Raw genomic sequence first — 55644 nt, 5'->3', positions numbered from 1 at the left:
AACGCTGTCTCGCGAAACCGCGATGCGCTCGAGGCAAGACTTCAGGAAGAAAAGCAGGTCCGCAATGCAGCCCTGATGGCTGAAATCCATGAGGCGATGGGCGATCTCGTGGTGACCCGCGATATGAACCGTTGCATCGTCCATGCCAATGGCGTGTTTCGTGAAGTGACTGGTTGCGCCGCGCCGGAAGGCAAGAGCTGCGAAGACATCGGCATCGCCTTTCGTCCCGGAGGCAAGCTGCATTGCTACGATGTCGAGATCGCGACGCCTTACGGACAGCGCATCTTTAGCTGGCACGATATCGTAACGCAGGACATTACGAGCAGCAGGCTCGTCATCAGCAGCATCGCGCGGGATGTGACCGAAGAGCGCGCCGCCCTCATCAACCGCGAAGAGGCAAGGCTGCGAGCGGAAAATGCCGATGCTGCCAAGGGCAGGCTGCTCGCCACCGTCAGTCACGAAATCCGCCTGCCGCTATCCGGCATTCTCGGCATGAACCACCTTCTCTCCCAGACGCGGCTGACGCAGGAACAGCGTAACTATCTCGATGGCATGCGCGAATCGGGTCAGGCGCTGGTGCAGCTGGTCGAAGACCTGCTGGATTTCTCCACCATGGAGGTCGGGCGCTTCCGGCTCAATCCGCGCGCGGAGAATCTGCGCCAGCTTATCGAGAGCGTTGTTGAAATGCTGGCCCACCGCGCCCATGAAAAAGGCATCGAGATCGCTTCGTTGGTCGCACCCGATGTGCCGGATTATCTCGATTTCGACCCGGCCAGATTGCGTCAGGTGCTGTTCAATCTCATCGGCAATGCCGTGAAATTCACCCGTGAAGGCGGCGTATTCGTGCATGCCTCCATGGCGCATGGTGAACTGGCCATCTCTGTCGAAGACACCGGCCCCGGCATGAGCCGCGCGGAACAGGTGCGCATCTTCGGCGAGTTCGAACAGGCCGGATCGACCAGACAGCGCAGCAATGGCACAGGCCTCGGGCTTGCCATCTCCGCACGCATCGTTCGCGAATTCGGTGGCGCGCTGACAGTGTCGAGCAAAAAGGGCAAGGGCAGCACGTTCCTGCTCAAATTCCGCCCTGCAATTGCCGGGTCGTCGCGGTTACCTTCGCATCGTCTGGATGTTCTCCAGCAATCAAAAGTCCTTCTGCTCTCTCCGGCGGGCGTCGCGTCCACCGCGACTGCGAAGGCGATCCAGTCCCTTGGCGGTCTCTGCATAGAGGCCTCAACCATCAAGCAACTCGATGCTTTTCAGGCAGAAGGGCAGCTGGGGGCCATTACCGATATCATCATCGACCACCGCGTTGCCTCCACCTTCCGAAAACGGCTTCAGAGCCTTTCTCTCAGTCAGGAAAAGCCTCCCCGCCGCATCCTGCTGGTCAACCCGGAAGAACGCGCCTCTCAGCCGCAGGAAGAATTCGACGCCTGGCTCATTAGGCCACTGCGCGAAAAATCGCTGGTCGATGTTTTGTGCGGTCGTTTGAGAGGGTTGGAACGCCGCGATGCCATCAATGACAACCATCCCGGCTTCAGCTTTTCACCAGCAATCGCGCCTGTGCGCGAAAAGGCGGGAAGATTCCACGAACTGACGGTTCTGGTGGCGGAGGATGATCCGGTCATTGCCCGCATCATCCGCGCGGTGCTGGAAAAATCCGGCTGCAAGGTTCATGCCGTGGACGATTTTACAGCGCTTTCCGAAGCGATATCGGGAACGCTGCCGCTGCCCGATCTGGTCATCTCCGATCTCAATATGCCGGGGGGCGAAGGGCTGGATGTGTTGCCGGATATCAATCACGCGCTTCAAAAGCAGGGCATTCCGCTCATCGTGCTGAGCGCCGACACGAGCGATGCCACCCGCTTTTCCCTAAGCAATTCCGGCATGGATATCGTGTTGCCCAAGCCGGTCGAGCCGAAGCGATTGATCGAGGAAATACTGCGACTGTTTCCTCAAACACGCATTGCCGAGATTTAGCTGACGCTACGTCATTTACGCGGCTAACTGTCACTGTTTTGTCGTCAAGAAGTGATTTATGACGGCCAGATCAAACGGTGGCGGGGCGATTCTCCATGGTCTCGGAAGTTCTTGAACGCAACATAGTCAGCAAAGGCCTGGGCAGCACTGTTTTGCCGGCTGCCGAAAAGCGTGATGACGGTGTTTTTGGCCGTATAGGCTCTCTCGAAACGCGGCTTGCCAGAAACGAGCGCGAAATCGACGCCGCCCAACAGGTGCGCTTCCGCGTCTTCGTTGAAGAAATGGGCGCGAGACTGCCAGCCGAAGCCATGTGGCGCGGACGCGATATCGATGCTTTCGACGCGGTCTGCGACCATCTTCTGGTTCTGGACAATTCTATCGAGGGTGATCCTGAAGACCAGATCGTCGGCACCTACCGGTTGCTGCGCCAGGATACGGCCTTTGCCAATAACGGTTTTTATTCCGCCAGCGAATTCGATATCGACGGCCTGATCGCACGCCATCCCGGCAAGCGCTTCATGGAACTGGGACGCTCCTGCGTGCTGCCGGAATATCGCACGAAGCGGACAATCGAGCTTCTCTGGCAGGGCAACTGGGCCTATGCCGTCAAGCACCGCATGGACGCCATGATCGGCTGCGCTTCCTTCCCCGGCGTCCAGCCGGAAGCCCATGCGCTGGCGCTCTCTTTCCTGCATCACAACTGCTCGGCAAAGAGCGAGTGGTCGGCAAAGGCCTTGCCCGCACTTTATCGCGAAATGGATCTGGTGCCGTCCGAAGCCGTCAATCCACGCAAGGCACTCAACGCCATGCCGCCGCTGATCAAGGCCTATATGCGCATCGGTGCCATGTTCGGTTCCGGTGCCGTGGTAGACCACGCTTTCAACACGACAGACGTGCTGGTCATACTCCCCATCTCCTCCATCGCCGGACGCTACATCAATTATTATGGCGGCGATTCGGAGCGTTTCAACGGGTAATGTGGAAGAGCGATTCAGCCCCCGATATTGCCGAATTCTCGGTTCTTTTCCTTTTGTGTTGTTGAGACATGCTCAGTCTCCTCTGGAGGGATGACCAAATCTGCAAGCTGTCGCATGTCCATTGCTTTTAAATCCTGATGGTTCAGCGGGTCGTTCGCGGATACTTCCACGCTGTTCATCCATCGCAATATCCTATAGAAAAACTTCATGACCAGTTGCCTTTGCTTTAAAAAAACGCAAAGGCAAATTAGAATTGTCGGAAGATGTCGCCAATCGAGTTTTTAGGTGGCGGGGTATAGATTTTTTATATGGATAGTCTCAGAAACGTGCATCTCAACGGACTGCGTGCGGTCGAAGCTGTCGCTCGTCTTGGCTCGCTCCCTGCTGCTGCGCATGAGCTTGGCGTATCCGTCGGCGCAGTCAGTCAACAGGTCATAAAGACTGAGCAGCAACTCGGGTTGAAGCTGTTTGAACGAACAGTCAAAGGCATGGTCGCTACGGAGGCGGCAGAGCCTATCCTGTTCCGTTTGGCAGAAGGTTTCCGGCATATTTCCAGCGCGGTTAGTCATGCGTTGAAGGGCGACGATAAGGTGCTTACAATTTCTGTCGCACCTGTATTCGCAGCCCGTTGGCTTGTGCATCGAATTGCTGCCTTCTCCGAATGCTTTCCGGATATCAGGCTGAGACTGGAGGCGAGTGACCGTCTTGTGGATCCTGTTACATCTGATGTTGATCTATGCATCAGGGTAGGACGTGGACGTTGGGCGGGTGTGCGCGCTGAACTGCTGCATGAGCAGAAGGTCTTTCCGGTTTGCGCTCCAGCGTTAGCTGCAGCCTTGAAAACGAAGGCTGATATTCCAGGTATGCCAACCGTTATCGACGCGCGGGCGATGTTTGGATGGGAAGTCTGGCTGTCTGCTGCCGGTCTGCGAGGCGCGTCCATCCGCCCTAGTCACAGCTTCAGTGAGGCGTCCCTATGCCTGGATGCAGCGTTGGCAGGGCAGGGTATTCTCCTTGCTTGGCAAACCATAGCCTCCCATCATTTGCAGCAGGGTCAACTCGTCGCGCCGTTTGGGCCCGCCGTTAAAACCGGTCTGGCGCATTATTTCGTCACAGCGGAAAACGCCCGTCGCAACGAGAAAGTGGAAGCGTTCAAACGCTGGCTGCGCAGCGAACTGGACAGGGATATGGCTGAGCTCACAAAGGTCGTGCCATTCCTTGATGAGCATTGCTGAAGCTTCCTGTGGGCAGGCAGTTCCGCCGTGTTGTCCTTGAGGAGCAGGCTCTATAGTCTCTGCGCTCGTTTCCCGTAACGCAAAGCAGATACGATCAAGCCATTGACCGACGTTCATTCCACCGCTTCGCTCATTTCCGAAGAGAGCCGCGCATCGGCAACGCCGATGATGGAGCAGTATATCGAGATCAAGGCGAACAATCCCGGTTCGCTGCTGTTCTATCGCATGGGCGATTTCTATGAGCTGTTCTTCGATGATGCGGTGGAGGCCTCGCGTTCCCTTGGTATTACGCTGACCAAGCGCGGCCAGCATATGGGGCAGGATATTCCCATGTGTGGCGTGCCGGTGCACGCGGCGGATGATTATCTGCAAAAGCTCATCCTGCGCGGCTATCGCGTCGCTGTCTGCGAGCAGGTGGAAGACCCGGCGGAAGCCAAGAAGCGCGGCTCGAAATCCGTCGTGCGCCGTGATGTAGTGCGGCTCGTCACCCCCGGTACGCTGACCGAGGAAAAGCTGCTCTCGCCGACGGAATCCAACTACCTCATGGCGCTCGCCCGCATTCGCGGAAGCTCGGAAGCGCAGTTCGCGCTGGCCTGGATCGATATTTCCACCGGTGTTTTTCGCCTCGCGGAAACCACGCTGACGCGGCTGCTGGCCGATATCTGGCGCATCGACCCGCGCGAATTGATCGTCGCCGATAGCCTGTTCCACGATGAGGAATTGCGGCCAACCTTCGATGTCCTGGGTCGCGTTGCAGTGCCGCAGCCAGCCGTGCTGTTCGATAGCGCAACGGCAGAAGGCCGCATCGCGCGTTACTTCAACGTATCGACGCTGGATGGCTTTGGCACCTTCTCCCGCGTTGAACTGGCCGCCGCAGCCGCAGCCGTCGCCTATGTGGAAAAGACGCAGATTGCCGAACGACCACCGCTGGGCGCGCCGGAGCGGGAAAGCTCCGCCTCCACGCTCTTCATCGACCCCGCCACCCGCGCCAATCTGGAATTGACGAAGACCCTTGCCGGTGAGCGCGATGGATCGTTGCTGCACGCCATCAACCGCACGGTGACGGGCGGTGGGGCGCGGCTTCTGGCAGAGCGGCTGATGTCGCCGCTGACAGACCCGGAAAAGATCAATGCCCGGCTCGATGCGGTCGCCTATCTGATCGATGACGTCTCCTTGAGCGATGGCCTGCGCGAAGCGCTGAAGCAGGTGGCGGATATGCCGCGCGCGCTGTCCCGTCTGGCGCTGGACCGTGGCGGCCCGCGCGATCTCGGTGCGATCCGGCAAGGTTTGTTCGCCGCCGCGATGGTCGGCCAGTCGCTCGATCAGGGGCTTTTGCCGGATGAGCTGGCGAATGCTCTGGCCGATCTGAAGGCGTTGCCGACCTCGCTTGAGGCCATGCTTGGCGGAATGCTGGCCGATGATTTGCCGCTTTTGAAGCGCGATGGCGGTTTCGTTCGCGAAGGTTCCAACCCGGAATTGGACGAGGTGCGGGCGCTGCGCGACCAGTCGCGCCGCGTCATCGCTGGGCTTCAACTGCAATATTCGGAAGAGACCGGTATCAAATCGCTGAAGATCAAGCACAACAATGTGCTTGGTTATTTCATCGAAGTGACGGCAGGCAATGCCGATGTGATGACGACGGGTGACGAGGCGAAAGCCCGCTTCATTCACCGCCAGACCATGGCGGGCGCCATGCGCTTCACCACCACCGAACTTGCCGATCTGGAAAGCCGCATCGCCAATGCCGCCGCAAAAGCGCTGACGATGGAATTGCAGGCTTTCGACCAGATGGTGCAGGCCGTCGTTGCGCAGGCTGAAGCGATCAAGGCCGGTTCGCTGGCGCTGGCCGCCATCGACGTCGCGACAAGCCTTGCCTATCTCGCCACCGAACAGGCCTATTGCCGCCCGGCGGTGGATGGCTCCATGACATTTTCAATCCGTGGCGGACGTCATCCCGTCGTAGAGCAGGCCCTGCGCCGTCAGTCCAGCGGTCCCTTCATCGCCAATAATTGCGATCTGTCAGCCAAGAATGGCAATCGCAACGGCGCGATCTGGATGCTGACTGGCCCGAACATGGGCGGTAAATCGACCTTCCTGCGCCAGAATGCGCTGATCGCCATTCTCGCGCAGATCGGCTCCTTCGTGCCTGCGGAAGCCGCGCATATCGGTGTGGTCGACCGTCTGTTCTCCCGCGTCGGTGCATCTGACGATCTGGCGCGTGGTCGCTCCACTTTCATGGTGGAAATGGTGGAAACGGCGGCGATCCTCAATCAGGCGACGGACCGCTCGCTCGTCATCCTGGACGAGATCGGGCGTGGCACGGCGACGTTCGACGGTTTGTCCATTGCATGGGCAACGGTGGAGCATCTGCATGAGGCGAACCGCTGCCGCGGACTTTTCGCCACGCATTTCCACGAACTGACGGTGCTTTCCGAAAAGCTGGGCCGCCTTGCCAACGTCACCATGAAGGTGCGCGAATGGGAAGGCGACGTGATCTTCCTGCACGAGGTCGGGCCGGGTGCGGCGGACCGTTCCTACGGCATTCAGGTCGCCAAGCTCGCAGGGCTTCCCGCTGCCGTGGTGGAGCGTGCCCGTGAGGTTCTGAACCAGCTTGAAGATGCTGATCGCAAGAACCCGGCCAGCCAGCTGATCGATGATCTGCCGCTGTTTCAGGTCGCAGTGCGGCGGGAAGAGACGCGGTCTCAGGGCAATTCCAAGGTGGACGAGGCCTTGAAGGCGCTGAACCCGGATGAGATGACGCCGCGCGAGGCGCTGGACGCGCTCTATGCCCTCAAGAAACAACTTGGCAAGGCTTGATGCATAGACTGCCTGTCCATACTGCTTAAAAATCGTTATAGGGGCTATCCACGAATAGCCTTGTACGGAATGGATATCGGCATCGATGGCCTCTAAGGATCTGGATTTCTCCGCAATACTGGATGTTGCGGCACTCAAGCAGGAATGTGATCTCGTCTTTCAGGGAGATGGGAAGCGCGTCTCCGATGCGCGGTCCGATCTGTTGCCGATCTTCAAGAAGGCCAGCGCCGATGGACGGCAAAAGGCGCGCGAACTGCTGGACGCAGATGGCGGCGGCATTGATTGCGCCCGCCGCATCTCCTGGCTTCAGGATCGTCTGATCGAGGTGCTTTACGATCTTGCCTGCCAGTATGTTTATCCGAAGGATGCGCCACAGGTCGGCATCACTGCCGTCGGCGGCTACGGTCGCGGCACGCTGGCGCCGGGTTCGGATATCGATCTTCTATTTTTGCTACCGGTCAAGAACACGCCGGATATGCACAAGGCCATCGAGTTCATTCTCTATATTCTTTGGGACGTCGGCTTCAAGGTCGGCCATGCCACGAGAACCGTGGATGAGTGCATCAAGCTTTCAAAGGCCGATATGACGATCCGCACGGCCATTCTGGAAATGCGCCCGATCTGCGGAAAGAAGACGCTGGCAGACGAGCTGGAGCGCCGCTTCGAGGCCGAGGTCGTCACCAATAGCGGCCCGGAATTCATTGCCGCCAAGCTTGCTGAGCGCGACCAGCGACACCGCAAGGCGGGCGATACGCGCTATCTGGTGGAGCCGAACGTGAAGGAAGGTAAGGGCGGTCTTCGCGACCTGCACACGCTGTTCTGGATTGCAAAATATTATTACCATGTGCGCGATACAGCCGAACTGGTGAAACTCGGCGTTCTCTCCCGCAGCGAACTCAAGCTGTTCGAAAAGGCGGATGATTTTCTCTGGGCGGTGCGCTGCCAGATGCATTTCATCACGGCTAAGGCGGAAGAGCGGCTGTCCTTCGATATCCAGCGGGAAATTGCTGCTGCGCTGAATTACCAGCCGCGCCCCGGCCTTTCCGCCGTCGAGCGCTTCATGAAGCATTACTTCCTCGTCGCCAAGGATGTGGGGGATCTGACCCGCATTCTCTGCGCAGCGCTTGAGGACCGGCAGGCGAAGGACGTTCCGGGGCTTTCCGGTGTTCTCAGCCGCTTTGCCCACCGCCTGCGCAAAATTCCGGGTTCGACCGAATTCGTCGAGGATCGTGGCCGCATCGCGCTCGCAACCGCTGATGTCTTCCGTAACGATCCCGTCAGCCTCATCCGCCTCTTTCATGTGGCGGATATCAACAATCTCGAACTGCGCCCGGATGCGCTGCGCGTCGTTACCCGTTCGCTGAATCTCATCAATCACGAGCTTCGCGAGAATGAGGAAGCAAATCGGCTGTTTCTGGCGATCCTCACCTCCAAGCGCGATCCGGCTTTGACCCTGCGGCGCATGAACGAGGCGGGCGTGCTGGGCAAGTTCATTCCCGAATTCGGCAAGATCGTCGCGATGATGCAGTTCAACATGTATCATCACTATACGGTGGATGAGCATCTGATCCGCTCGGTTGCCGTGCTTTCGGAAATCGAAAAGGGGCAGGCGGTCGACACGCACCCGTTGGTCAACCAGCTGATGCCAGCTATCGAAGACCGCGAGGCGCTCTACGTTGCGGTGTTGCTGCACGATGTCGCCAAGGGCCGTCAGGAGGATCACTCCATTGCCGGTGCGCGCGTTGCCCGCAAGCTCTGCCAGCGCTTCCGCCTCTCCACCAAGCAGACCGAAACCGTGATGTGGCTGATCGAGCAGCATCTCCTGATGTCCATGGTTGCGCAAACCCGCGATCTGCATGACCGCAAGACGATCACGGATTTTGCCGACAAGGTGCAGTCCATGGAGCGGCTGAAGATGCTGCTGATCCTCACCGTCTGCGATATCCGCGCCGTTGGCCCGGATGTCTGGAACGGCTGGAAGGGCCAACTGCTGCGCACGCTTTATTATGAAACCGAGCTTCTGCTATCTGGTGGTTTCTCAGAAAGCTCGCGCAAGGAACGCGCCAAGATCGCCCGCCAGCGCCTATACGATGCGCTGGACGATTGGGGCCAGAAGGCGCGGCGCAAATACAGCAATCTGCATTACGACGCCTACCTCTTGTCGGTGGACCTGCAAGACCAGATCCGCCACACGCGCTTTCTGCGCGAGGCGGACAAGCAGGAAAAGGCGCTGGCCACCATGGTCCGCACCCACTCCTTCCACGCGATTACGGAAATCACCATCGTCGCGCCCGACCATCCGCGCCTGCTGTCCATCATCACCGGTGCATGCTCGGCGGCAGGCGCCAACATTGCGGATGCGCAGATTTTCACCACGTCGGATGGCCGCGCGCTCGATACGATCCTCATCAACCGCGAATTCCCCATCGATGAGGACGAGACGCGCCGCGCCAACAATATCGGCAAGCTGATCGAGGAAGTTCTGGCGGGCAAGAAGCGCTTGCCGGAAATCATCGCCAACCGCACCAAGAGCCGCAAGAAGAGCAAGACCTTCAACATTCCGCCATCGGTCACCATCTCCAACGGGCTCTCCAACAAGTTCACCGTCATCGAGGTGGAATGCCTCGACCGGCCCGGCCTGCTTGCGGATATGACGGCAGTGCTGGCCGATCTTTCGCTCGATATCGCTTCTGCGCGCATCACCACCTTCGGTGAGAAGGTCATCGATACCTTCTATGTCACCGATCTCTTCGGGCAGAAAGTGATGACCGATAACAGGCAGTCCAACATTGCCCATCGGCTGAAAGCGGCAATGACCGAGCAGGAAGACGAACTGCGCGACCGCATGCCATCCGGCATCATCGCGCATCCAGATGTCGCAGCGCTGCCCGCCGCGCGCACCGCAAAGGCTTGAGTTCAGCATGGGTTTGATTGCCAAATTCGCCACCGTCGGCACGGCGACGCTTGGAAGCCGCCTGTTCGGCTTCATCCGCGAAACCCTGATGGCCGCAGCCGTCGGCACGGGGCCGGTGGCGGATGCCTTCAATGCGGCCTTCCGTTTTCCCAACACCTTCCGCCGCCTGTTCGCGGAGGGTGCGTTCAACTCCGCTTTCGTGCCGCTCTTCGCCAAGGAAATCGAAGCGAACGGCATGGAGGGCGCGCGCCGCTTTTCTGAAGAGGTCTTCGGCGTTCTTTTCACTGTGTTGATGGCGCTGACGATCCTGATGGAAGTCTCGATGCCCTTCATCGTGCGAACGGTGATTGCGCCGGGCTTCGTGGAAGACCCGACGAAGTTCAACAACACGGTTCATCTCGCCACCATCATGTTCCCTTATCTCGCCTGCATGTCGCTGGCGGCGATGATGGGTGGAATGCTGAACTCGCTGCATCGCTATTTTGCGGCGGCAATTGCGCCTGTTTTCCTCAACATCATTCTGATCGGCGTGCTGGGCCTTGCCTGGTGGAAAAATTACGATCCGCTTCAGGTCGGCTATGCGCTTTCCTGGGGCGTTATGGCGGCGGGCTTCGTGCAGCTGGCCATCGTCTGGATTGCCGTGCGTCATGCGGGCATCAAGATCGGCTTTCGCCGCCCGAAAATGACGAGCAACGTCAAGCGCCTGCTGGTGCTGGCGCTTCCCGCGGCGATTACCGGTGGCATCACGCAGATCAACCTCCTGATCAACACCAACATCGCCTCCGGTGGTGAAGGCGTGATCTCGTCGCTTGCCTATGCGGATCGCATCTACCAGCTGCCGCTCGGCGTCGTCGGCATCGCAGTCGCCACCGTGCTTCTGCCGGAACTGGCGCGGGCTCTGCGCGGCGGCCATCAGGTGGAGGCGGCCAATTTGCAGAACCGCTCCGTCGAATTCGTGCTTTTCCTCACGCTTCCTGCCGCCGCCGCTCTGCTGGTCATGGCCGAACCGATTGTCCGCTTCCTCTATGAGCGCGGCAACTTCTCGCCTTCTGCCACCATCACAGTCTCGCAGATCCTCGGCATTTACGGCCTCGGCCTGCCCGCCTTCGTGCTTATTAAAGCTTTCATCCCCGGTTTCTTCGCCCGCGAGGATACCCGCACGCCGATGATCTTCGCTGCCATCTCGGTCGTCGTGAACGTGTCGCTGGCATTGACGCTCTTCCCCTCCTACGGTGGACCGGGCATCGCCACGGCAGAAATCACCGCTGGCTGGGTCAACGCCGCGCTTCTCTTCGGCATGTTGCTGTGGCGCGGTCACTGGAAACTCGACATTCCGCTTTTGACCCGTATCCCGCGCCTCGTGCTTGCCGCAGGCATCATGGCGGTGGCGATCCATTATGCGCTTGGATATCTGTCGCATGAACTCTCATCCGCCTCCAATCTGGCGGTGCGCGCAGCGTCCATTCTCGGCCTCGTCTTCGGCGCTATGATCATCTATTTCGGCGCGGCTTTCGCCTCCGGTGGGGCGAGCCTTGGCATGGTCAAGCGTGGCCTGAAGCGTCGCGGGGCCAAGAAGGAAACTGAGGATCAGGTCTCGGAAACCCCTTGATTGCAGCGGTTTCCGGGTGCATAAGCCCCTCCAAATTTGAAACCCAAATTAACACGCGGGGCAAGGCCCTCCACAAGCCTTCGAGGACGATCATGAACGCATTCAAGCCGCTGGTTTTCTCCGGTGTCCAGCCGACCGGAAACCTTCATCTCGGCAACTATCTCGGTGCCATCCGCAAATTCGTGGCGTTGCAGGAAGACAATGACTGCATTTATTGCGTGGTCGATATGCATGCCATCACCGCGCAGCTCGTCCATTCGGACCTGAAGGCGCAGACGCGTTCCATCGCCGCCGCCTTCATCGCGGCGGGCATCGACCCGGTCAAGCACATCGTCTTCAACCAGTCCGCCGTGCCGCAGCATGCGGAACTCGCATGGGTATTCAATTGTGTTGCGCGCATCGGCTGGATGGAGCGCATGACCCAGTTCAAGGACAAGTCCGGCAAGAATGCCGAGCAGGTTTCGCTCGGTCTGCTCGCCTATCCAAGCCTGATGGCGGCGGATATTCTGGTTTACCGCGCAACCCACGTCCCTGTGGGGGATGATCAGAAGCAGCATCTGGAACTGGCGCGCGATATCGCCCAAAAGTTCAACATCGATTTCAGCGATCATATTCGCAAGGCTGGTCTCGGCCTCGATATCACCGTCGGTGACGAGCCGGTTCACGCCTATTTCCCCATGGTCGAGCCGCTGATCGGAGGCCCTGCACCGCGCGTCATGTCCCTGAAGGACGGCACGAAGAAGATGTCGAAGTCCGACCCATCGGATTTGTCGCGCATCAACTTGATGGACGATGTCGATGCGATCTCGAAGAAGATCAAGAAGGCGAAGACCGATCCGGACGCCCTGCCAAGCGAAGTGGACGGTCTGAAGGGTCGTGCGGAAGCGGAAAACCTCGTCGGTATCTATGCCGCACTCTCCGACAAGACCAAGGCGGATGTGCTGGCCGAATTCGGTGGCCAGCAGTTCTCCGCCTTCAAGCCTGCGCTGGTCGATCTCGCGGTTAACGTGCTTGCCCCCATCAATGGTGAGATGCGCCGCCTGCTGGACGATGTCTCTCACATCGACGCGATCTTGAAGGATGGCGGGGAGCGTGCTGGAGCCATCGCGCAAAAGACGATGGACGAAGTTCGCGATATAATAGGTTTCCTTCGCTGATTTTCACCGCTTCTCGTCAATCACGAGGAGCGGTTTTCCATTTCCTTCATTTGCTATAAGCTCCGGCCAAACTGACGGGCGGCGTGTCGTCCCACGTCGGAAACAGGGAGTATCGAATGGTCTCAAAACGGCTGTCGCGTCTGGAAGGGCACAGGCGCAAGTTTCTGGCGGTTATCGATGGAACGCCGGAATGTGAAAGGGCCGTGCACTATGCCGGTCGCCGTGCCAAGAATTCCAATGGCGGCCTCGTTCTGCTTTTCGTGATTCCCGAAGGCGATTTCCAGCAATGGCTGGGCGTGGAACAGATCATGCGCGCCGAAGCGCAGGAAGAGGCGGAAGCCTCGCTTGCCAAGGTGGCACAGAAAGTGCGCGAGACGGTGGGTATCGAGCCCGAAGCTGTGATCCGCGAAGGCAATGCCGCCGAGCAAATTCACGGCCTGATCGAAGAAGACCGCGATATCGCCATTCTGGTGCTGGCCGCCGGTTCCACCAAGGAAGGGCCGGGGCCGCTCGTGTCATCCATCGCTGGACGCGGCGCTGCTTTCCCTATCCCTGTCACTGTCCTGCCGGATACGCTGACGGATGAGGAAATCGACGCGCTCTGCTAATATGCCGTGACAGCCTGCTGAAATTCTATTCGGCATTGGCTTGAAACGGGTGTAAAGCAAAGCGTCAGATTTCTTGAATGTGATTGTCATGTCAGGACTTGAAGTCGCTCTTCGTCCGGCATATTTTGGAAGAATTCTAAATTACGAGGCGCCAGACCCTTGAACTCTGGTTGCTCCCTCGAAGGAGATCGAAATGTTCATTCAAACGGAATCCACGCCGAACCCGTCGACGCTGAAGTTCCTGCCCGGCAAGGTCGTTCTGGAAAGCGGAACGGCGGAATTCCTGAATGCGAAGCAGGCCGAGGCCTCGCCGCTGGCTGCCGTGCTGTTCGAAATTCCGGGCGTCACCGGCGTCTATTACGGTTTCGATTTCATCACCGTCACCAAGGACGGTGCCGAGTGGCAGCACCTGAAGCCCGCGATCCTCGGTTCGATCATGGAACACTTCATGTCCGGCCGCCCGCTGATGGGCACCGCCGTTCATGCCGAGATTTCCGATGAGGAGGAAGAATTCTTTGAAGAGGGCGATGAAACCATCGTCGCCACCATCAAGGAACTGCTGGAAACCCGCGTCCGCCCCGCTGTTGCTCAAGATGGCGGCGACATCACCTTCCGCGGCTTCCGCGATGGCACGGTGTTCCTCAACATGAAGGGCGCCTGCTCCGGCTGCCCGTCCTCCACCGCGACGCTGAAGCACGGCGTGCAGAACCTGCTGCGGCATTTCGTGCCGGAAGTGCAAGAGGTTGAGGCTGTCTGATAGCGGGAAGCCACCTCGGCTGATTGAGCCTTGGGGGCCCTTCGCATTCCGTCATGCTCGGGCTTGTCCCGAGCATCTGCTGCCGTAGCAACCGTCTCGACGTGGGTGGATCCTCGGGTCAAGCCCGAGGATGACGCGGAGGGTGGGTGTGCTGCTCGTCTCACATCCCTGACTGGACCTAAAGGATGTCTCAGTCAGATGGGCGTGGGTGTGGATGCCATCCGTCAGCTACGGCAATTATGTTTATGCGTGAAATACGGCTCTCCAAATGATCGTTCTTTCCATTGATACTTCCGGCGTAGATTGTTCCGCCTGCATCTATGACAGCACGGCAGACACGGTACTCGGCGAAGTCACCGAAAATATCGGCAAGGGCCATGCTGAATTGCTGATGGGTATCATCGAAGGCGCGCTTGCACAGGCGGGCGTCAGTCTCGATGCCGTCGAGCGGATCGCCGTCACCATCGGTCCCGGTTCCTTCACCGGCATTCGCGTTGGTGTTGCCGCTGCGCGCGGATTTGCGCTGTCGCTTGGCGTAGAAGCAGTGGGCGTGACCACGCTGGAGACGCTGGCCACCCATCATTTGCGGGATAATCCGGGTCAGGCCGTGGCGGTTGGTCTCGATGCCAAGCGGGACGAATGTTACCTGCAGATGTTTTCCGCAGAAGGCGCGCCTCTTACAGAAGCGGCACTCCTGTCTCTGGACGACGCGAAGTCGATGCTTTCCGGGTTCGATGGTGTCATAATCGGCTCCGCTGCCCCGCTCTTCGCTGGTGATAAAACAGGCTCCGGCCCGGATCATTTCCCCATCGCAACGGTCGCGCGTGTCGGTGCGAAAAAGGAGAGGGGCCAGCCCAAACCCGCGCCGCTTTATCTGCGCGGACCGGATGCCCGCCCACAGTCAGGATTTGCACTGGAACGTCAACCGCTGGCCTGATAGGCCGATTCGATCTTCAAGGCGGATGATTCCCTTAAAATGTTCGACGACTATCTGAGCTGGAAACCCTATTTCGAAATCGTGCCCATGGCGCACGAGGATTGCGCTGACGTTGCGGAACTGCACGGTTTGCGCTTCCCCCAGCCTTGGAACGATGGTGAATTCAGCGGGCTTCTTTCGCAAAAGAGCGTCTTCGGCGCAGTTGCCCGCCAGACCAATGCTTTCTTCAGCAAACCGCTCGGCGGCTTCGTGCTTTCCCGTGAGGCCGGGGGCGAAGCGGAAATCCTGACCATTGCCGTCAGCGAGAAATTCGGTCGCGCAGGGCTTGGCTGGCGGCTGATGCAGGCGGCCATGCGTGAGGCTGCGATGCGCGGGGCGGAGACGATGTTTCTGGAAGTGGATGGCGGCAATGCATCCGCTATCGGCCTTTACAAGAAACTGGGCTTCAGGACGGTGGCGGAACGCAAGGCCTATTACACGGCGAAAGATGGGACAAAGTCCACGGCGCTTGTCATGCGGCGCGATCTTCGCTAACTCCCCTATAGTGACAATATCCGGCGTTTCCTGGCGCCGAACCAACGCAGCATCTGAAGGCCTGATAAAGTGGTAGACCTTTCGAAAACGCTTGAAGAATTATGTGCGGAGCGCGGCATGCGCATGACCGACCAGCGGCGCGTCATTGCCCGCGTTCTTCAGGAGTCCGAGGATCATCCTGACGTCGAGGAGCTTTATCGCCGCTCCTCCGCCGTCGATCCGAAAATATCGATTTCAACGGTTTACCGCACCGTGAAGCTGTTCGAAGACACCGGTATCATCGAGCGCCATGATTTTCGCGATGGTCGTTCGCGCTATGAAACCGTGCCCGAAGAGCATCACGATCACCTGATCGATCTCAAGAACGGTGTCGTCATCGAGTTTCGCTCCGCCGAGATCGAGGCGCTTCAGGAAAAGATCGCACGCGAACACGGTTTCAAACTGGTCGATCACCGGCTTGAACTCTACGGCGTTCCGCTGAAACCAGAAGAACGCTGAGGCTTCAATCGATGTCACGGAGCACCGATGCGATGACGTGGCTTCGAATAGTCTACATGCTTCTTCTTCTGTCCGTGGTGACGCTGGTGCTGCTGCCAGCGCAACTCGTGGGTCTTTATTTCGACCTGCCGATCCGCCGCAGGATTCCGCGTTTGTGGCATCAGGTCGCCTGCCACGCGCTCGGCATCAAGGTCCATGTTCATGGCAGGCTGGAAGCGGCAAAGCCGCTTTTGCTCGTCGCCAACCATGTGTCCTGGAAGGACATCATGGTGCTGGGCAGCGTGGCGGATGTCGCCTTCATCGCCAAGACCGAAGTGCGCGACTGGCCGATTTTCGGCTGGCTGGCCCGTCTGCAAAAGACCATCTTCGTCGCGCGCGATCAAAAACGCCATGCCGGGACGCAGGTGAACGAGATCGCCGAACGGCTGGCGGGTGATGAAATCGTCGTGCTGTTTCCGGAAGGTACGACATCGGATGGCAACCGCCTTTTGCCGATCAAATCCTCCCTCTTCGGTGCGGCATCCAGCGCGGCAGATCAGGTGCCCGGCCAACTCGTCCACGTCCAGCCGGTGGCGATTGCCTATACCGGCATTCAGGGTGTGGCGATGGGCCGCTATCACAGGCCCGTTGCCGCCTGGCCGGGCAGCATCGCGCTGGTGCCGTCTTTGATGGGGCTTATGAAAGCCGGGGCAATCGATGTCGACGTGACCTTTGGCGAGACGACGCCGTTCCGTAAAGGCGATAATCGCAAGGCACTCAGCATCCAGACGACAATGGATTTGCGGACCATGCTGAATTTCAGCCTGCGCGGTGGCTGGCGAAAGTAACGCTACAAGGCCCGCATTTCTTGCATTTTTCTATTTAACTGGTGACTGAAAATCATTAGATACGCCCTATGACCCAGGAAACGCTTGGCCTCGAAGCCACACCCGCTCCCGCCGCTCATGGCGCGAACAGCCGCAAGGTTTTCATCAAGACCTATGGCTGTCAGATGAACGTTTATGATTCCGTGCGCATGAGCGATGCGCTGGCGAAGGATGGTTACGTTCAGACCGAGGAGATGAGCGAAGCGGATCTGGTGTTGCTCAACACCTGTCATATCCGTGAAAAGGCTGCGGAAAAGGTCTATTCCGCGCTCGGTCGCCTGCGTGACATGAAGAAGTCGCGCGAGGCGGAGGGCCGCGAATTCATGATCGGCGTTGCCGGTTGCGTGGCGCAGGCCGAAGGCGAGGAAATCCTGCGCCGTGCGCCTGCTGTCGATGTCGTCATCGGCCCGCAGACCTATCATCGACTGCCGCAGGCGCTCGCGCGCGTTCGTGGTGGGGAGCGCGTCATCGAGACCGACTATGCGGTCGAAGACAAGTTCGAACATCTGCCGGTCGCGGAGAAGGCGAAGCTTCGTGCGCGCGGTGTCACCGCATTTCTCACGGTGCAGGAAGGCTGCGACAAGTTCTGCACCTTCTGCGTGGTGCCCTACACACGCGGTTCGGAAGTTTCGCGCCCCGTTCATCAGATCGTGGATGAAGCGACAAAACTGGTCGATGCCGGCGTGCGCGAAATCACGCTGCTTGGCCAGAACGTCAATGCCTGGCGCTCCACCGGCCCGAAGGGCGAGCAGTGGGGCTTGGCCGAACTGCTTTACCGGCTGGCAGAAATTCCGGGTCTTGCGCGGCTGCGTTACACGACCAGCCACCCGCGCGACATGGATGACAGGCTGATCGAAGCTCATCGTGATCTGCGTATCCTCATGCCTTATCTGCACCTGCCGGTGCAGGCCGGATCGGATCGCATTCTGAAGGCCATGAACCGTCGCCATACGGGTGAGGAATATATTAGTCTGATCGAAAGAATTCGTGGCGCTCGCCCTGATATTGCCATGTCCGGGGATTTTATTGTTGGTTTCCCGGGTGAGACGGATCAGGATTTCGAAGATACGCTCGCCATCGTGGAACAGGTGAAATACGCACAGGCCTTTTCGTTCAAATATTCGACGCGACCGGGAACGCCCGGCGCCGATTTGACCGATCAGGTTCCGGAAGAGGTCAAGGCCGAACGGCTTGAGCGTTTGCAGGCCCTGCTGCTGAAACAGCAGCATGAATTTGCAGAATCGCTCGTCGGGAAAACCATGGATGTGTTGCTTGAAAAGCCCGGTCGCATGCCGGGACAGTTGATTGGCCGTTCTCCCTGGCTTCAATCTGTAAATCTTGATGCAAAGAACATGAAAATCGGTGACATTATTCATGTACGAATCACCGCAACCGGTCCAAACAGCTTGTTTGCCGAGGTGGCATAGAGTTAGAGTTGGGAACCGGAACTGACCTGGGACAGGGAGCCTGACCGCTTGAACGCACACGAATTGGTATCACCTTCATCGCGCCAGCCACGCTCAGCCGCGACCGACGCCAATCACTTCGTCCTCACGTTCGAGAATAACAGAATAGCGGGAGAGCTATTCGGTCAGTTCGATCAAAACCTGAAATTGCTGGAGCAGCGGCTCAACATCGATGCGCGCCCGCGCGGCAATTCGGTTGCGATTACGGGCGACGTGGTGGCCACCAATCAGGCCCGCCGTGCTCTGGATTTTCTCTATGAACGTCTTCTGAAAGGCGGCACGGTCGAACTTTCCGATGTCGAAGGCGCTATCCGCATGGCGGTTGCAGCCGACGACCAGTTGACCCTGCCGACCATGGAGCGCAAAGCCAAAGTGTCGATGGCGCAGATTTCCACCCGCAAGAAAACCATCAATGCCCGCACGCCGACACAGGATGTCTATATGCGCGCGCTGGAACAGTCGGAACTCGTCTTCGGCGTTGGCCCTGCCGGTACCGGCAAGACCTATCTGGCGGTGGCGCACGCGGCCCAGCTCCTGGAGCGGGGTGCTGTAGATCGTATCGTCCTGTCCCGCCCTGCCGTGGAAGCGGGCGAACGTCTCGGCTTCCTGCCGGGCGACATGAAGGAAAAGGTTGATCCTTACCTTCGTCCGCTTTACGACGCGCTCTACGACATGATGCCGGGCGACAAGGTGGAGCGTGCCATTCAGGCGGGCGTCATCGAAATCGCGCCGCTTGCCTTCATGCGTGGCCGCACATTGGCGAACGCTGCTGTCATTCTCGATGAGGCGCAGAACACCACGACGATGCAGATGAAGATGTTTCTGACGCGTCTGGGTGAAAACGGTCGCATGATCGTGACGGGTGACCCGAGCCAAGTGGACCTTCCGCGCGGCGTGAAATCCGGGCTGGTGGATGCTCTGCAAATTCTTGGCGATGTCGAGGGCGTGTCCGTCGTCCGCTTCAAGGATGTGGACGTCGTGCGTCATCCGATGGTGGCGCGCATCGTCAAGGCCTATGAAGCGCAGACGGCGGTGCCGGATGAGAGCCTTCTTCCGAGACAGGGCAGCTGAAGCCGAGACGATGACCGCTCTGGATATACAAATCAGTGTCGAGGCCGATAGCTGGTCCTCGGAGGAAGAACTTTTTGCCTTCAGTACGAAAGTGCTGGAGGCAGCAGTCTCTTATCTGAAGCAGGAAGAAGAGCAGCCTTTCCCGAAAATGCCCGTGGAACTGTCGCTGGTCTTCACCGATGACGCGGCAATCAAAGAAATTAATGCGGAATGGCGCAACAAGGACAAGGCGACAAATGTCCTGTCTTTTCCGGCATTTCCGCTGGAGCCGGGCGGCATGCCGGGCCCGATGCTGGGCGATATCGTCATTGCCCATGAAACTGTGGCGCGAGAAGCCCTTGATCTCGAGAAGAGTTTCGAGGATCATTTGACCCATCTTCTGGTGCATGGATTTTTGCACCTCTTCGGTTACGACCATATCGACACCGAAGATGCGGAAGAAATGGAAGCGCTTGAGACTCGCATTTTAGCAAGGCTTGGCCTATCTGATCCCTATGCGGGTCAGGACCCGATTTGATCGAACTGTTTGGAACAATGAACGAGAATTCTGCAAGACCGCCCCATGAGGGCAAAGACACCGGGGAACAATCCTCATCGGAGGAGGGCAGTAGTCCGTTACGACAGGACTACAGCGCAAAACACAAGTCGACCATATGGTCGCGGATTTCCCGGATTTTGAAGCCGCTTCAGGGCGAGCGCCTCCGCGAAGATCTGACAGACGCCCTGCTGACCGATACGGATATCGGCGCGGCGTTTACGCCCGAAGAACGGGCGATGCTCAACAACATTCTGCGTTTCCGCGAAGTCCGCGTCGAGGACATCATGATCCCGCGCGTGGATATCGATGGTCTCGAAGTGGATACGACCATCGGCGAGGCGATGATCCGCTTCGAGGAAACCGGTCGCTCCCGTATGCCGATCTATGATGAGACACTGGATAACCCCAAGGGTATGATCCATATTCGCGATCTCCTGTCCTATGTCGGCAAGCAGGCTCGCAACAAGCGCCGCAGCGGCGCGCGTGCTGCCGTCAATGGCGAGGCGAAAGTGCCGCGCGCACCGCGCGCGAATTTCGACCTTGCCCGTGTCGATCTGGAAACGACGCTCGCAGAAGCAGGCGTCATTCGTAAAATCCTCTTCGCGCCGCCGTCCATGCTGGCGTCCGATCTCTTGAAGACGATGCAGGCGCAACGCACGCAGCTGGCGCTGGTCATCGATGAATATGGTGGCACGGACGGCCTCGTCAGCCACGAAGACATCGTTGAAATGGTCGTCGGCGATATCGATGACGAGCATGACAAGGACGAGGCGATGTTCTCGCGCATCTCCTCGGATGTGCTGATTGCGGATGCCCGCGCGGAACTTACCGAACTTGCCGAAGTCATCGGTCACGATTTCGACGTGCGCGAGCATATCGAGGAAATCGACACGCTGGGCGGCCTCATCTTCTTCGCACTCGGTCGCATTCCGGCCAAGGGTGAGGTGGTGCACGCGGTGCCGGGCTTCGAATTCCACATTCTCGATGCGGATTCGCGCCGCATAAAAGGCGTTCGCATCGTGCGAGATCAGTCTTCCATCGGGCAAGACGATCAGGCCCCCGCCTCCATGACGCCGGAAGAAATGATCGCGTTGCCCGCTCCGGCAAAGAACCCGGACAACGCCACCATCTAATCGGTAAAGCTTGAGAGGATCGCATGCGTTGGCGCTTGCGATCCACCAGCCAATCGCACCACCAATCCCGGATCATACGTAGAGACACCACGGTTTTGCCCGGTGGACGTTGCATTTTTTTTGCAGTAAGTCCTCAAGGCATGTCGCGCAAATCATTCGGCGATTTCCGATGCGGGACGGTCGAGATATAGCTCTTGTCGCGAAATATCTTGTGAGCAAAAGGCGTGGTGTCGCTTGCCTGTAATGCGTTTTCGGAACGGTACCATTCAAGGAGATTGATACTGTATGGAGCGGCTCGCGGGCACGATCATGTTGAGCAGTGGTTTCAGCCGCTTTCTCATTGCGCTTGGCGCTGGTGCCATAGGCGCTTTCGCTCTACCGCCATTCGGTTTTTTTGCCACGCTTTTCGTCTCTTTTACCCTTCTCGTCTGGCTTCTGGATGGAACGACCGGAAGCCCTGAAGGTGGCGTGCTTTCCCGCGCATGGCGCGCCTTTCTGCTCGGCTGGATATTCGGTCTCGGTTACTTCGTCGCCGGGCTCTGGTGGCTGGGCAATGCGCTGCTTCTGGAGGCGGATGAATTCGCCTGGGCTCTGCCGCTCGCCATTCTTGGCCTGCCAGCCTGCCTCGCCATCTTCTATGGCTTCGCCGTCATGCTGGCCAATCTTCTCTGGTCGGACGGCTGGGGCCGGATTGCCGCGCTGGCCGCCTCTTTCGGACTTATCGAATGGCTGCGCAGCTTCTTGGCGACGGGCTTTCCCTGGAACGCGATCGGTTATGGCATCATGCCGGTTCCGCTGATGATGCAGACCTCCAATCTCATCGGCATTTTCGGCATGTCGATACTGGCGGTCTTCGTGTTTGCAAGCCCCGCGCTTCTCGGCACCCGTCGCGGTATGGTGCCCGGCCTCTCCGTCGCGCTCCTTCTCATGGCCGTCCATCTGGGTTACGGAGCCTACCGTCTCAATCAGCCTGTTCCAGACGCAGCGGATGGGCTGACCGTCAGGATCGTGCAGCCCAGCATCGACCAGTCTCGCAAGATGCTGAACGCGGATCGCGCCGAGATCTTTCAGGAACACCTTAGGCTTTCGGCCCTGCCGCCAGCCGCTGGTAAGAAGCGTCCGGATATCATCGTCTGGCCGGAGACCTCCGTTCCTTTCATTCTGACGCAGAACCCGGATGCGCTGGAGGAGATTGCCAAGACGCTGGAAGATGGACAAATTCTGCTGACCGGTGCCGTGCGCATGGAGGATGCGGGTGCGGGCCGCCCGCCTCGCTATTACAATTCCGTCTATGCAGTCGATAGCCAGGGTCAGATCATCGGCGCGACCGATAAGGTCCACCTTGTGCCCTTCGGTGAATATGTTCCCTTCGAAAATATCCTGCACCGCTTCGGCATAGAGAACATCATCGATCTGCCCGGCGGGTTTTCTCCCGCTGCCACCCGCACGCCGATCACGCTTCCGTCCGGCAGGAAGCTTTATTCCTTCATCTGCTACGAGATCATCTTCCCGCAAGAGGTGCCCGCCGATATTGCCTCAGCCCAGGCCATCGTCAACGTCACCAATGACGGCTGGTTTGGCAATACGCCCGGGCCGTATCAGCATTTTCAGCAGGCACGCATACGTGCGGTTGAAACGGGACTGCCGGTGATTCGCGCGGCCAATACCGGAGTTTCGGCCATAATTGACCCACTGGGGCAAATTGACGCAGGGCTTGACTATGGCCAAACGGGAATAATCGATTCTACTTTAAGTAGATTGGCATCTGGCGCTCTCACCAGCGATACCCGTAAAATGCACTTTTGGTTGTTCTTTATAACAATGCTGTCGGTTGGCGCGATTTCTCGGTCTGGTTTAGTCAAACGCAAGAATTGACCAAAAACCCCTAAAATTGCATAGTGCGTTGGACAGGTTGTACAACGCAAGTGATATGGGGGCATATTGCACTGATCCAACCTCGATGATTTTGCGTTTTGGGATGAACAACTCCGACAACAGGATGTCAGGAATAAAAAATGATAGAGAACAAAAAGAAACCTAACCCGATCGACATTCATGTCGGCAGCCGCATCCGCCTGCGCCGCACCATGCTTGGCATGAGCCAGGAAAAGCTGGGCGAGAGCCTCGGCATTACCTTTCAGCAGATTCAGAAGTACGAAAAGGGCACCAACCGCGTTGGCGCAAGCCGTCTTCAGAACATCTCCGGCATTCTCAACGTTCCGGTTTCCTTCTTCTTCGAAGATGCACCGGGCGAGCAGCCGAATTCCGCTTCCGGCATGGCTGAAGCATCCAGCTCCAACTACGTCGTTGATTTCCTGTCCTCTTCGGAAGGTCTTCAGCTGAACCGCGCTTTCGTCAAGATCAGCGATCCGAAGGTCCGCCGCCGTATCGTGGATCTGGTGAAGGCTCTCGCTGCCGAAGGCGACGCTGAGTAAGCTCGGCTTTACAGTCCAAGCTTGACTGAACGGCCCTTCGGGGCCGTTTTTTGTTGCGTAACCATTGGGTAGGAATTCCGATATAAAGATATATTTATGTCGTTGTGTCCTTGTTTTTTTGCGGCAAAATGACTAACACAACGCACAGACCTGTTCTTTGAGGGGAATCCCGCATGCGCGCTAACTACCTGTTCACCAGCGAATCCGTCGCTGAAGGTCATCCTGACAAGGTTTGCGACCGTATTTCCGATGAAATCGTCGATCTGATTTATCGTGAGGCCGCCAAGACCGGCGTTGATCCGTGGACTGTTCGCATCGCCTGCGAAACGCTGGCAACCACCAACCGCGTGGTCATTGCCGGTGAAGTGCGCGTTCCCGATACGCTTTTGAAGAAGGACAAGGACGGCAACGTCGTAAAAGACGCGGCTGGTCATCCGATGATCAACCCATCCAAGTTCAAGTCGGCAGCCCGCAAGGCCATCCGCGACATCGGTTACGAACAGGACGGCTTCCATTGGAAGACCGCCAAGATCGACGTTCTGCTGCATCCGCAGTCCGCAGATATCGCGCAGGGCGTGGATAACGCTGCCGACAAGCAGGGCGACGAAGGCGCGGGCGACCAGGGCATCATGTTCGGTTACGCCTGCAAGGAAACGCCGGACCTCATGCCGGCCCCGATCTATTACTCGCACCGCATTCTTCAGCTGCTCGCCAATGCCCGCAAGGGCGGTGAAGGCGAAGCGGCCAAGCTCGGCCCCGATGCCAAGAGCCAGGTCACTGTCCGTTACGTGGATGGCAAGGCGTCCGAAGCCGTCTCCATCGTTCTCTCCACGCAGCATCTGGATGCAAGCTGGGATTCCAAGAAGGTTCGCACAGTCGTCGAGCCTTACATTCGCGAAGCCCTTGGCGATCTGAAGATTGCCGATGATTGCATGTGGTACATCAACCCAACCGGCAAGTTCGTTATCGGCGGCCCGGATGGTGATGCTGGTCTCACCGGTCGCAAGATCATCGTGGACACCTATGGCGGTGCTGCACCTCACGGCGGCGGCGCATTCTCCGGCAAGGATACGACGAAGGTTGACCGTTCCGCAGCTTACGCAGCGCGTTATCTCGCAAAGAACGTCGTGGCCGCAGGCCTTGCAGACCGCTGCACCATCCAGCTGTCCTACGCAATCGGCGTCGCCCAGCCGCTGTCGGTCTATGTCGATCTGCACCAGACGGGGAAGGTCAGCGAAGACGAAGTCGAGGCCGCGATCCGCAAGGTCATGGACCTGTCGCCATCCGGCATCCGCCGTCACCTCGACCTCAACAAGCCGATCTATGCCAAGACCTCTTCCTACGGCCATTTCGGTCGCAAGGCTGGTCGCGATGGCTCCTTCTCCTGGGAGAAGGTGGATCTGGTAAAGCCGCTCAAGGAAGCGTTGAAAGCCGCTTGAGGCTTGCAAACGGGCTTTGATTGATAGATATCGTCTGAAACTTCGAAACCCGCACCGCGCCGATGAAACGGTACGGTGCGGGTTCATCTATTGTGTTTGAGAGTTGAGATGACGGAAGAGCGACGTTCACGGTCAACGGAAGCGTTCTATGGCAGGCGCAAGGGCAAGCCGCTGCGCAACCAGCAGGTAGACAGCATCGAAAACCTTCTGCCGCTGCTGAAGGTCGATCTCTCGACGCCAGCACCGACGCCGCTGGCCGCGCTGTTTCCCGCAGACGTGAAGTCCCTCCGCCTTGAAATCGGCTTCGGTGGTGGTGAGCATCTGGTTCATCGCGCGGCAGAAAATCCCTCCACCGGCTTTATCGGTGTCGAGCCCTTCGTCAATTCCATGGCCAAGCTCTTAGGCGCGGTGCGCGAACAGGAATTGATGAACATCCGTCTCTATGACGATGACGCCACGCAATTGCTGGACTGGCTGCCGGATGCCTGTCTCGATCACGTCGATCTGCTTTATCCCGACCCCTGGCCGAAGAAAAAGCACTGGAAGCGCCGCTTCGTCTCGGACGTCAATCTTGCTCGTTTCCACCGCGTGCTGAAGCCCGGCGGCAAGTTCTACTTTGCCTCGGATATCGACACCTATATCAATTGGACACTCCAGCACTGCGCCCGCCATGGCGGCTTCGAGTGGACGGCAAAAACCTCCGCCGACTGGCTGACGCCCTATGATAACTGGCCCGGCACGCGCTATGAAAACAAGGCCAAGCGCGAAGGCCGCAGCTCTGCCTATCTGACCTTCCTCAAGGTTTGAGCCTTGGCGGAGTTGCCGCGCGATGCGTTCTCAAACCTGAAGGACTGAGGGACCTGCCGCTTTGATTGCTTGCAGTACGGTATCGGGCAAACCCTCCTCCGTTACAAGCGTTGCTATCTCTGCCATAGGTATGATGGAATAGGGCGATGCGGCCCCGAGCTTGTCTCCGGTGGCAATCAGGATCGTTTCCGCAGATCGTTGTGCAATCAGCCTCTTGATCGCGGCTTCATCCCTGTTGCCCGTCGTTACCCCCGCTTCGGCATGGACGCCTGTCGCCCCCATAAAAAACATGTCCGCCCGAATGCCTGAAATGGCTTCCGCGCTTGCAGCACCCATCGTGACGATAGAGTGTTTGAAAAGACGACCGCCGATCAACTCCAACTCCACGAACGGATGACGGGCAAGCTCGACGGCGATGCTCGGGCTGTGGGTGATGATGGTCGCGTGCAGGTCCAGCGGCAAATGCCTGGCAAGCTGAAGGTTCGTGGTCCCGCCATCGAGAAAGACGATCTGTCCGGGCTTGATCAACTTTGCAGCCGCGCGCCCGAGCTTGATCTTGGCAGCAGATGCGATCTCTTCGCGCGCACTGTAATCCGCAATAGCGGGAGAAGCGGGCAGCGCGCCCCCATGAACCCTTTGCAGCAGACCGTCCTTCGCCAGTTCCCTCAGATCACGACGTATCGTGTCTTCGGAAACGCCCAATTGCTGGCTGAAGCTCTTGGCAACGAGTCGCCCTTCTTCTCTGAGGCGTTGTTGGATGAGTTCCTTGCGTTCCGATGTCAGCATCTGGCGTATCCGCTTACTTGCACGAATTTTCTTGACTCTGCACGAGATTGCACGAAATTGCCGCTATGTCCACCACAACGGAATCGACTGGGGAATTTTCATGAGCATCGCACACCGTATCAAGATCGAAGACGTCAAGGTCCTGTCAGACGACTGGTACCTGTTGAAGAAGACGACCTTTTCCTTTTTGCGAGAAGACGGCAGCTGGCAGCAGCAATCGCGCGAGACCTATGATCGCGGCAATGGCGCAACGATCCTGCTCTACGACCCCACCCGCCGTACGGTCATCCTCACCAGACAATTCCGCTACCCCGCCTTCGTCAACGGTCATGATGACCTGTTGATCGAAGCGCCCGCCGGATTGCTCGACAATGCAGAACCCGAAGCGCGTATCCGTGCCGAAACGGAAGAAGAAACCGGCTTCAAGGTCCGCCACGTCCGCCAGATCTTCGACGCCTTCATGAGCCCCGGTTCAGTGACCGAAAGACTGCATTTCTTCGTCGGCGAATATCAACCTGGAGACAGAACGTCTGAAGGCGGCGGCAATGAGGAAGAGGGTGAGGATATCGCCGTTCTGGAAATCGGGATCGATAAGGCTTTGGCAATGATTGCGTCCGGGGCCATTCGCGATGGCAAGACGATCATGCTGTTGCAATATGCGGCGTTGAATGTGTTTGGGGGGCAGTAAGAGAGCGAGGCTTGCTGCCTTTGGTCTATTGGGCTTCTCGGAAAAATATTCGAAGCAGCAGGCGTGGCTCACCCCCTCTGTCCTGCCGGACATCTCCCCCTCAAGGGGGGGAGATCAATTCGTGATTAGCGCTCGCCCGTCTCTAACGTTGCCGGTGAGGTGAGATGGTGCGTCTCGCCGATCTCCCCACCTGAGGGGGAGATGCCCGGCAGGGCAGAGGGGGGTAAGCCTCACACGCCGCCGGAACGCTGATGAATGATCAGCTCAAACCAGTCAAACCTTCGCATCCACATCCGCTGCAACCGGTATCGAAGGCTGTGCACCCTCTCGAGTGCATGCCAGCGAACCGGCCACGGCAGCCCGGCGCAGAGCCTTTTCGAAATCATGCCCGGCATCCAGACTTGCCGCCAGATAGCCGCAGAACGTATCGCCTGCACCAACCGTATCGACCGGCTCGATCTTCAGCCCTTGCGCCTTGAACACCTTGCCATTGCGAATGGCGATAACGCCTTCGGCTCCGAGTGTGACGATCAGCGTCTGGCTGGTCTCGCCATGAAGCGCTACGATTTCCTTCTCACGATCAGCAGATGACAGACCGTTCTTGCCGATGAGAAGCTCGAACTCGGTCTCATTGGCAATGACGATATCCGCGAGGCGCGAGAGGCGGGCAGCATCGGCAGTCAAAGGTGCGGTGTTGATGATCGTCGTTACCCGCTTGGCCTTTGCCGCCTTCAGCGAGGCTTCGATAGCATCTGCCGGAATTTCGAACTGGAGCATCAGCGTGTCGCCTTCGCTCATCTGCGAAACGGCGCGCGTAGCGTCCTCGGGCGAAACCGTGCCATTTGCAGCCGGGATGACCGAAATCATGTTCTCGCCACCCTCGCCGATGAGGATCACGGCTGTCCCTGTCGGCTCGGCAACCGTCTTGACCAGCGATAGATCGGCGCGCGCATCGCGCAGCAGCGTCAGCGCCGGTGCGGCGAATGTATCGTCACCAACCGCGCCCGCCATTTTCACCTCGGCTCCCGCACGGCGTGCGGCCAGCGCCTGATTGGCGCCCTTGCCGCCTGCTGCGGTGGAAAAGCTTTTGCCCGTCACCGTCTCGCCGGGCTTTGGCAGGCGTTCGGAGGTGGCGACGAGGTCCATGTTGATGGAGCCGAAAACAGTAATCATGCGAGGTCGATCCAAAGGCAAATGTTGAAACGGTAGACGCCATTGCTACCGCATTGGCACCGGAATCGGAAACCGATTTTTCGTCAACAGAAGCTACTCATCATCCACCACGCGAAGCTTGGTAGCACCGGACCGCGCATCGGCTATGCGCCGCAAATGCTCCGATTCGGAATGCGGAACTTCCTTCATGACCGGCGAAAAGTCGAGGCTACCGATCTTGCCGCCGCGCGCCAGCACTTTTTCGGAGGAGGTCAGCATCATATCGACATCCTTCTGCGCCTGCCCGAAATGGGTTTGCAGCTTGCGTGTCCGCTCATCCAGCCGCCGCACATCATCCATCAACAGCGCCACTTCGCCCTGAATGAGATGTGCCTGCTCGCGCATCCGCTGGTCCTTCAACACCGATTGAATGACCTGAACCGAGAGCATGAGGAGGGAGGGCGACACGATCACCACGCGCGCGCGATGCGCCCGCTGCACCAGATATTCGAAGTGCTGATGAATATCGGCAAAGATGGATTCCGATGGCACGAAGATGAAGGCGGTGTCCTGCGTTTCGCCGGTAATCAGATATTTTTCGGCCACATCGCGGATATGAACCTCCATATCGCGACGAAACTGTTGGGTCGCCGCGCGCTTGGCATCCGGCGATTCATCCGCCTTCAGCGCGTTCCACGCCTCCAGAGGAAACTTCGCGTCGATGACCAATGGCGGCGCATTGTTCGGCATCTTGATCGTACAATCGGGCCGGAAACCATTCGAAAGGGTCGGTTGCAGCTGGTACGCGCCGTTGGGCAGTGCATCCGCAATCAGCGCCTCCATGCGTGCCTGTCCAAAAGCGCCGCGCGTCTGCTTGTTGGAAAGGATCGCCTGAAGCCCGATTACGTCCTTTGCCAGATCCTGAATATTGCCCTGCGCCGCATCGATGACGGCCAGCCGCTCTTGCAGCTTGCTGAGGTTCTCGTGGGTGGAGCGCGTCTGTTCCGTCAGCGTCGTGCCAAGGCGTTGCGACATGCCGTCGAGGCGTTCGTTCAGCGTCTGGCTCATCTCGTTCTGGCGGGCGGAAAACGTATCGGCCATGGCAGCGATGCGGCCCTGAAGCTCCGCCTGTGTCTTCAAAAGCTCCGCCAAGTCTTCACGAGACTGGTCGGGCGCTGGCGGTTTGCGCAGCAAAAAGAAGACGATGATCAACCCAATGAAAGCCAGCACGAAAAGAACCGCGCCGACCGAAATATGGACTGTTCCGAGACTGAAAGCCGTGCTGCCGAGGGCATCGAGATCAATGTTCATGAGCCAATCTAACAGAATTCTTCTGATTCGTACAAAACAAGAACATGCTCAAGGCGAAAATGAGTCGGCTATACACTCTCAAGCGTTGAAATCGGGAGTATTTTTTCGTTTCCTCCGCCATTCAGATGGGTTATGGGAAGCCATGACCATCAAGCCTCTTATCATTTTGCCCGATCCGCTGCTGCGTCAGCAATCCAAGCCAATCGAAACGGTGGATTCGGAGATTGCCCGTCTCGCCGACGACATGCTGGAAACCATGTATGATGCGCCGGGCATCGGCCTTGCCGCCATTCAAGTCGGCATTCCGCGCCGCATGCTGGTGATCGACCTTTCGCGCGAGGACGAGGAAAAGAAGCCGATCGTTTTCATCAATCCGGAAATCCTGAAGGTTTCGGACGATGTCTCGACCTATGAGGAAGGCTGTCTTTCGATCCCGGATTACTATGCCGAGGTCGAGCGCCCGGCATCGCTGACGGTGGGCTATATCGACCGCGACGGCAAACAGCAGACCGTCGAGGCCGATGGCCTTCTGGCAACCTGCCTTCAGCACGAGATCGACCATCTGAACGGCGTGCTGTTCATCGACCATATTTCGCGCCTGAAGCGGGACATGGTCATCAAGAAATTCACCAAGGCAGCCCGCGCCAATATCTGATCCGGCTGGCCGCAAGGCTCGCCCGTTCGGCATGGTTGAGGGCAGGGGGCGGATATGGCTCTTCGTATCATTTTCATGGGAACGCCGGAATTTTCCGTGCCCACCCTGCGCGCGCTTGCCGAAGCGGGCCATGAGATTGCGGCGGTCTATACCCAGCCGCCACGCCCGGGCGGTCGCCGCGGGCTGGACCTGCAAAAATCCCCCGTGCATCAGGCGGCGGAGCTTCTCGGCTTTCCGGTTCTAACGCCTCTGAACTTCAAGACGGACGAAGACCGTCAGCAATTTGCCGCCTTCACTGCGGATGTCGCAGTGGTCGTGGCCTATGGCCTTCTGTTGCCGGAAGCGATTTTGAATGGCACGCGGCTTGGCTGCTATAATGGCCACGCCTCGCTGCTACCGCGCTGGCGCGGTGCCGCTCCCATCCAGCGCGCCATCATGGCGGGCGATGCCGAAACGGGCATGATGGTGATGAAGATGGAGAAGGGTCTGGATACTGGCCCCGTCGCTCTGACCGCCCGTGTCGCCATCGGCGAAAACATGACGGCTGGCGAACTGCATGACAGCCTGATGCTGGCCGGTGCGAGGCTGATGCGAGAGGCCATGCAGAAGCTGGAAGGCGATGAGCTGCCGCTGACGGTTCAGGCCGAGGAAGGCGTGCTCTATGCCGCCAAGATCGACAAGGGCGAAACGCGCATCGATTTTTCCAGAGCCTCGCAGGATGTGCACAATCACATTCGCGGCCTGTCTCCCTTTCCGGGCGCATGGTTCGAAATGGAGATCAACGGCAAGCCGGAACGCGTGAAGGTTCTGGCCAGCGAACTGGCGGAAGGCATGGGTGAGGCGGGTGCCGCACTCGACGACCACCTGACCATTGCCTGCGGCAGTGGTGCAGTACGCCTCGTAAAGCTGCAAAAAGCGGGCGGCAAGCCCATGCTGGCTGCGGATTTTCTGCGTGGAACTCCGGTGTCTGCCGGAACGAGGCTTGGCTGATGCCACGCTTCCGCATGACCGTCGAATATGATGGCACGCCCTATTTCGGCTGGCAGCGGCAGGCCGTCGGCCCCTCGGTGCAGGGGGCTTTGGAAGCCGCCATTCTCTCATTGACGACGGAAACCGTCAGCATTCGCGGCGCGGGCCGCACAGATTCCGGCGTCCATGCCAGAGGGCAGGTCGTGCATGTCGATCTTTCGCGGGACTGGCAGCCCTATAAGCTGCGCAACGCGCTGAACGCCCATCTTGCTATGGCCAATGAGGCCGTGTCGGTTCTGGATGTGGAGGCGGTGACCGAGGATTTCGACGCCCGCTTTTCCGCCATCCGCCGCCATTATCTCTATCGCATCATCTCCCGCAGATCACGGCTGGCGCTGGAGCATAAGCGCGCGTGGTGGGTGGCGAAGGATCTGGATCACGAGGCGATGCATGCTGCCGCACAGACGCTGGTCGGCAGGCATGATTTCACGACGTTTCGCTCGGTTCACTGTCAGGCCAACAGCCCGGTCAGAACACTCGACCGGCTGGATGTGACGCGAAATGGCGATCTGATCGAAATCCGCGCCACTGCGCAGAGCTTCTTGCACAATCAGATACGCTCCTTTGCCGGCACGTTGAAAATGGCAGGCGAGGGGGCAATGACGACCGATGACGTGCGCGCCGCACTCGAAGCGCGGGACCGTAAAGCTTGTGGCCCGGTCGCGCCCCCGGAAGGGCTCTATTTCATGCAGGTGGATTACCCGGATGTAATCCCGCCACGAACGCCAAGAACGGAGCGCCAGAATGACGGTGACGATCTATCATAACCCCGCTTGCGGCACCTCCCGCAACACGCTGGCCATGATCCGCCAATCCGGCGAAGAACCCACCGTCATCGAATATCTGAAAACGCCGCCATCGAGGCAGGAGGTTGCGGCGCTGGCGGAAAAGATCGGCGTGCCGCTGCGCGCCCTGTTGCGCGAGAAGGGCACGCCCTATGCGGAGCTCGGTCTTGCCGATGAAAGCCTCAGCGACGAAGCGCTGCTCGATGCCATCGAAGCCCACCCCATCCTGCTCAACCGCCCGATTGTGATGACGGAAAAAGGCGCACGCCTTTGCCGCCCGTCCGAAGTCGTGCTGGAAATTCTGCCCGTGGGCAGCGTTGATGGTTTCACCAAGGAAGATGGCGAAGTCGTTACGCCACGCTGATTAGTTCGGCGACACGCCTAAGAAACGCTGCAACATTTCCTGCATGATTATGCCTGGCACGAGCAGGGTCATAATAAGCGCGGTCACAAGCAATGGCTGATCGCGCACGAAGAACTTCAGGATTCGCGAGAAGCTGAAGATCAGCGACAGCAGTAGGATGAGCCACAGGATCGAGACGAGCCCTTGCAGCGCAGGCAGAAGCAGCGCGATCAGGATCAGTACCCCATAAGCGTAGGAATAGGGTACCGACAGCCAGTTGGCGACGACGACAATCGCTGGAAACTTCTCCCGCATACCAAAGAATGCCAGCAGCAACCCGATCATGACCAAAGGCACAATCCAGCAAATGGCCTCCACCAGCGCCTGTCGAAAAAAGAAGATACCACCCGTGCCGACACCCTCCGGCAACGTAGCGAGATAGGTCTCGTGCCACCAGTACCAGGAAAGCACCATGGGCGGCAGGCACCAGAGAGCGGCATAGAAAGAGCGAAGCATTCCGCGTTCGCTGATATCCAGCAGTTGCACACCTTCAGCCTTGCCGAGAAACAGCAGCCAAAGACCTTTGACGTACAGCTTAACTTCATGTCTTGACGGCATTGAATTCTCGCTTGTTGTTAGTGCCGTCACTCATATGAACTCGGTATCCCAAAGGCGGCTTGCAGTCCCGTCAATAGCAGATACTGGGCAGATCCGTTGACGCCAAGGAAAAACGCGACTTTCCAATTCGGCGCTCCGCTTGCTGTCTTGAGAACTGCCCAACACCATGCCAGGAGAACGATTGCGCCGACTGCCAGAATGACAAGACCTGTGATCAGACCGAACTCGCTTCCATCATCGACTGAATGGGCCAGGTAGACAAGCGGCGCGACCACATAGTTTCCGGGAACAAGTATCCAGTTGTTGAGGATGACCCAACTACTTGTTGAGGCTGGCAATCGTAACAGGGGAACGCAAAGAGCGATGACAATCGGCAGGAGCCCCAGCGCAAGCATTTCAATCGTAACAGCTTTTACGTAGTATTCGTCATCGAGCAGGCTAACATCGGATGTTTCAGCAAGATATTGTTGCCGCTCAAGAATGAGATACGCCAGAAGCGCTGGCAGAGACAACGGTATTGCCAAGAACGACCTGATGACGTCCGCCCTTGATGTGCCGAACAAGGATAGAGCCGCGCGATTGCCTTGCCCGAGTAGCCAGAGACCTTTCAGGCTACGCGCGATCTCGCTACGCGGCGGCATGGCCGAACCATTTTTCGATGAAGGTTTCGTAGATTTTCGTCAGCGTTTCCAGATCGGCAACGGCCACGCGTTCATCCACCATATGCATGGTCTGGCCGACGAGGCCGAATTCCACCACGGGGCAGTAATCCTTGATGAAGCGGGCGTCGGAAGTGCCGCCGGTCGTCGAAAGCTTCGGTTCCTTGCCGGTAACGTCTGCGACAGCGCCCGAAAGCGAGGAGATCAGCGCATTGTTGCGGGTGAGAAAAACATGGCTCGGGCGGTCTGCCCAGACGAGGTCGTATTTGACAGGTGTGCGATCCGGGCGAAGCGGGCCGTGGGCTGCGGCCTCATCCAGACGGCGGATGATCTCGGCGCGTAGCGTTTCGACAGTCCACGTATCGTTGAAGCGGATGTTGAAGGCAGCGCCTGCCTTGGCCGGGATGACGTTCGTTGCGGCATTGCCCGTATCGATGGTCGTGACTTCCAGATTTGACGGCTGGAAGTTTTCGGTGCCGTTATCGAAAGGCGGGTCCATCAGTGCCTGCGTCAATTGCAGCATGCCACGAACGGGATTATCCGCCAGATGCGGATAGGCCGCGTGGCCCTGAACGCCGTGAACCATGATGCGACCGGAGAGCGAGCCGCGACGGCCGATCTTGATCATGTCACCCAGCTGGTCGGGGTTTGTCGGTTCGCCCACGACGCAGGCATCCCAGGTCTCACCCTTCGCGGCGGCCCATTCCAGCAGCTTGGAGGTGCCGTTGATAGAGGGGCCTTCCTCGTCGCCGGTGATGAGGAAGGACACGGAGCCCGCAGGCTTGCCGTGCTTTTCGATGTGGCGGGCAATGGCTGCAACGAAGCAGGCGATGCCGCCCTTCATGTCCACCGCACCGCGACCGAACATCTCGCCGCCCGAAATCTCGGCAGCAAAAGGCGGATGGCTCCACGCAGCTTCGTCGCCAACCGGCACCACATCCGTATGGCCCGCAAACATCAGATGCGGACCATCGGTGCCAAGCCGGGCGTAGAGGTTCTCCACGTCCGGCGTCCCGTCCTCCGTCGCCGTCACGCGATCCACTGCGAAGCCGAGCGGCGAAAGCAGCGTATCGAGCAATGTCAATGCACCGCCCTCAGCTGGCGTCACCGATGGGCAACGAATGAGAGCGGCAAGATTGGCGACGGGATCGGTGGCGTTCATGATCAGTCTCTTCTCCAGAGCGCCGTGCGCCCTTTAGGATGCACAAAGGACGCTCGAACTCTTTGAATCTGCGCATCGTGCTTTACAAAAATCGATTCCGATTTCTGCGCCGATGCGCTAGTCGCGAAGCAGCTCGTTGATGCCGGTCTTGGAGCGGGTCTTCTCGTCCACCGTCTTGACGATGACCGCGCAATAGAGGCTCGGGCCCATTTCACCATTCGGGAAAGGCTTGCCGGGCATGGCGCCTGCAACGACGACGGAGTAGGGCGGCACTTCGCCGTAGGAGATTTCGCCGGTGGCGCGGTTCACGATCTTGGTGGACTTGCCGATATAGACGCCCATGCCGAGCACGGAGCCTTCACGGATGATACAGCCTTCCACCACTTCGGAGCGCGCGCCGATAAAGCAATTGTCTTCGATGATGGTCGGGCCAGCCTGAAGCGGCTCCAGCACGCCGCCAATGCCGACGCCGCCGGAGAGGTGGACGTGCTTGCCGATCTGCGCGCAGGAGCCGACGGTTGCCCATGTGTCGACCATCGTGCCTTCATCGACATAGGCGCCGAGATTGACGAAGGACGGCATCAGCACGACGTTCTTGGCGACATAAGCGGAGCGACGCACCACCGCATTCGGCACGGCACGGAAGCCTGCGGCGCGGAACTGGTTTTCACCCCAGTTCTCGAACTTGGAGGGCACCTTGTCCCACCATGTGGATTCGCCCGGGCCACCGGTCACGATTTCCATGTCGTTCAGACGGAAGGAGAGAAGCACGGCTTTCTTCAGCCACTGGTTCACCTTCCAGTTTCCGTCCGCTTCCCGCTCGGCCACGCGGGCTTCGCCAGCGTCCAGAAGGTTCAGAGAGGTCTCGACGGCATCGCGAATTTCTCCCTTGGTGGAAACATTCACGCTATCGCGGTTTTCGAATGCGGCTTCGATGATTTTTTCGAGGGAGCTAAGATCCGAGCTGCTCATGAGAATTCCTTAAACTTCGCTGACTATCGTCATTTCAGGGAAACATCCGCACCGCTGGCCGGACACGGTCAATTGCTCTAAGCGAGTGTTTCAAGGGCGTCAATGCGATTTGGACGATTTGGCGCGGGCACAGGAAAGGCATGGAAATGGCGAAACTGAAAAACGGCAAGCTGCGGCGCAAGGATGGGGTGTGGGACCCGCTGAAGAGCAGTTCGGATGACAAGCAGCATGCCGAAGGCGTGCCGAAAACGCCGCAGACGGACTCTCCGTCCTATCGTCTTGCCTATACCGACACCGATTTCCTCTGCCGCGAGGAATTGCGCCCCATCCGCCTTCAACTGGAGCTTTTGAAGACGGAGATGGTGCTGTCCGAACGCGGCATCAAATCCACGGTCGTCATGTTCGGCGGCGCGCGCATTCCCGAACCGGGTGCAGCAGCCTGGGCGGCGCGCAACGAAACGCAGAAGAAGAATCTCGAAGCAGCTTCCGTCTATTACGACGAGGCCCGCAAATTCGCGATGCTCTGCGCGGGCGAAGCGGAAAAGCACGATCACCGCGAATATGTGGTCGTCACTGGCGGTGGTCCGGGCGTGATGGAGGCGGGCAATCGCGGCGCGTCGGAGGTCAACGCGCCTTCCATTGGCCTAAACATCCTGCTGCCGCACGAGCAGGCACCGAACCCATACGTTACGCCGGAGCTAAGCTTCAACTTCCACTATTTCGCCATCCGCAAGATGCATTTCCTGATGCGCGCCAAGGCCGTCGTCATCTTCCCCGGCGGTTTCGGCACGATGGATGAGCTGTTCGAAACGCTGACGCTGATCCAAACCAAGCGCATGGCGCCTATCCCGCTCATCCTTTTCGGCGAAGCTTTCTGGCACTCCATCATCAACTTCAAGGCTCTGGCCGATTTCGGCACCATTGCGCCCGAGGATATGGACCTGCTGCATTTCGCAGAAACCGCCGAGGATGCCTGGAAGATCGTTGCGGATTTTTATGAGCATTGAGTTGTGTGTGGGGAGGCGTTTTCCTCCCCCTCGTCATCCTCGGGCTTGACCCACTACTGTCCGGTTTAAAGGTGCGGATGCGAGGCAAGGCTTTGAAAGCCTTGCAGTTCCATCCTTCAAATCTTATTGGGACACGCTTTGCCGTTCGCTGCAGGATGGCGACGGTGCAACCCCACTTCCGTCATGCCGGGCTTGACCCGGTATCCAGTCAGACCAAGTCCTTGGTCTGAAAGACTCTTTCGCCGCGCAGACGCGCGTCTGCTGGACCCCGCATCAAGTGCGGGGTGACGGGTGGGGGAGCTGTTCTAGTTTCAAATTACCCACTCAGTTTAAAACCGGACAGCAGTAGGCTTGACCCGAGGATCCAACGAACCCCAACGGCAGCGTGATTAGATCCTCGGGTCAAGTGTAAAGACCGGACACATCCCTGACAGATGTTCGGAGACATCCCTGACAGTGCGGCCTAGCTTTCAAGGTTGATTTTTGCGACCTGGGTTGCGCCGAAGAAGACGCCGTAGAGGCCTGTGCGGTTGAGGGATCGGATGGCCAGGCGTTCGTTTCTGAAGGCGTTCGGCACCCGCCAGGTCTTGCCCTTGAAGCTGACATAGCCCTTGGTCGAACTGACGCAGCGAACGATCTCGCTTCTGTCGTAGATGGGCTCTGGAAGCTGGTTGGGAAATGCACGTGAGGAAGGCCGATAGCGGCTTGCGGGCACGGCCATGCCGAGCGCTTCGTGCGGGCGATGGTGATTGTAGATACGGCGCCAGCGGTCGAACGCTTTTTGGGCGTGGGCCTGATCCAAGAGCGTTGTGAAGTCCGTCACTTCCGCCTTGAGACTACGATGAAACCGTTCGTTCTTGCCACGACCCTGCGGATGATAAGGCCGGGAATGGATCAATTCGATGCCAAGCTTCAACAGCCAGACCCGCAGCCGCGTCCATTGATTGGGCACGCCCGCACCCCATGGATTGCCATTGTCGCAGTAAATGGCCATCGGCATGCCATAGCGACGAAAGATCGCCTCCAGCCTGGCCCGAACGGTCTCCAGCTGCTCGTTGGGGCAGGCTTCGATGGCAATGGCGAAGCGGGAGTGGTCATCGATGATGGTTAGGGGATAGCACCAGTTGCCACAGGCCATCTGGATGCGCCCTTTGAAGTCCATTTGCCAGAGGAGGTTGGGCGCCTCGCGCTCGAAGCGACCGTTTGCCATGCGCTCACTCGGTCGCGCCCCGATCCTGCCATGGCGGGAAAGAACGGCATGCACGGTGGAGACGCAAGGCGGCTCCATACCAAGGTCGCGCATTCGCCTTGCGATCTTGCGGGCACCCCAGGCCGGGTGCTCGTCACGAATATCGACGACACTGCGCTCCAGATCATCGGGGGTTCGAAAAGGGCTTGAATGCGGACGACGGGAGCGATCCTGCACGGTCTCTCCCGCCTTTGCCCGCCGCAGCCAAAGATACCCCGTCTGCCGACTGATGCCGAAACGCTTGGACAAAGCCGAAACATTGGCCCCCTCCAACGACGCAAGCATCACAAATTCGCTTCGCTGATCCACGACAGACACCTCCCGCCAAGCCATCCCGACCTCCTTTGCCACAGAGCAAAACTGTCAGGGATGTCTCCGAACATCTGTCAACTATGTCTCAAGGCTGTACATCAAGCCCGAGGATGACGGCGGAGAGAGGCGCGACGTCCGCCCCGTCAAAGCCGCGCAAACCGCTCCGTCAAGAGCTCGAAGAATCCATCGGAATCCACATCGCGGAACACGCGGGCATTGGCGGGACGACCCGTGACTTTCCACCAGTCCACCACCGTCATGCCCATGGTCAGCTCTGATGACGCCTCGATCTCAACATTGCAGTCGCGACCGTCGAACAGCTCCGGCTTGATGAGATAGGCGATTACGGTCGGATCGTGCAGCGGGCCGCCATCGGAGCCGTATTTTTCGATGTCGAAGCGCTCGAAGAATTCCAGCATTTCCGCCATGGCGATAGCCGGACGCGTGCCGATATCGCGAATGCGGGCAACGCGTGCCTTCGTCGTCAAAAGCTTGTGCGTCACATCGAGCGGCATCATCACGAGCGGAATGCCGGAGCGGAACACGATATCCGCCGCATGCGGATCGACATAGATGTTGAATTCCGCAGCAGGCGTGATGTTACCACCTTCGAAGAAACCGCCACCCATCAGCACCAGTTCCTTCACCCGGGGCGCGATATCGGGGGCTTTCTGAAGTGCTGTCGCAATATTGGTCAGCGCGCCGAGCGTGCAGAGCGTGACGGTGCCTTCCGGTTCGCGGCGAAGCGTCTCGATGATGAAATCGACCGCATGCTGGGACTGCGCCTCAAGCGTCGGCTCCGGCAGGGTGGGACCGTCGAGGCCCGTGCTGCCATGCACATGTTCGGCAGTGATCGGCTCGCGCACCAGTGGGCGTGCGCAGCCTTCATAGACCGGGATTTCGGTGCGGTTGCACAGTTCCAGAATAATGCGAATGTTGCGGCTGGTCAGCTTCAGCGGCACATTGCCGGCAACTGCGCAAAGGCCGAGAATTTCTATGTTTTCCGGGCTTGCCAGCGCAAGCATGATGGCAGCTGCGTCGTCCTGCCCCGGATCGGTGTCGATGATGATTTTTCTGCGCTCGGCCATGATGATCCCGTTTTCAGTGTTTGAGCCTTTTCAGGCTGCTTTTGCGGCCTTGTCAAGCGAGAGCGCTTTTCAGACGCCAATCTCCTTGAGTTTCAAACACCATATTACCATATGCAGAAAAGCCGCCGATCAGGGGCTGATGCGTTGCGCAAGACCTTGCGCAGATCCGCATTAAAGACCGTCGCTTGGATGCAAGGACAAGAGCTATGACCCGCATGACACCCTTCACGCACCCGCTGATGCTGGGTTTCGATGCCATGGAAAAAACGCTGGAGCGCATGGCCAAATCGAATGATGGCTATCCGCCCTATAATATCGAGCGTCTTGCCGCCGAAAACGGCCATCCGGAGCGTCTGCGTATCACCATTGCAGTCGCCGGATTTTCAGAAGACGATCTGGACGTAACCACGGCAGACAACCAGCTTGTCATTCGCGGACGCCAGCAGGAACAGGAAAAGCGGGACTATATTTATCGCGGTATTGCCGCGCGGCAGTTCCAGCGCGTCTTCGTTCTGGCGGATGGAATGCAGGTGCATGATGCGCGTCTGAAAAACGGTCTGCTGTCCATAGAACTCGTCCGTCCCGAAATTTCCAGCATGGTGAAGAAAATTAACATTTCCGTCTCAGAGTAGGACTCCGAACGCAAGGGCTGATTCATAAAGCCATGCGGTTCGAGACTATGGAGGCTGAAATATGCTTTTGAAAGAAGCGCATGCGCGCCTGACGAAATCGCAGCTTGCTCACATTGGAGCGGGCGAAGTGGGCTATATCCGGAAAATTCGCGCTGAGCAGGTGACGAAATGTTTCCCGGAAGCGCCTGAAATCGATCCGGGTCTGGATCTCTGGGCGCTGTTCGGCGCCGATGGCACCCCGATCTTATTGACGGATAATCGCTCCAGCACCTTCTACAAGGCCGCGGAAGACGAGCTGCGCACCGTCAGCCTGCATTGATCTGAGATCAGACCAAGTCGTTAAAGAGGCCCACCACTTGGGCAGGCCTCCGTAATCCTGATACGTATTACATGAAGGGGCGGTCGGGCATATCGTCGATGCTGATGACGCCGTCATTGTTGCGGTCCAGACGTGCGAACATTTTTTCGCCCGCAGCGGTGAATTCCGCCTTGCTGATCTGGCCGTTGCCATCCGTATCGGCCATGGCGAACATGCCGTTCATCTTGCCGTGGCGACCCTTGCCCATGCCCTTGCCGTCTTCGCGGGCTTCGTGGCGCTTGCCTTCATGCTTGCCAGCCTTGTCGCCCTCTACCTTTGCATTTTCTTTTTCAGGGCGTGGGTTGGCTTCGCGCCAGGCTTCCATCTTGGCCTTGCGGTAGTCACGCATTTCCTTCGGCGTGATCGATCCGTCCTTGTTGGCGTCGATCTCGGTAAACAGCGCGTCCTGACGGGCTGCGAACTCTTCCTTGGTGATCTTGCCGTCCTTGTTGGTATCGGCCACCTTCAGCAGATAGACAAACGCCACTTCCGGGCGCATCTGGGGTCCATGCCTATCCGGGCCACCGCGCGGAGCGGCAAATGCCATCGGTGCTGCGGCGCTGAGCAACAGGGCGCCGCCAAGAGCAGTGAGGGCGATTTTTCGTTTCAACATCGTCGTTACCTTTTCCTTTGGTGTCCCTGAGAAGGAAGGTAGGGGCAACGCCTGCACCTCACCACTTAAACATCAGTAAGGTGCATGAATTATCCGTAATAAAGCCGTTAAGATTATGCGCGCTGAGCGTGCAATGACCCCAGAAACGCAGCCAGATCGTCGGTAATGTAGTCGATATGGTCGTCCGTCTCGGCGGGAATTTCCCATCGCTCCATAACGATGCCTTCCAGATTGCGCGGCACCAGAAGAACGGTCTTCATGCCCAGCGCCTTGGGCGCGGTGAGATTGCGCGGCAGGTCCTCAAACATGGCTGCACGCTTGGTATCCAGTTTGGTCAAGGCCGCGAATTTCTCGTAGGTCTGGCTCGCGGGCTTCGGCAGATAACCGGCGGCCACGATGTCGAAAATATCCTCGAAGTGATCGAGTATGCCAAGTGCACCCGCCGCTGCCTGTGCGTGGCTTACACTGCCATTGGTAAGGATGAACTTGCGCCCCGGCAGTGCCTTGATCGCTTCTCCCAAGTCCGGATCGGGAAGCAGGGCCGAATAATCGATCGCGTGCGCCTTTTCCAGAAAATCGTTCGGGTCGATGCCGTAATGGATCATCAATCCCTGCAACGTCGTGCCGTGCTCATGATAATAACGCTTCTGCAGCGCCCGCGCTTCCTCCGGCTCCATTTGCAGCAGTTCGGCCACATAGGCCGTCATGTTGCGGTCTATCTGCGAAAAGAGATTGACGTGGTGGGGATAGAGCGTGTTGTCGAGGTCGAAGACCCATTCGCTCACATGGGCAAAATCGGCGGCGTCGGCTGTATTTTTCGGCTTTGTGTTCATGGGAGGCTTTATGCCCTCTTCGCCGCGCAAAGAAAATCGAAAAGGCGACGAGTAGAGCGAAAACCGTCCTTGGCGGCGTGTCTGTCGGCATGATATCGCACAATCATGGAACTGTGGATTGGCATTACACTGGTCAGCGCGTTCTTGCAGAACCTGCGCTCGACCTTTCAAAAGCATCTCAAGCAAAGCATGGGAACGACCGGAGCGACCTTCGTGCGCTTCGGCTTCGGCATGCCGTTTGCACTTGCCTATCTCACCTTCCTGCATTTCGGCTTGGGCAAGCCGCTGCCATCGCCTAATCTGCTGTTTGCCCTGTGGGCGGGAGTGGGCGCGATGGCGCAGATCGCAGCGACCTTTCTCCTTGTCCACCTCTTTTCCTTTCGGAATTTCGCCGTCGGCACGGCCTATTCGCGCACAGAACCGGCGCAGGCGGCTCTCTTCGCCCTGATCTTCGTTGGAGAAAGTGTCAGCGCAGGAACGCTAATTGCCATCGCGATCTCGGTGTGGGGCGTCATGCTGATATCGGTGGCGCGCACGGAGCTTTCGCCCGGCTCCATTCTCACCTCTATCTTCAGCCGCACCGCCGGAATAGGTCTGGCCTCGGGTGCTTTCTTCGGCCTGTCTTCCGTGGCCTACAGATCGGCTTCGCTGGCGGTGGCGCCGAGCCTGCCCACACCGGACGCAGTCATGCAGGCGAGCTTTACTCTCGTCGTCGTCATCGTCACGCAGACGGTCTGCATGCTTGCCTGGATCGTTTTGAGGGAAAGGGACGAATTGCCTCGTATTGCCAAGGCTTGGAAGCCGGGCATCGTCGTTGGCTTCGTGGGCGCGACAGCCTCATTCGGCTGGTTCACTGCGATGACGTTGCAGCAGGCGGCAGTGGTCAAGGCGCTGGCACAGGTGGAAATGCTCTTTGCCTTCGCCTCGACGGTTTTCCTGTTCAAGGAAAAGATCAACAGGCTGGAATTGTCCGGCTGCCTGTTGATCGTACTCGGCGTGCTGGCATTGCTTGCTTTCGGTTAAAAGCAGCGGCCCTGTCTAGATCAGGGAACGATCAGCGTTCCCGCACCTTCGGTGAAGATTTCCAGCAACACGGAATGCGGCGTCTTGCCGTTGAGGATGACGACGCCCTGCACACCGGCCTGAATGGCCTCGATGCAGGTTTCCACCTTGGGAATCATACCGCCGGAAATCGTGCCGTCCTTGATCAGCGCGCGCGCCTGCGAGACGGTCAGCTCCTTGATCAGTTCCTTGTTCTTGTCCAGAACGCCTTCGACATCCGTGAGGAACAGCAGGCGGCTGGCATGCAGCGCACCGGCGATGGCACCGGCAAAGGTGTCGGCATTGATGTTGTAGGTCGCACCATCGCGGCCGGGCGCAACGGGGGCAATGACAGGGATCATCTCGGATTTCGCCAGAAGGTCCAGCAGCGTTCGGTCCACTTCCACGACTTCGCCGACGAAGCCGAGGTCGAGAACGCGTTCGATATTGCTATCGGGATCGATCACGGTCTTGCGTGCCTTTTCGGCAAAGACCATGTTGCCGTCCTTGCCGCACAGGCCAATCGCCCACTCGCCGGTCTGGTTGATGAGCGCGACGATCTCCTTGTTGATCGAACCGGCCAGAACCATTTCGACGATTTCGACCGTCTTGGCGTCGGTGACGCGCAGGCCGCCTTCGAATTTCGATTCGATACCCATCTTGGAAAGCATCGCGCCAATCTGCGGCCCGCCACCATGCACGACGATGGGGTTGATGCCGGATTGCTTGAGAAGCGCGATGTCTTCGGCAAAGGCTTTACCGAGAGCGGTATCCCCCATGGCATGACCGCCGTATTTCACCACGATGGTCTTGTTTTCGTATTTCTGCATGAAGGGAAGGGCCTGAGCCAGAAGCCGGGCCTGCATTTCGCTTTCGGAACTTGCCATGGAATAAACCTCGTCCTTGATTGCGCCGCTTTTATCGTAAGTTTTTGACGGATGAAACACGCATGCGACACTAGAGAGGCAGAAAATTCAAACACGATCATATCAGTGAAGGCTAATCTGATTGACATCAGGCCTCAATCGCGAGAGCTTTGGATGGGGAGTGAGTGCCGGTCGATGAGGGTTGCATCGACAGGCCGTCATGATGACGGCTGGTGCGCAGACAAGCGGGAGTTCGATGACGAATGACCTTGCCGGATAGGGAGAAATACGGCGGCTTGAAGGATGAAGTGCTGGCGGGCAAGTTCGTGCTCGGGGCGCTGCCCGAAGACGTGAAAGCAGAGCTGGCGAAACGCATCAAAAAAGACCGCCAATTCGCGGCCATGGTGCGCCGCTGGCAGGATAATCTTAGCGAATCCGATGCGCATGAGAAGCGCAGCTTTGCATCCTACATGGATGCATCCATGGACCACGCCCGGCGCCGCCCGGATGACAGGCTGCATCGCAGCATCTATGGCCGCTTTGCCATTATCTCAGCTCTATGGAATTCCACGCGCTTCTGGCGCTTGATGACGCTTGCCGCCATCGTGTGGGCGATGGTGCTTTTCTTCACCATCGCATGAGCACCTTCAGACCTGCGCGTAACCGACGGTCTTGCAGATCTCCGCGCGCAGCTCATCCAGCCCCGCCGATTTTTCCGACGATGTCGCCAGAACTTCCGGGTAAGCCGCAGGGCGCTTGCGGATTTTCTCCAGCGTTTCGCTGATCAGGCGCGGAACGGCGGGGTCCTTGATCTTGTCCGTCTTGGTCAAAACGATCTGGTAAGACACGGCTGCCTTGTCGAGCAGCGTCAGCACATCCTCGTCATTCTTCTTGATGCCATGACGGGAGTCGATCAGCACATAGACGCGCTTCAATGTGGCGCGGCCACGCAGATAATCGAAAACGAGCTTGGTCCAGTTGTCGACCTGATCCTTTGGCGCCTGCGCGTAACCATAGCCCGGCATGTCGACCAGCGCCATTGGCGGCAGATCGTCACCGGCACCGGTGTAACCTTCGGGAACGAAATAGTTGAGTTCCTGCGTGCGGCCCGGCGTGTTGGACGTACGCGCAAGACCCTTGTGGCCAACCAGTGCGTTGATCAGCGAAGACTTGCCCACATTGGAACGCCCGGCAAAAGCGATCTCTGCCGGGCCTTCAGGAGGAAGAAACTTCATGGCCGGAACGCCGCGGATGAAAATCCACGGCCTTCCGAAGAGTGGCTTGTCACCGGTCATTTCGACTGCACCGGCTTTCGCTTAAAGAGCCCTTTTATATTGTCGAAGAGCTCGATCTTGGCACCGTGGCGCTTCATGATGACGGCCTGCTGCGAAATCGACAGCGTGTTGTTCCATGCCCAGTAGATAACGAGACCAGCAGGGAAGGAAGCCAGCATGAAGGTGAAGATCAGCGGCATCCAGGTGAAGATCATCGCCTGGGTCGGATCTGGCGGCGTCGGGTTCATGCGCATCTGCAGGAACATGGTGATGCCCATGATGATTGGCCAGACGCCGATCATCAGGAAGTGCGGCACGTCGTAAGGCAGAAGGCCGAACAGGTTGAACAGCGAGGTCGGGTCCGGCGCAGAAAGATCGTGAATCCAGCCGAAGAACGGCGCATGACGCATTTCGATGGTGACGTAGATGACCTTGTAGAGCGCAAAGAAGACAGGGATCTGCAGAAGCATCGGCCAGCAGCCGGCAACCGGGTTAATCTTTTCTTCCTTGTAGAGCTGCATCATCGCCTGCTGCATGGCCATGCGGTCATCGCCATGCTTGGCCTTCAACTCTTCCATCTTCGGCTGAACGCGCTTCATGTTGGCCATGGAAGCGTATTGCTTGCTGGCCAGCGGGAAGAACAGAAGCTTGACGACGATGGTGGTCAGAAGGATCGCAACGCCGAAATTGCCCACGTGACGGAAGAAGAAGTCCATCAGTTTGAACATCGGCTTGGTGATGAAGTAGAACCAGCCCCAGTCGATCAGAAGGTCGAACTTCGGAATGGCATACTGCGTCTCGTAACGATCCACCAGCGGCACTTCCTTGGCACCGGCGAAGACGAGGTTCTTCAACTCGATGGACTGGCCGGGCGCAACGGTCACGGCATCGCCGCGATAGTCGGCCTGGTAACGTGGCTGGCCATCGGTAAAGTGTGAGAAGGTGGTTTCGACAGGAACCGTCTGCGGCGGGACGATTGCCGCTGCCCAGTACTTGTCGGTAATTCCGAGCCAGCCGCCCGTTGCCTTCGGCAACTTCATCGGCGCTTCCTCGGCCTTCTTGTAGGTTTCTTCAGACAGACCGCCATCCGTTCCGGAAACGCCCAGGAAGCCTTCGTGAATAACGAAGACCGCAGGCGTCGTCGGCTTGTTGTTGCGGGTGATGCGACCGTAGCTCGACAGAGAGATCGGCTCCTGGCCGGGGTTCTCTATTCTGTCGGTGATCGTGATCATGTAGTGATCGTCAATCGCAATCGTGCGGTTGAAGACGACGCCCTTGTCATTGGTAAACGAGAGCGTGACCGGGGTGGACTCGGTCAGCTTCGCGCCGCTCTGCGCGGTCCAGACAGTGGCTGGGCCCGGAACGGTGCCGACGCTATCGCTGCCGATATAGCCGAGTTCGGTGAAGTAGCCATCGCGCGACTGCGAGGGCGAAAGGAGCGTGATGATGGGGCTCGAGTCGTCAACCGTCTCATGATAGTCCTTCAGGCGAACGTCATCGAGACGAGCGCCCGTCAGGTTGATCGAACCGGCAATCGCATTGGTGTCGATTTCGACGCGCTGAGACTTGGCAAGCGCTTCTTCGCGGGAGGCAGTCGCAGCCTGCTGGCCGCTTGCGCCCGGAAGCGCACCGCTCGGTGCGGCGGCACCCGGCGTTCCAGTGCCCGTGGAAGGCGTCGTGGTCTCGGTCTGTTGCGCGGCCTGCTGCGCCTGACGTGCCTCCTCAGTGCGGCGCTGCTGCTCGATGCGCGGGTTCATATAGAGAAACTGCCAGGCAAGTACGATGACAACCGAAAGGGCGATCGCGATAAAGTAATTGCGGTTTTTTTCCATCATTCTTTCCTGGAGCGGGTCTCCCGGGAGCGTCCGTTCTTCGCGCGTCCCTCGATCCGCTCTATGAGCAAGTTTTCCAGTACGGCGAAGTCGGTATTCAATGCGTCCCTTCGGGCGACAATCACATAGTCATGCCCGGGCTTCATTGCAAACCCGGCTGAAAGCCTGACGGCCTCCCTGAGACGGCGGCGCATGCGATTGCGCTCCACCGAGTTTCCCTGACGTTTGGTGACGGTAAAACCGACCCTCGGTTCGGTTTCGGGAGCGTGCCTGTTCAGCACCTCCAGAAGAAAAGCGCTTCCACGCCTTTTTTCACCCGCCTGAACGGCAAGGAACTCCGGTCGGTTTTTCAACCGACCGGGCATTTTCTTCTTATCTGTCATGTGCCGCGACTTTCATCGGGCAACTGCCTGATTAGGCGGACAGACGTGCACGACCGCGTGCGCGGCGAGCAGCCAGAACCTTGCGGCCACCAGCAGTAGCCATGCGGGCACGGAAGCCGTGACGACGCTTGCGAACAAGCTTGGACGGCTGAAAAGTACGCTTCGACATTTATTTAATACCGCGGGGTGCGGCCCTTCTTGACTTTGCCTCAAGGGCAAGAGCGTTTCGATTGATGCCCGGCCAGCCGACATTGCGGCATGAAATGCCCGGACGTGCGGGCTTATAAGGGCTTTAGGGCTGGAAAGTCAATTGCAGAACGGCACCCGGCGTTCAGCACTTCGCGCAAACTGCAACGAGCAGGCTTTGCCGAAGTGTTATCTGCGAACTTCCGTAAGGGCAGTCTTTTTTCTGATTTGGCTCAATAAGTAAAATCCGAAATTATTTCTTAAGGGAGCAGAGATAAATGTTGTCATGACAAAATGTCAGGGGGGCTTCTTTCTTGCGTTTTTGTAAGCTTGGCGTTTTTGAGGGGAATTCGCAGTGAAAATCCGGAGTAAGATCAATCTTCTAGTTGGGCTGTTGAGCCTCGTTGCTTGCAGCATCGGCGGTCTCTCCATCTACGCGATCAATAAATATCACGATCAGGCGCTTGCGCTCGACAGTGTTGCAGATCGCGCCCGCCACGGCGAAACCCTCAACCGTCTCGTAACCGCAGTCGTCATGGAAGCACGCGGTGTCTACGCCGCAAAGGATACGGCTGCTGCCGCCAAATTTTCCGATGGCATCGTCAAAAACCTGGATGACATGGCGGCACTGCTGAAGGAGTGGAAGCCGCAGGTTCCCGCTTATCAGGCCGCTTCCTTCGACAATATCGAGAAGCGTTTCGCCGAATTCCGCACCTTCCGCACGGAAACCGCGCGCCTTGGCCGGGAAGTGAGCCCTCAGGACGCCAATACGCAAGGCAACAACGAGGCCAACCGCGAAAACCGCAAGGCCTATCAGACGGAAATCGACGCGGTCGTCAAAAACGACCTCAAGGAACTCGATACGATCAAGGCCGACATCGAAGATTTCGGCGAACTGATTTTACTCGCCGTCGGTCTCGTCACGGTCATCGGTGTCGCCGCCGGCACGATCGGCGGTCTTTATATCGGCTCCAGACAGCTGAGCGCGCCGATCCTCAAGGTATCGGAAGTCATGAATGCGGTGGCTGACGGAAATCTCGATACGGACGTGCCCTATCTCGACCGCAAGGACGAAATCGGCGAAATGGCCGCAGCCGTCGAAGTCTTCAAGCGCAATGGGCTTGAAGTGCGCCGCATGAACGCGCAGGAAACCGCCATGCGCGCCAAGAGCGACGACCTTCAGGCCGGTATGGCGGAAGTCGTGGGCGCGGCAGCGCAAGGGGACTTCGGTCGTCGCATCACCAAGGATTACGGCGACGACAATCTCAACCGCTTCGCCAGAAACATCAACGATCTCCTGACCAGCGTCGATAGCGGCGTGTCCGAAACAGGTCGCGTCATGGCAAATCTCGCCCATGGCGATTTGACGCAATCGATGAATGGCAACTTCCACGGGGTGTTTGCCGAACTTCAGGCCAACGTCAACGAAACGCTTTCCAAGCTGAAAGCCACCATGTCGGAAGTGCGCGGCAGCACCGAAAGCATCAATGGCAACGCCAACGAACTCCGCGCGGCTGCCGACGACCTCTCCAAGCGCACCGAGCAGCAGGCGGCAGCTCTCGAGGAGACCTCAGCCGCGCTGGACGAGATCACCGCTGTCGTGAAGAATTCCACGGAGCGCGCCCAGGAGGCCAGCACCATGGTTTCCGAAACCAAGGAAAAGACGGCCCATTCCGCAAAGGTCGTCCGCGATGCGGTCAATGCCATGGGCCGTATCGAGCAGGCCTCGCGTGAAATCAGTCAGATCATCAACGTGATCGACGAGATCGCATTCCAGACCAATCTTCTGGCTCTCAATGCGGGTGTGGAAGCGGCGCGCGCGGGTGAAGCGGGCAAAGGCTTTGCCGTCGTGGCACAGGAAGTGCGTGAGCTTGCGCAGCGTTCCGCCAATGCGGCGAAGGATATCAAGGCGCTCATTACCAAGTCCGGTCATGAAGTCGGCAACGGCGTGACGCTGGTGCAGCAGACGGGGGCTGCACTGGATGAGATCGAGACGCGCGTCTTGAGCATCAACGATCACATCCATTCCATTGCCACCGCTGCCAAAGAGCAGTCCACCGGTCTGCAGGAAGTCAATACGGCCATCAACCAGATGGATCAGGTAACCCAGCGCAATGCGGCCATGGTGGAGGAAACCTCCGCCGCCACCCACAAGCTGAGTGGCGAAGCAGCCACGCTGGTCTCGCTGGTCGGTCGCTTCCGCCTCGGCAACGAGACCTCTTCAGCCTCTGCCTATGCGGCACCGGCACGGCCTTCTTCCGCCACCGCGAAGTCCGCTCCGGTCGCCTCACCGGCCCGCAAGATGATGGGCAGCGTCGCCCGCGCCTTCAGCGGCTCCGCTGCCGTTGCGCAGAGCAGGGACGAGTGGCAGGAGTTCTGATTCCGCCTGAATTTCTAAGATGAAGCGCCGCCTTTCGGGGCGGCGTTTTTCGTTTTGCCCAGCTCATTTCCCTTGCGCATCGCATGTGTTTGAAATTCCGTTTCAAATCCTTATTATGGCTTGGAATTAGGCAATTGCGCCGGTAATTAAGCCTGAACGGCTCTCAGCCAGACGCCCGCAGATCAACAGGAAAAGGCCTGGTGTTTTCGACAGTCAGAAACAGGATCGGTCTTGAGCAGGAGGATCCGCGCAGCGAAGCACCGGGCCTGACCAAGGGCTTGTCCGGTCGCCTGCTTCTGCTGACGGTCGTCTTCGTCATGATTGCCGAAGTTCTGATCTTCGTGCCCTCGGTTGCCAATATGCGGCTTTCCTGGCTGCGCGACAGGCTCAATACCGCCGCTGCGGCAGGCGTGGTCATAGACGGGCTCCAGACCGAACTTCCCCGCAGCGTTCAGAACGATACGCTGCTGGCAACTGGTGCCAAGCTGATCGCGCTGAAAAAGGACGGCACCTCCACGCTGCTTGCCGCAACCGAAGTGCCGCCAAGCGTGGACGATCAGTACGATCTCTCGGATGTCTCGCAACTGACAGCCGTTCGCGATGCTTTCTCCGTGCTGCTTTTCGGCGGCAACCGCGTCATTCGCGTCTTCGATGTCATCGGCGACAGCAATATGATCATCGAGATCGTCATCGGCGAGCACAAGCTGCGCGCCGCGATGATTGCTTATGCAGGCAACGTCCTGATGATTTCGATTGCGCTCTCGCTGATCACCGCCAGCCTGATTTTCGTCTCGATCAACCGCATCCTCATCCGCCCCATCCGCCGCCTGACGCTTGGCATGCAGACCTTCTCCGAACAGCCGGACGATCCTGCAAGTCTGTTCAAGCCGGAGGAAGGCACTGACGAACTTGCGGTCGCCGGGCGGCATTTGGCGGATATGCAGGCGCAGCTGCAAAAGACGCTGAGACAGCAGAAGAACCTTGCCGATCTCGGTCTCGCCGTTTCCAAGATCAATCACGATATGCGCAACATTCTCTCCTCCGCGCAGCTGATGTCCGACAGGCTGGTGGATGTCGAGGACCCGATGGTCAGAAGCTTCGCGCCGAAGCTGTTGCGCACCATCGACCGCGCCGTCGGCTATACGAGCGAAGTTCTGGCCTATGGTCAGGCCACCGAAGGCGCCCCGAAGCGTCGCATCATCGAACTCGATGAGCTGGTGCAGGATGTGAAAGACATCCTCGCCATCGATCCCGAAAGCGGGATAGAATTCATCGATAATGTTCCCGCAGATCTCAGGATCGATGCCGATAGCGAGCAGCTTTTCAGGGTGCTGTACAATATCTGTAGAAACGCCGTGCAAGCGCTTCAGCAAGCCAGCACGGAGGATTACCCCGTAAAACGCCTGATAATCGCCGCACAGCGCAATGAAGACGTCGTCAGCATCGTCATTGACGACAATGGTCCCGGCATGCCTCAAAAGGCCCGCGAGAACCTCTTCTCCGCCTTCCGCGGTTCGGCCCGCTCCGGCGGAACGGGGCTCGGCCTCGTCATCGCACGCGAGCTCGTCCTTTCCCACCGGGGAACCATCGCCCTCGTCGAAAAATCCGACCGAGGCACCCAGTTCCGCATCGAAATCACCGACCGCCCCCAGCCCCAGTCGCAAGCCGCCGCAGGTTGAACTCGGAAGCCCGCCACAGCTGATTTCTCCCCGCGTTCCCCGCCGCAAAATTCCGCTCAAAATCCTCACAACGATTACCCACAGCTGGCGCTAAAAATTCGCCATCTGGAATAATTATTAAATTTCAATGACTTATAAAATTCATTGCAGGAAAATGACAATTTCTCAGCAAAATCGCTTGCATTCAAACGGAGGACGTTTTAGAGGATCGCCACGCCAGCAGAACAGCTTCTGCGGCACGCACCCGTAGCTCAGCTGGATAGAGCACCAGACTACGAATCTGGGGGTCAGGAGTTCGAATCTCTTCGGGTGCGCCATTCTTCTTCTTTCAAAATCAAAGTAGCAATAGCTGACGACGATCCAACGATCTCTTTGATCTGTCCCCGCCGCTGATCGTGCTGTCTCAATGACATGCCGGTGTTCGCAGCCTTTTGAATGCTGCACGCGTTTGGGCTGTTAGGCCGCGCCCACAACCTTCGTAACATAGTTCTTCCCAATGCCATCCATGGCCGTAAGCCTCGTGCAAGGCGGCAATTCTACATCTCTACCAGCCTTTTGAAACAAAGCCATTGATTGTCAGAAACATGATCTGTGGAACAGAAGAAGTATTTGCCGGGATGTTTGCCGCTGCTTCGGTTTCAACGGACTTTATTTGAAATGAAATATCGAGAGTGGCGCAAGCCTACGTAATTCGGGATTATTGGGATGTTGAACATCGTCGTACCCATGGCAGGCCATGGCAGCCGCTTCGCGAAAGCGGGATACACGCTTCCTAAGCCGCTTTTACCTATCCACGATGTGCCGATGATGCAGCTGGTCATCGAGAACCTCCGGCCCGATATCGAGCACAGGTTCATATTCGTCTGTCAGGCGGCACATGTCAGAGATCACGCGCTGGATGAGAAGTTGAAGCTCTGGGCGCCGGGTTGCGAGATTTACCTCGTGAACGAGGTTACTCAAGGCGCTGCCTGCACCGTGCTTCTGGCGCGAGAAGCAATCGACAACGACAATCCGTTAATGATCGCCAATTGCGATCAATATATCGACGTCGATATCAATGATTACCTGTCGAATACGGGTGATCTCGACGGCCTCATCATGACGATGCAGGCAGATGATCCGAAGTGGAGCTTCGTCTCCTTCGGCGAAGACGGTTATATCGATAATGTGGTCGAGAAGCAGGTCATCTCAAACGACGCGACGGTCGGTATCTATAATTTCAGCCGCGGCTCCGATTTCATCAAATATGCGGATCGCATGATCGAGCGCGATTTTCGCGTCAATGGCGAGTTTTACGTGGCACCCGTCTACACTTTCATGATCGAGGATACCCTGAGGATCGGAGCCTATTCCATCGGTTCCGTGGAGGATGGCATGTACGGCCTCGGTATCCCTGAGGATCTGACCCATTTTACCAGCCTGCCCCTGTCGCAGGACGTCACCCGGTCACTGAGGGTCGGCGCGTGATGCAGGTTCTCAGCCACAGAGGCTATTGGAAAGAGCCCGCTGAAAAGAATTCGGTCGAAGCCTTCGTGCGGTCGTTTTCGCTGGGCTTCGGCACGGAAACGGATTTGCGCGATAGTCTGGTCGATGGTGTTCCGGCAATCGTCGTCTCCCACGATATTCCTAAAGGCGGCGAGTTGTCCTTCAAGGCGCTTCTCCGCATCGCCAAAGAGCACGGCTCGCCGACACTCGCTCTCAACATCAAGGCAGACGGCCTGCACGATCTCATCGCTGAAACGCTGAAGGAGGAGGGGTACGACAATTATTTCCTCTTCGACAGTTCGGTCCCGGATCTGATCCAAGGCGTCAAGCGGCAACTGGTCTCCTATACTCGGCTTAGCGAGTATGAGCCCGTGGCATCGCTCTATGAGGATCCGGGCGTCAGCGGCGTTTGGGTCGATATTTTCAAACCCGGTCGCTGGTACGATGCCGCCCTCATCGAAGGGCTTCTGGCGGATGGAAAATCCGTCGCGCTTGTCGCGCCCGATCTCCACCACCGGCACGACGAATTCGACACTTTTCTGGAGTGGCTCGTGTCGACTGGCCTCAACGAAAGAGACCGACTTTCGATCTGCACCGACCGACCGGAATACGCTCAAGAGAAATTATTTAATCAGGAAAAACGAACATGACGGCAATCAAGTCGATTGTTTTCGACATGGATGGTGTGCTGATCGATGCACGGGAATGGCATTACGAAGCGCTCAACCGCGCGCTTGAACTGTTCGGCTACACCATCCAGCGGCATGAACATCTGACCACTTTCGACGGCTTGCCGACGCGCAAGAAGCTGGAAATTCTGACGGCACTTCGCGGCTTGCCGGAATCGCTCCACGGTTTCGTCAACGAGATGAAGCAGCTCTATACGACTGAAATCATCCACACCAAGTGCAAGCCGGTCTTCAAGCAGGAATATGCATTGGCTCAGCTGAGAAAGGATGGTTACCGCCTTGCGGTGGCTTCAAACTCCATCCGCAGCACTGTCGGCCTCATGATGAACAAGGCGGCGCTCGAAGATTACCTTGAGTTCCAATTGAGCAACGAGGACGTGAAGCAGGCCAAGCCGAATCCGGAAATCTACAGCCGCGCAATCGAACTCATGGGCGTTGCGCCGCACGAGTGCCTGATCATTGAAGACAATGAAAACGGCATCAAGGCTGCAAAGGCGTCCGGCGCGCATGTAATGGTCGTCCACGATGTCTCAGACGTCAATTATCCGGCGGTCAAAGAGACCATCAGGCAAATTCAGGGATAAGAGACCGTCATGAACATTCTTTTCCTCTCCGCTGGCGAACCCAAGATCGACGCGGCAGAATCCTATCCGACCGCGCTGGTTGAAATCAACGGCGTTCCGCTGGTCCAGCGCCAGATCGAGCAATGTGCGCCGATTACCGATCGGCAGGTCATTCTGGCGCTTCAGGAAAAAGAGCTTCGTCGCTACCACCTTGAAAAGGTCGTGCAGCTCATCGATACGGATGCCAAGGTCGTTTCGGTTCAAGGTGGCACCCAAGGTGCAGCCTGCACCGCCCTGCTTGCTTCCCACCTCATCGACAAAGATAAGCCTTTGCTTATTCTCAATGGCGATGAGTTCCTGAACATCTCGTTCGAGCAGGTGCTTCAATATTTCGCCAGCCGTAAACTCGATGGCGGAACGGTTACCTTCAAATCCGTTCACCCTCGCTACTCCTTCGTGCGTCTGGATGAACAGGGGTTGGTGGTCGAAGCGGTCGAGAAAGACCCGATCAGCGATAACGCCACTGCCGGCTTTTATTACTTCAGCAAGGGCAGCGATTTCGTCCGCGCCGCCAAGAACGCCATCCGAAAGGATGCGCGACATAACGGCATGTTCTACATTTGCCCCGTCTTCAACGAACTCATTCTGGACGGCAAGAAAGTCGGCACTTTCCCTATCGACATCAAGGATTTCTATCCCATCAAGTCGAACCGCCAGCTGAACGAATTCTCCGCATTTGCGAGCGACCATGCCTGATCAATCCCTGACCCTCAAGGACATGATCGGCGGTTGGTTCATCGGCGACTTCGAGCCCTCCGTCATCAAGACGGATGCTTTCGAAGTCGGCGTGAAGTCTTACAGCGCCGGTGATCGGGATCCTGCTCACTACCACAAGATCGCGCGTGAAATTACGCTTGTCATCTCTGGCAAGGTCCGCATGCTGGACAAGGACTGGGAACAGGGCAGCATTATCGATATCGAACCCGGTGTCGTGAACGCTTTCGAGGCGCTGACAGATGCCACCTTGGCGGTGGTCAAGGTTCCGAGCGCGCGGGACGATAAATATCTGGTCTGAAGTTGACTGAAAACAAGAACTGAACAGAAAGGGCACCGAGTAAGGTGCCCTTTTTGTTTTTCGGTGTTTCCGAGCTGGCTCGAAGCGCAACCGTTACAATGCATCGACCGGACGAAAAAACGCTTCGGACTTTTGCCGGAAATGCTTCAAGCGCGAATTTC

Annotated in this window: 55 protein-coding genes, 1 tRNA gene and 1 pseudogene (2 of these 57 cut by a window edge); 39 read left to right on the top strand and 18 right to left on the bottom strand. The window is 58.1% G+C overall.

All coding sequences use genetic code 11. The annotated features are described in order from the left end of the window. Together CFBP5473_RS14240 and olsB are read left to right on the top strand one after the other, a co-directional pair. A protein-coding gene (locus tag CFBP5473_RS14240; RefSeq protein ID WP_027674460.1) for a PAS domain-containing hybrid sensor histidine kinase/response regulator crosses the window boundary here: on the top strand, positions 1-1980 show its 3' portion. It extends 291 nt beyond the left edge of the window; the window shows 1980 of its 2271 coding nt (coding positions 292-2271); the start codon falls outside the window, past its left edge; the stop codon is at positions 1978-1980. Between the two features lie 95 nt (positions 1981-2075). After that, positions 2076-2957, top strand: coding sequence for a l-ornithine N(alpha)-acyltransferase (gene olsB, locus CFBP5473_RS14235; protein ID WP_027674459.1), 882 nt, complete (start codon positions 2076-2078; stop codon positions 2955-2957). A 14-nt stretch (positions 2958-2971) separates the two neighbouring features. Here olsB and CFBP5473_RS25095 read toward each other — a convergent pair whose 3' ends face one another. Beyond that, positions 2972-3136: a hypothetical protein gene (locus CFBP5473_RS25095; protein WP_157835794.1), complete on the bottom strand. Its 165-nt coding sequence runs from the start codon at positions 3134-3136 to the stop codon at positions 2972-2974. A gap of 129 nt (positions 3137-3265) precedes the next feature. On the opposite strand from CFBP5473_RS25095, the gene CFBP5473_RS14230 reads away from it, so the two are divergent. The 19 genes from CFBP5473_RS14230 to trmB all read left to right on the top strand — a co-directional run bounded on the left by CFBP5473_RS14230 (position 3266) and on the right by trmB (position 25778). Then, positions 3266-4192, top strand: coding sequence for a LysR substrate-binding domain-containing protein (locus tag CFBP5473_RS14230; RefSeq protein WP_027674457.1), 927 nt, complete (start codon positions 3266-3268; stop codon positions 4190-4192). 165 nt (positions 4193-4357) lie between these two features. Continuing rightward, a complete protein-coding gene (mutS, locus tag CFBP5473_RS14225; protein WP_106389354.1) occupies positions 4358-7009 on the top strand; it encodes a DNA mismatch repair protein MutS in 2652 nt (883 codons plus the stop codon). Between the two features lie 85 nt (positions 7010-7094). Continuing rightward, a complete protein-coding gene (locus CFBP5473_RS14220) occupies positions 7095-9923 on the top strand; it encodes a [protein-PII] uridylyltransferase (RefSeq protein WP_027674455.1) in 2829 nt (942 codons plus the stop codon). A 7-nt stretch (positions 9924-9930) separates the two neighbouring features. Continuing rightward, complete coding sequence (gene murJ / locus CFBP5473_RS14215) at positions 9931-11532, top strand: murein biosynthesis integral membrane protein MurJ (RefSeq protein WP_027674454.1); 1602 nt, start codon at positions 9931-9933, stop codon at positions 11530-11532. 92 nt (positions 11533-11624) lie between these two features. Continuing rightward, positions 11625-12689 carry a tryptophan--tRNA ligase gene (gene trpS / locus CFBP5473_RS14210; protein WP_027674453.1) on the top strand — a complete coding sequence of 355 codons (1065 nt, stop codon included), beginning with the start codon at positions 11625-11627 and terminating at the stop codon, positions 12687-12689. Positions 12690-12805: 116 nt separating this feature from the next. Beyond that, a complete protein-coding gene (locus CFBP5473_RS14205) occupies positions 12806-13297 on the top strand; it encodes a universal stress protein (RefSeq protein ID WP_027674452.1) in 492 nt (163 codons plus the stop codon). Between the two features lie 193 nt (positions 13298-13490). Continuing rightward, positions 13491-14054: a NifU family protein gene (locus CFBP5473_RS14200; protein ID WP_027674451.1), complete on the top strand. Its 564-nt coding sequence runs from the start codon at positions 13491-13493 to the stop codon at positions 14052-14054. Positions 14055-14322: 268 nt separating this feature from the next. After that, positions 14323-14991 carry a tRNA (adenosine(37)-N6)-threonylcarbamoyltransferase complex dimerization subunit type 1 TsaB gene (gene tsaB, locus CFBP5473_RS14195; RefSeq protein ID WP_027674450.1) on the top strand — a complete coding sequence of 223 codons (669 nt, stop codon included), beginning with the start codon at positions 14323-14325 and terminating at the stop codon, positions 14989-14991. 39 nt (positions 14992-15030) lie between these two features. Continuing rightward, positions 15031-15525 (top strand): GNAT family N-acetyltransferase, encoded by a 495-nt coding sequence (locus CFBP5473_RS14190; RefSeq protein ID WP_027674449.1) that lies wholly within the window; start codon positions 15031-15033, stop codon positions 15523-15525. A gap of 69 nt (positions 15526-15594) precedes the next feature. Further along, entirely contained in the window at positions 15595-16023 is a 429-nt protein-coding gene (locus CFBP5473_RS14185; protein ID WP_027674448.1) for a Fur family transcriptional regulator, read from the top strand. Positions 16024-16055: 32 nt separating this feature from the next. After that, the gene (gene olsA / locus CFBP5473_RS14180; RefSeq protein ID WP_027674447.1) at positions 16056-16850 is read left to right on the top strand and encodes a lyso-ornithine lipid O-acyltransferase; all 795 of its coding nucleotides are present in this window, start codon (positions 16056-16058) and stop codon (positions 16848-16850) included. A gap of 68 nt (positions 16851-16918) precedes the next feature. Continuing rightward, the gene (gene miaB, locus CFBP5473_RS14175) at positions 16919-18316 is read left to right on the top strand and encodes a tRNA (N6-isopentenyl adenosine(37)-C2)-methylthiotransferase MiaB (protein ID WP_027674446.1); all 1398 of its coding nucleotides are present in this window, start codon (positions 16919-16921) and stop codon (positions 18314-18316) included. Positions 18317-18364: 48 nt separating this feature from the next. Next, entirely contained in the window at positions 18365-19426 is a 1062-nt protein-coding gene (locus CFBP5473_RS14170; RefSeq protein WP_027674445.1) for a PhoH family protein, read from the top strand. A gap of 10 nt (positions 19427-19436) precedes the next feature. Further along, positions 19437-19943 (top strand): rRNA maturation RNase YbeY, encoded by a 507-nt coding sequence (ybeY, locus tag CFBP5473_RS14165; RefSeq protein WP_027674444.1) that lies wholly within the window; start codon positions 19437-19439, stop codon positions 19941-19943. Between the two features lie 17 nt (positions 19944-19960). Further along, positions 19961-21097, top strand: coding sequence for a hemolysin family protein (locus CFBP5473_RS14160; RefSeq protein WP_027674443.1), 1137 nt, complete (start codon positions 19961-19963; stop codon positions 21095-21097). 285 nt (positions 21098-21382) lie between these two features. Beyond that, positions 21383-22972 carry an apolipoprotein N-acyltransferase gene (gene lnt / locus CFBP5473_RS14155; RefSeq protein WP_027674442.1) on the top strand — a complete coding sequence of 530 codons (1590 nt, stop codon included), beginning with the start codon at positions 21383-21385 and terminating at the stop codon, positions 22970-22972. A gap of 140 nt (positions 22973-23112) precedes the next feature. Further along, a complete protein-coding gene (locus tag CFBP5473_RS14150; protein WP_027674441.1) occupies positions 23113-23532 on the top strand; it encodes a helix-turn-helix domain-containing protein in 420 nt (139 codons plus the stop codon). Between the two features lie 173 nt (positions 23533-23705). After that, positions 23706-24971: a methionine adenosyltransferase gene (gene metK / locus CFBP5473_RS14145; protein ID WP_027674440.1), complete on the top strand. Its 1266-nt coding sequence runs from the start codon at positions 23706-23708 to the stop codon at positions 24969-24971. 108 nt (positions 24972-25079) lie between these two features. Further along, complete coding sequence (gene trmB, locus CFBP5473_RS14140) at positions 25080-25778, top strand: tRNA (guanosine(46)-N7)-methyltransferase TrmB (protein ID WP_027674439.1); 699 nt, start codon at positions 25080-25082, stop codon at positions 25776-25778. A gap of 30 nt (positions 25779-25808) precedes the next feature. Here trmB and CFBP5473_RS14135 read toward each other — a convergent pair whose 3' ends face one another. After that, positions 25809-26564 (bottom strand): DeoR/GlpR family DNA-binding transcription regulator, encoded by a 756-nt coding sequence (locus CFBP5473_RS14135; RefSeq protein ID WP_027674438.1) that lies wholly within the window; start codon positions 26562-26564, stop codon positions 25809-25811. A 100-nt stretch (positions 26565-26664) separates the two neighbouring features. Between CFBP5473_RS14135 and CFBP5473_RS14130 the strand changes: the two genes are divergently transcribed. Continuing rightward, on the top strand, positions 26665-27252 hold the full coding sequence (locus tag CFBP5473_RS14130; RefSeq protein WP_027674437.1) for an NUDIX domain-containing protein: 588 nt from the start codon (positions 26665-26667) through the stop codon (positions 27250-27252). 273 nt (positions 27253-27525) lie between these two features. On the opposite strand, the gene CFBP5473_RS14120 is transcribed toward CFBP5473_RS14130, so the two are convergent. Both CFBP5473_RS14120 and CFBP5473_RS14115 read right to left on the bottom strand, forming a co-directional pair. After that, the gene (locus CFBP5473_RS14120) at positions 27526-28425 is read right to left on the bottom strand and encodes a ribokinase (protein WP_027674436.1); all 900 of its coding nucleotides are present in this window, start codon (positions 28423-28425) and stop codon (positions 27526-27528) included. Positions 28426-28518: 93 nt separating this feature from the next. Continuing rightward, positions 28519-29715, bottom strand: a complete 1197-nt coding sequence (locus tag CFBP5473_RS14115; protein ID WP_027674435.1) for a DNA recombination protein RmuC — start codon at positions 29713-29715, stop codon at positions 28519-28521. 142 nt (positions 29716-29857) lie between these two features. On the opposite strand from CFBP5473_RS14115, the gene def reads away from it, so the two are divergent. Genes def through arsC form a run of 4 tightly spaced genes read left to right on the top strand, consistent with a single transcriptional unit; the run spans position 29858 to position 32548 of the window. Next, entirely contained in the window at positions 29858-30370 is a 513-nt protein-coding gene (def, locus tag CFBP5473_RS14110) for a peptide deformylase (RefSeq protein WP_027674434.1), read from the top strand. Between the two features lie 54 nt (positions 30371-30424). Then, positions 30425-31360, top strand: coding sequence for a methionyl-tRNA formyltransferase (fmt, locus tag CFBP5473_RS14105; protein ID WP_027674433.1), 936 nt, complete (start codon positions 30425-30427; stop codon positions 31358-31360). Continuing rightward, positions 31360-32166 (top strand): tRNA pseudouridine(38-40) synthase TruA, encoded by an 807-nt coding sequence (truA, locus tag CFBP5473_RS14100; RefSeq protein ID WP_027674432.1) that lies wholly within the window; start codon positions 31360-31362, stop codon positions 32164-32166. The genes fmt and truA overlap by 1 nt, the downstream gene beginning before the upstream one ends. Further along, a complete protein-coding gene (gene arsC / locus CFBP5473_RS14095; protein WP_027674431.1) occupies positions 32144-32548 on the top strand; it encodes an arsenate reductase (glutaredoxin) in 405 nt (134 codons plus the stop codon). Before truA ends, arsC begins: the two co-directional genes overlap by 23 nt. Here arsC and CFBP5473_RS14090 read toward each other — a convergent pair whose 3' ends face one another. The 4 genes from CFBP5473_RS14090 to dapD all read right to left on the bottom strand — a co-directional run bounded on the left by CFBP5473_RS14090 (position 32549) and on the right by dapD (position 35938). Further along, positions 32549-33145 (bottom strand): hypothetical protein, encoded by a 597-nt coding sequence (locus CFBP5473_RS14090; RefSeq protein ID WP_027674430.1) that lies wholly within the window; start codon positions 33143-33145, stop codon positions 32549-32551. Positions 33146-33171: 26 nt separating this feature from the next. After that, the gene (locus CFBP5473_RS14085) at positions 33172-33657 is read right to left on the bottom strand and encodes a hypothetical protein (RefSeq protein WP_136954371.1); all 486 of its coding nucleotides are present in this window, start codon (positions 33655-33657) and stop codon (positions 33172-33174) included. Between the two features lie 115 nt (positions 33658-33772). Then, a complete protein-coding gene (dapE, locus tag CFBP5473_RS14080; RefSeq protein ID WP_027674428.1) occupies positions 33773-34966 on the bottom strand; it encodes a succinyl-diaminopimelate desuccinylase in 1194 nt (397 codons plus the stop codon). 117 nt (positions 34967-35083) lie between these two features. Then, positions 35084-35938 carry a 2,3,4,5-tetrahydropyridine-2,6-dicarboxylate N-succinyltransferase gene (dapD, locus tag CFBP5473_RS14075; RefSeq protein WP_027674427.1) on the bottom strand — a complete coding sequence of 285 codons (855 nt, stop codon included), beginning with the start codon at positions 35936-35938 and terminating at the stop codon, positions 35084-35086. A gap of 146 nt (positions 35939-36084) precedes the next feature. On the opposite strand from dapD, the gene CFBP5473_RS14070 reads away from it, so the two are divergent. Beyond that, positions 36085-36945 (top strand): LOG family protein, encoded by an 861-nt coding sequence (locus CFBP5473_RS14070; protein WP_037170824.1) that lies wholly within the window; start codon positions 36085-36087, stop codon positions 36943-36945. Positions 36946-37334: 389 nt separating this feature from the next. Here CFBP5473_RS14070 and CFBP5473_RS14060 read toward each other — a convergent pair. Both CFBP5473_RS14060 and CFBP5473_RS14055 read right to left on the bottom strand, forming a co-directional pair. Continuing rightward, positions 37335-38527: pseudogene (locus CFBP5473_RS14060) on the bottom strand (IS481 family transposase). A gap of 122 nt (positions 38528-38649) precedes the next feature. Beyond that, complete coding sequence (locus tag CFBP5473_RS14055) at positions 38650-39594, bottom strand: nucleoside hydrolase (protein ID WP_027675954.1); 945 nt, start codon at positions 39592-39594, stop codon at positions 38650-38652. Positions 39595-39800: 206 nt separating this feature from the next. Here CFBP5473_RS14055 and CFBP5473_RS14050 point away from each other — a divergent pair, with 206 nt between their 5' ends. Both CFBP5473_RS14050 and CFBP5473_RS14045 read left to right on the top strand, forming a co-directional pair. Continuing rightward, on the top strand, positions 39801-40226 hold the full coding sequence (locus tag CFBP5473_RS14050; RefSeq protein WP_027675955.1) for an Hsp20 family protein: 426 nt from the start codon (positions 39801-39803) through the stop codon (positions 40224-40226). Positions 40227-40287: 61 nt separating this feature from the next. Beyond that, positions 40288-40545, top strand: a complete 258-nt coding sequence (locus CFBP5473_RS14045; protein ID WP_027675956.1) for a BQ00720 family protein — start codon at positions 40288-40290, stop codon at positions 40543-40545. Positions 40546-40612: 67 nt separating this feature from the next. Here CFBP5473_RS14045 and CFBP5473_RS14040 read toward each other — a convergent pair whose 3' ends face one another. Beyond that, complete coding sequence (locus CFBP5473_RS14040) at positions 40613-41197, bottom strand: EF-hand domain-containing protein (RefSeq protein WP_027675957.1); 585 nt, start codon at positions 41195-41197, stop codon at positions 40613-40615. Positions 41198-41310: 113 nt separating this feature from the next. Beyond that, positions 41311-42030, bottom strand: a complete 720-nt coding sequence (locus tag CFBP5473_RS14035) for a pyrimidine 5'-nucleotidase (protein ID WP_027675958.1) — start codon at positions 42028-42030, stop codon at positions 41311-41313. A gap of 105 nt (positions 42031-42135) precedes the next feature. Between CFBP5473_RS14035 and CFBP5473_RS14030 the strand changes: the two genes are divergently transcribed. Continuing rightward, positions 42136-43053 (top strand): DMT family transporter, encoded by a 918-nt coding sequence (locus CFBP5473_RS14030; RefSeq protein ID WP_027675959.1) that lies wholly within the window; start codon positions 42136-42138, stop codon positions 43051-43053. A gap of 20 nt (positions 43054-43073) precedes the next feature. Here CFBP5473_RS14030 and argB read toward each other — a convergent pair whose 3' ends face one another. Next, positions 43074-43958, bottom strand: a complete 885-nt coding sequence (argB, locus tag CFBP5473_RS14025; RefSeq protein WP_027675960.1) for an acetylglutamate kinase — start codon at positions 43956-43958, stop codon at positions 43074-43076. A 242-nt stretch (positions 43959-44200) separates the two neighbouring features. Here argB and CFBP5473_RS14020 point away from each other — a divergent pair, with 242 nt between their 5' ends. Then, complete coding sequence (locus CFBP5473_RS14020) at positions 44201-44578, top strand: hypothetical protein (RefSeq protein ID WP_027675961.1); 378 nt, start codon at positions 44201-44203, stop codon at positions 44576-44578. Positions 44579-44584: 6 nt separating this feature from the next. Here the strand turns inward: CFBP5473_RS14020 and yihA are convergent, their stop codons facing one another. Genes yihA through rpmH form a run of 4 tightly spaced genes read right to left on the bottom strand, consistent with a single transcriptional unit; the run spans position 44585 to position 47595 of the window. Then, positions 44585-45232, bottom strand: coding sequence for a ribosome biogenesis GTP-binding protein YihA/YsxC (gene yihA, locus CFBP5473_RS14015; protein WP_027675962.1), 648 nt, complete (start codon positions 45230-45232; stop codon positions 44585-44587). After that, a complete protein-coding gene (gene yidC / locus CFBP5473_RS14010) occupies positions 45229-47043 on the bottom strand; it encodes a membrane protein insertase YidC (protein WP_027675963.1) in 1815 nt (604 codons plus the stop codon). Before yidC ends, yihA begins: the two co-directional genes overlap by 4 nt. After that, positions 47043-47426 (bottom strand): ribonuclease P protein component, encoded by a 384-nt coding sequence (gene rnpA, locus CFBP5473_RS14005; protein WP_027675964.1) that lies wholly within the window; start codon positions 47424-47426, stop codon positions 47043-47045. The genes yidC and rnpA overlap by 1 nt, the downstream gene beginning before the upstream one ends. Positions 47427-47457: 31 nt before the next feature. Further along, positions 47458-47595 (bottom strand): 50S ribosomal protein L34, encoded by a 138-nt coding sequence (gene rpmH / locus CFBP5473_RS14000; RefSeq protein ID WP_010972613.1) that lies wholly within the window; start codon positions 47593-47595, stop codon positions 47458-47460. A gap of 372 nt (positions 47596-47967) precedes the next feature. Here rpmH and CFBP5473_RS13995 point away from each other — a divergent pair, with 372 nt between their 5' ends. From CFBP5473_RS13995 to CFBP5473_RS13960, 8 genes are all read left to right on the top strand, one after another. Continuing rightward, a complete protein-coding gene (locus tag CFBP5473_RS13995; RefSeq protein WP_027675965.1) occupies positions 47968-49992 on the top strand; it encodes a methyl-accepting chemotaxis protein in 2025 nt (674 codons plus the stop codon). 317 nt (positions 49993-50309) lie between these two features. Continuing rightward, positions 50310-51671 carry an ATP-binding protein gene (locus CFBP5473_RS13990; protein WP_084631691.1) on the top strand — a complete coding sequence of 454 codons (1362 nt, stop codon included), beginning with the start codon at positions 50310-50312 and terminating at the stop codon, positions 51669-51671. A gap of 240 nt (positions 51672-51911) precedes the next feature. After that, a tRNA-Arg gene (locus tag CFBP5473_RS13985) sits at positions 51912-51988 on the top strand. A gap of 388 nt (positions 51989-52376) precedes the next feature. Then, on the top strand, positions 52377-53138 hold the full coding sequence (locus CFBP5473_RS13980) for a glycosyltransferase family 2 protein (protein WP_027675967.1): 762 nt from the start codon (positions 52377-52379) through the stop codon (positions 53136-53138). After that, on the top strand, positions 53135-53806 hold the full coding sequence (locus tag CFBP5473_RS13975; RefSeq protein ID WP_197736740.1) for a PI-PLC domain-containing protein: 672 nt from the start codon (positions 53135-53137) through the stop codon (positions 53804-53806). Before CFBP5473_RS13980 ends, CFBP5473_RS13975 begins: the two co-directional genes overlap by 4 nt. After that, positions 53803-54429: an HAD family hydrolase gene (locus CFBP5473_RS13970; protein ID WP_027675968.1), complete on the top strand. Its 627-nt coding sequence runs from the start codon at positions 53803-53805 to the stop codon at positions 54427-54429. The genes CFBP5473_RS13975 and CFBP5473_RS13970 overlap by 4 nt, the downstream gene beginning before the upstream one ends. A 9-nt stretch (positions 54430-54438) precedes the next feature. Continuing rightward, positions 54439-55164 (top strand): glycosyltransferase family 2 protein, encoded by a 726-nt coding sequence (locus tag CFBP5473_RS13965; protein WP_027675969.1) that lies wholly within the window; start codon positions 54439-54441, stop codon positions 55162-55164. After that, the gene (locus CFBP5473_RS13960; RefSeq protein WP_037171134.1) at positions 55157-55483 is read left to right on the top strand and encodes a cupin domain-containing protein; all 327 of its coding nucleotides are present in this window, start codon (positions 55157-55159) and stop codon (positions 55481-55483) included. The genes CFBP5473_RS13965 and CFBP5473_RS13960 overlap by 8 nt, the downstream gene beginning before the upstream one ends. 146 nt (positions 55484-55629) lie before the next feature. On the opposite strand, the gene CFBP5473_RS13955 is transcribed toward CFBP5473_RS13960, so the two are convergent. Next, positions 55630-55644, bottom strand: partial view of a hypothetical protein gene (locus CFBP5473_RS13955; protein WP_027675971.1) — the end only. It continues 690 nt past the right edge of the window; the window shows 15 of its 705 coding nt (coding positions 691-705); the start codon falls outside the window, past its right edge; its stop codon occupies positions 55630-55632.

It is taken from the genome of Agrobacterium larrymoorei, assembly GCF_005145045.1.
Classification (GTDB): Bacteria; Pseudomonadota; Alphaproteobacteria; order Rhizobiales; family Rhizobiaceae; genus Agrobacterium; species Agrobacterium larrymoorei.
Note: the sequence above shows the minus strand (reverse complement) of the source record. Positions and strands in the feature narration are given on the sequence as shown.

Excerpts from the sequence above, each read along its gene's own strand:
- dapE (WP_027674428.1), bottom strand. The coding sequence starts at position 34,966 with ATGAACGCCACCGATCCCGTCGCCAATCTTGCCGCTCTCATTCGTTGC.
- CFBP5473_RS14090 (WP_027674430.1), bottom strand. The coding sequence starts at position 33,145 with ATGCCGTCAAGACATGAAGTTAAGCTGTACGTCAAAGGTCTTTGGCTG.
- CFBP5473_RS14040 (WP_027675957.1), bottom strand. The coding sequence starts at position 41,197 with ATGTTGAAACGAAAAATCGCCCTCACTGCTCTTGGCGGCGCCCTGTTG.
- rpmH (WP_010972613.1), bottom strand. The coding sequence starts at position 47,595 with ATGTCGAAGCGTACTTTTCAGCCGTCCAAGCTTGTTCGCAAGCGTCGT.
- CFBP5473_RS13960 (WP_037171134.1), top strand. The coding sequence starts at position 55,157 with ATGCCTGATCAATCCCTGACCCTCAAGGACATGATCGGCGGTTGGTTC.
- def (WP_027674434.1), top strand. The coding sequence starts at position 29,858 with ATGACCATCAAGCCTCTTATCATTTTGCCCGATCCGCTGCTGCGTCAG.
- ybeY (WP_027674444.1), top strand. The coding sequence starts at position 19,437 with ATGACCGCTCTGGATATACAAATCAGTGTCGAGGCCGATAGCTGGTCC.
- CFBP5473_RS14120 (WP_027674436.1), bottom strand. The coding sequence starts at position 28,425 with ATGATTACTGTTTTCGGCTCCATCAACATGGACCTCGTCGCCACCTCC.
- CFBP5473_RS13965 (WP_027675969.1), top strand. The coding sequence starts at position 54,439 with ATGAACATTCTTTTCCTCTCCGCTGGCGAACCCAAGATCGACGCGGCA.
- CFBP5473_RS14050 (WP_027675955.1), top strand. The coding sequence starts at position 39,801 with ATGACCCGCATGACACCCTTCACGCACCCGCTGATGCTGGGTTTCGAT.
- tsaB (WP_027674450.1), top strand. The coding sequence starts at position 14,323 with ATGATCGTTCTTTCCATTGATACTTCCGGCGTAGATTGTTCCGCCTGC.
- CFBP5473_RS14035 (WP_027675958.1), bottom strand. The coding sequence starts at position 42,030 with ATGAACACAAAGCCGAAAAATACAGCCGACGCCGCCGATTTTGCCCAT.
- CFBP5473_RS14160 (WP_027674443.1), top strand. The coding sequence starts at position 19,961 with ATGAACGAGAATTCTGCAAGACCGCCCCATGAGGGCAAAGACACCGGG.
- rnpA (WP_027675964.1), bottom strand. The coding sequence starts at position 47,426 with ATGACAGATAAGAAGAAAATGCCCGGTCGGTTGAAAAACCGACCGGAG.
- CFBP5473_RS14055 (WP_027675954.1), bottom strand. The coding sequence starts at position 39,594 with ATGGCCGAGCGCAGAAAAATCATCATCGACACCGATCCGGGGCAGGAC.
- CFBP5473_RS14130 (WP_027674437.1), top strand. The coding sequence starts at position 26,665 with ATGAGCATCGCACACCGTATCAAGATCGAAGACGTCAAGGTCCTGTCA.
- CFBP5473_RS14070 (WP_037170824.1), top strand. The coding sequence starts at position 36,085 with ATGGCGAAACTGAAAAACGGCAAGCTGCGGCGCAAGGATGGGGTGTGG.
- truA (WP_027674432.1), top strand. The coding sequence starts at position 31,360 with ATGCCACGCTTCCGCATGACCGTCGAATATGATGGCACGCCCTATTTC.
- miaB (WP_027674446.1), top strand. The coding sequence starts at position 16,919 with ATGACCCAGGAAACGCTTGGCCTCGAAGCCACACCCGCTCCCGCCGCT.
- CFBP5473_RS14200 (WP_027674451.1), top strand. The coding sequence starts at position 13,491 with ATGTTCATTCAAACGGAATCCACGCCGAACCCGTCGACGCTGAAGTTC.
- CFBP5473_RS14115 (WP_027674435.1), bottom strand. The coding sequence starts at position 29,715 with ATGAACATTGATCTCGATGCCCTCGGCAGCACGGCTTTCAGTCTCGGA.
- CFBP5473_RS14150 (WP_027674441.1), top strand. The coding sequence starts at position 23,113 with ATGATAGAGAACAAAAAGAAACCTAACCCGATCGACATTCATGTCGGC.
- CFBP5473_RS14020 (WP_027675961.1), top strand. The coding sequence starts at position 44,201 with ATGACCTTGCCGGATAGGGAGAAATACGGCGGCTTGAAGGATGAAGTG.
- olsA (WP_027674447.1), top strand. The coding sequence starts at position 16,056 with ATGACGTGGCTTCGAATAGTCTACATGCTTCTTCTTCTGTCCGTGGTG.
- CFBP5473_RS13990 (WP_084631691.1), top strand. The coding sequence starts at position 50,310 with ATGATTGCCGAAGTTCTGATCTTCGTGCCCTCGGTTGCCAATATGCGG.
- CFBP5473_RS14135 (WP_027674438.1), bottom strand. The coding sequence starts at position 26,564 with ATGCTGACATCGGAACGCAAGGAACTCATCCAACAACGCCTCAGAGAA.
- CFBP5473_RS14220 (WP_027674455.1), top strand. The coding sequence starts at position 7,095 with ATGGCCTCTAAGGATCTGGATTTCTCCGCAATACTGGATGTTGCGGCA.
- CFBP5473_RS14030 (WP_027675959.1), top strand. The coding sequence starts at position 42,136 with ATGGAACTGTGGATTGGCATTACACTGGTCAGCGCGTTCTTGCAGAAC.
- lnt (WP_027674442.1), top strand. The coding sequence starts at position 21,383 with ATGGAGCGGCTCGCGGGCACGATCATGTTGAGCAGTGGTTTCAGCCGC.
- olsB (WP_027674459.1), top strand. The coding sequence starts at position 2,076 with ATGGTCTCGGAAGTTCTTGAACGCAACATAGTCAGCAAAGGCCTGGGC.
- arsC (WP_027674431.1), top strand. The coding sequence starts at position 32,144 with ATGACGGTGACGATCTATCATAACCCCGCTTGCGGCACCTCCCGCAAC.
- CFBP5473_RS13980 (WP_027675967.1), top strand. The coding sequence starts at position 52,377 with ATGTTGAACATCGTCGTACCCATGGCAGGCCATGGCAGCCGCTTCGCG.
- argB (WP_027675960.1), bottom strand. The coding sequence starts at position 43,958 with ATGGCAAGTTCCGAAAGCGAAATGCAGGCCCGGCTTCTGGCTCAGGCC.
- CFBP5473_RS25095 (WP_157835794.1), bottom strand. The coding sequence starts at position 3,136 with ATGAACAGCGTGGAAGTATCCGCGAACGACCCGCTGAACCATCAGGAT.
- fmt (WP_027674433.1), top strand. The coding sequence starts at position 30,425 with ATGGCTCTTCGTATCATTTTCATGGGAACGCCGGAATTTTCCGTGCCC.
- murJ (WP_027674454.1), top strand. The coding sequence starts at position 9,931 with ATGGGTTTGATTGCCAAATTCGCCACCGTCGGCACGGCGACGCTTGGA.
- dapD (WP_027674427.1), bottom strand. The coding sequence starts at position 35,938 with ATGAGCAGCTCGGATCTTAGCTCCCTCGAAAAAATCATCGAAGCCGCA.
- trmB (WP_027674439.1), top strand. The coding sequence starts at position 25,080 with ATGACGGAAGAGCGACGTTCACGGTCAACGGAAGCGTTCTATGGCAGG.
- CFBP5473_RS13970 (WP_027675968.1), top strand. The coding sequence starts at position 53,803 with ATGACGGCAATCAAGTCGATTGTTTTCGACATGGATGGTGTGCTGATC.
- trpS (WP_027674453.1), top strand. The coding sequence starts at position 11,625 with ATGAACGCATTCAAGCCGCTGGTTTTCTCCGGTGTCCAGCCGACCGGA.
- CFBP5473_RS14205 (WP_027674452.1), top strand. The coding sequence starts at position 12,806 with ATGGTCTCAAAACGGCTGTCGCGTCTGGAAGGGCACAGGCGCAAGTTT.
- mutS (WP_106389354.1), top strand. The coding sequence starts at position 4,358 with ATGATGGAGCAGTATATCGAGATCAAGGCGAACAATCCCGGTTCGCTG.
- yidC (WP_027675963.1), bottom strand. The coding sequence starts at position 47,043 with ATGGAAAAAAACCGCAATTACTTTATCGCGATCGCCCTTTCGGTTGTC.
- CFBP5473_RS14230 (WP_027674457.1), top strand. The coding sequence starts at position 3,266 with ATGGATAGTCTCAGAAACGTGCATCTCAACGGACTGCGTGCGGTCGAA.
- yihA (WP_027675962.1), bottom strand. The coding sequence starts at position 45,232 with ATGACCGGTGACAAGCCACTCTTCGGAAGGCCGTGGATTTTCATCCGC.
- CFBP5473_RS14045 (WP_027675956.1), top strand. The coding sequence starts at position 40,288 with ATGCTTTTGAAAGAAGCGCATGCGCGCCTGACGAAATCGCAGCTTGCT.
- metK (WP_027674440.1), top strand. The coding sequence starts at position 23,706 with ATGCGCGCTAACTACCTGTTCACCAGCGAATCCGTCGCTGAAGGTCAT.
- CFBP5473_RS14190 (WP_027674449.1), top strand. The coding sequence starts at position 15,031 with ATGTTCGACGACTATCTGAGCTGGAAACCCTATTTCGAAATCGTGCCC.